The sequence below is a fragment of the Paraburkholderia sp. RL18-101-BIB-B genome (genome assembly GCF_046026985.1).
GTDB lineage: Bacteria > Pseudomonadota > Gammaproteobacteria > Burkholderiales > Burkholderiaceae > Paraburkholderia.
Genome location: NZ_JARESV010000007.1, coordinates 1 through 57671, shown reverse-complemented (window position 1 = coordinate 57671; position 57671 = coordinate 1). Strand labels below are relative to the sequence as shown.

At 64.4% G+C, this 57671-nt stretch carries 46 protein-coding genes, 5 tRNA genes and 1 pseudogene (1 of these 52 running past the window's edge); 33 read left to right on the top strand and 19 right to left on the bottom strand.

All coding sequences use genetic code 11. The features are described 5' to 3' along the window. From gltX to P0D73_RS13435, 7 genes are all read left to right on the top strand, one after another. On the top strand, positions 1–1328 hold the 3' portion of the coding sequence (gene gltX, locus P0D73_RS13465) for a glutamate--tRNA ligase (protein ID WP_408175920.1). 82 nt of this gene lie to the left of the window's left edge; the window shows 1328 of its 1410 coding nt (coding positions 83–1410); its start codon lies beyond the left edge, outside the window; the stop codon is at positions 1326–1328. A gap of 122 nt (positions 1329–1450) precedes the next feature. Further along, positions 1451–1526: transfer RNA gene (locus P0D73_RS13460), tRNA-Ala, on the top strand. 155 nt (positions 1527–1681) lie between these two features. Next, a tRNA-Glu gene (locus tag P0D73_RS13455) sits at positions 1682–1757 on the top strand. 104 nt (positions 1758–1861) lie between these two features. Further along, positions 1862–1938 (top strand) — tRNA-Asp (locus P0D73_RS13450). Positions 1939–1999: 61 nt separating this feature from the next. Continuing rightward, positions 2000–2075: transfer RNA gene (locus tag P0D73_RS13445), tRNA-Glu, on the top strand. An 81-nt stretch (positions 2076–2156) separates the two neighbouring features. After that, a tRNA-Asp gene (locus tag P0D73_RS13440) sits at positions 2157–2233 on the top strand. Between the two features lie 142 nt (positions 2234–2375). Next, complete coding sequence (locus tag P0D73_RS13435; RefSeq protein WP_012433487.1) at positions 2376–2840, top strand: GNAT family N-acetyltransferase; 465 nt, start codon at positions 2376–2378, stop codon at positions 2838–2840. A 174-nt stretch (positions 2841–3014) separates the two neighbouring features. Here the strand turns inward: P0D73_RS13435 and P0D73_RS13430 are convergent, their stop codons facing one another. Beyond that, positions 3015–3914: an AraC family transcriptional regulator gene (locus tag P0D73_RS13430; RefSeq protein WP_408431637.1), complete on the bottom strand. Its 900-nt coding sequence runs from the start codon at positions 3912–3914 to the stop codon at positions 3015–3017. Between the two features lie 173 nt (positions 3915–4087). Between P0D73_RS13430 and rraA the strand changes: the two genes are divergently transcribed. Then, on the top strand, positions 4088–4582 hold the full coding sequence (gene rraA / locus P0D73_RS13425) for a ribonuclease E activity regulator RraA (protein WP_408431635.1): 495 nt from the start codon (positions 4088–4090) through the stop codon (positions 4580–4582). A gap of 78 nt (positions 4583–4660) precedes the next feature. After that, positions 4661–5062 (top strand): gamma-glutamylcyclotransferase family protein, encoded by a 402-nt coding sequence (locus tag P0D73_RS13420; protein ID WP_408431633.1) that lies wholly within the window; start codon positions 4661–4663, stop codon positions 5060–5062. A gap of 208 nt (positions 5063–5270) precedes the next feature. Here the strand turns inward: P0D73_RS13420 and aceB are convergent, their stop codons facing one another. Next, on the bottom strand, positions 5271–6881 hold the full coding sequence (gene aceB, locus P0D73_RS13415) for a malate synthase A (RefSeq protein ID WP_408431631.1): 1611 nt from the start codon (positions 6879–6881) through the stop codon (positions 5271–5273). A 93-nt stretch (positions 6882–6974) separates the two neighbouring features. After that, positions 6975–7790 carry a haloacid dehalogenase type II gene (locus tag P0D73_RS13410; RefSeq protein WP_408313446.1) on the bottom strand — a complete coding sequence of 272 codons (816 nt, stop codon included), beginning with the start codon at positions 7788–7790 and terminating at the stop codon, positions 6975–6977. A 151-nt stretch (positions 7791–7941) separates the two neighbouring features. Between P0D73_RS13410 and P0D73_RS13405 the strand changes: the two genes are divergently transcribed. Further along, positions 7942–8844, top strand: coding sequence for a LysR family transcriptional regulator (locus P0D73_RS13405; protein ID WP_408431629.1), 903 nt, complete (start codon positions 7942–7944; stop codon positions 8842–8844). Positions 8845–9049: 205 nt separating this feature from the next. Next, positions 9050–9484, top strand: coding sequence for a universal stress protein (locus P0D73_RS13400; protein ID WP_132373900.1), 435 nt, complete (start codon positions 9050–9052; stop codon positions 9482–9484). Positions 9485–9738: 254 nt separating this feature from the next. Here P0D73_RS13400 and aceA read toward each other — a convergent pair whose 3' ends face one another. The 3 genes from aceA to P0D73_RS13385 all read right to left on the bottom strand — a co-directional run bounded on the left by aceA (position 9739) and on the right by P0D73_RS13385 (position 13859). Beyond that, the gene (aceA, locus tag P0D73_RS13395; protein ID WP_132373901.1) at positions 9739–11043 is read right to left on the bottom strand and encodes an isocitrate lyase; all 1305 of its coding nucleotides are present in this window, start codon (positions 11041–11043) and stop codon (positions 9739–9741) included. Positions 11044–11501: 458 nt separating this feature from the next. After that, on the bottom strand, positions 11502–13133 hold the full coding sequence (locus P0D73_RS13390) for a DEAD/DEAH box helicase (protein WP_132373902.1): 1632 nt from the start codon (positions 13131–13133) through the stop codon (positions 11502–11504). A gap of 456 nt (positions 13134–13589) precedes the next feature. Next, positions 13590–13859, bottom strand: coding sequence for an acyl-CoA-binding protein (locus tag P0D73_RS13385; RefSeq protein ID WP_132376843.1), 270 nt, complete (start codon positions 13857–13859; stop codon positions 13590–13592). Between the two features lie 181 nt (positions 13860–14040). Between P0D73_RS13385 and tsaB the strand changes: the two genes are divergently transcribed. From tsaB to P0D73_RS13365, 4 genes are read left to right on the top strand one after another with little or no spacing between them, the layout of a single operon-like run. Next, complete coding sequence (gene tsaB / locus P0D73_RS13380; RefSeq protein ID WP_408431627.1) at positions 14041–14862, top strand: tRNA (adenosine(37)-N6)-threonylcarbamoyltransferase complex dimerization subunit type 1 TsaB; 822 nt, start codon at positions 14041–14043, stop codon at positions 14860–14862. Continuing rightward, positions 14859–15353 (top strand): ribosomal protein S18-alanine N-acetyltransferase, encoded by a 495-nt coding sequence (gene rimI / locus P0D73_RS13375; RefSeq protein ID WP_408431625.1) that lies wholly within the window; start codon positions 14859–14861, stop codon positions 15351–15353. The genes tsaB and rimI overlap by 4 nt, the downstream gene beginning before the upstream one ends. Next, the gene (locus P0D73_RS13370; RefSeq protein ID WP_408175929.1) at positions 15340–16572 is read left to right on the top strand and encodes a uracil-DNA glycosylase; all 1233 of its coding nucleotides are present in this window, start codon (positions 15340–15342) and stop codon (positions 16570–16572) included. Before rimI ends, P0D73_RS13370 begins: the two co-directional genes overlap by 14 nt. Next, entirely contained in the window at positions 16569–17582 is a 1014-nt protein-coding gene (locus P0D73_RS13365; protein ID WP_408431739.1) for a DUF1853 family protein, read from the top strand. The genes P0D73_RS13370 and P0D73_RS13365 overlap by 4 nt, the downstream gene beginning before the upstream one ends. Before the next feature lie 375 nt (positions 17583–17957). Here the strand turns inward: P0D73_RS13365 and thiD are convergent, their stop codons facing one another. Then, positions 17958–18764 carry a bifunctional hydroxymethylpyrimidine kinase/phosphomethylpyrimidine kinase gene (gene thiD, locus P0D73_RS13360; RefSeq protein ID WP_132373907.1) on the bottom strand — a complete coding sequence of 269 codons (807 nt, stop codon included), beginning with the start codon at positions 18762–18764 and terminating at the stop codon, positions 17958–17960. A 58-nt stretch (positions 18765–18822) separates the two neighbouring features. Next, entirely contained in the window at positions 18823–20130 is a 1308-nt protein-coding gene (lplT, locus tag P0D73_RS13355; RefSeq protein ID WP_132373908.1) for a lysophospholipid transporter LplT, read from the bottom strand. Positions 20131–20348: 218 nt separating this feature from the next. Between lplT and alr the strand changes: the two genes are divergently transcribed. The 3 genes from alr to P0D73_RS13340 all read left to right on the top strand — a co-directional run bounded on the left by alr (position 20349) and on the right by P0D73_RS13340 (position 23221). Next, positions 20349–21419, top strand: a complete 1071-nt coding sequence (gene alr / locus P0D73_RS13350; RefSeq protein WP_408175930.1) for an alanine racemase — start codon at positions 20349–20351, stop codon at positions 21417–21419. 3 nt (positions 21420–21422) lie between these two features. Continuing rightward, the gene (gene radA / locus P0D73_RS13345; RefSeq protein WP_132373910.1) at positions 21423–22799 is read left to right on the top strand and encodes a DNA repair protein RadA; all 1377 of its coding nucleotides are present in this window, start codon (positions 21423–21425) and stop codon (positions 22797–22799) included. A gap of 143 nt (positions 22800–22942) precedes the next feature. Continuing rightward, positions 22943–23221, top strand: a complete 279-nt coding sequence (locus P0D73_RS13340; RefSeq protein WP_408175933.1) for a DUF2866 domain-containing protein — start codon at positions 22943–22945, stop codon at positions 23219–23221. Between the two features lie 223 nt (positions 23222–23444). Here the strand turns inward: P0D73_RS13340 and P0D73_RS13335 are convergent, their stop codons facing one another. Together P0D73_RS13335 and P0D73_RS13330 are read right to left on the bottom strand one after the other, a co-directional pair. Beyond that, a complete protein-coding gene (locus P0D73_RS13335) occupies positions 23445–24503 on the bottom strand; it encodes a CaiB/BaiF CoA transferase family protein (RefSeq protein ID WP_408176180.1) in 1059 nt (352 codons plus the stop codon). Between the two features lie 133 nt (positions 24504–24636). Then, positions 24637–26592: an ATP-binding cassette domain-containing protein gene (locus P0D73_RS13330; RefSeq protein WP_408431622.1), complete on the bottom strand. Its 1956-nt coding sequence runs from the start codon at positions 26590–26592 to the stop codon at positions 24637–24639. Between the two features lie 135 nt (positions 26593–26727). On the opposite strand from P0D73_RS13330, the gene P0D73_RS13325 reads away from it, so the two are divergent. Further along, complete coding sequence (locus tag P0D73_RS13325; RefSeq protein ID WP_408431620.1) at positions 26728–27207, top strand: glutathione peroxidase; 480 nt, start codon at positions 26728–26730, stop codon at positions 27205–27207. 11 nt (positions 27208–27218) lie between these two features. Here P0D73_RS13325 and cls read toward each other — a convergent pair whose 3' ends face one another. From cls to dapC, 6 genes are all read right to left on the bottom strand, one after another. Further along, complete coding sequence (gene cls, locus P0D73_RS13320; protein WP_132373914.1) at positions 27219–28670, bottom strand: cardiolipin synthase; 1452 nt, start codon at positions 28668–28670, stop codon at positions 27219–27221. 389 nt (positions 28671–29059) lie between these two features. Beyond that, on the bottom strand, positions 29060–29944 hold the full coding sequence (prmB, locus tag P0D73_RS13315) for a 50S ribosomal protein L3 N(5)-glutamine methyltransferase (protein ID WP_132373915.1): 885 nt from the start codon (positions 29942–29944) through the stop codon (positions 29060–29062). A gap of 17 nt (positions 29945–29961) precedes the next feature. Further along, positions 29962–31101, bottom strand: a complete 1140-nt coding sequence (gene dapE / locus P0D73_RS13310; RefSeq protein WP_408431618.1) for a succinyl-diaminopimelate desuccinylase — start codon at positions 31099–31101, stop codon at positions 29962–29964. Between the two features lie 166 nt (positions 31102–31267). Next, a complete protein-coding gene (locus P0D73_RS13305) occupies positions 31268–31633 on the bottom strand; it encodes an ArsC family reductase (protein ID WP_132373917.1) in 366 nt (121 codons plus the stop codon). Then, positions 31633–32460: a 2,3,4,5-tetrahydropyridine-2,6-dicarboxylate N-succinyltransferase gene (gene dapD / locus P0D73_RS13300; protein WP_027213332.1), complete on the bottom strand. Its 828-nt coding sequence runs from the start codon at positions 32458–32460 to the stop codon at positions 31633–31635. The genes P0D73_RS13305 and dapD overlap by 1 nt, the downstream gene beginning before the upstream one ends. A 69-nt stretch (positions 32461–32529) precedes the next feature. Continuing rightward, positions 32530–33747 carry a succinyldiaminopimelate transaminase gene (dapC, locus tag P0D73_RS13295; RefSeq protein WP_408282628.1) on the bottom strand — a complete coding sequence of 406 codons (1218 nt, stop codon included), beginning with the start codon at positions 33745–33747 and terminating at the stop codon, positions 32530–32532. Between the two features lie 610 nt (positions 33748–34357). Here dapC and P0D73_RS13290 point away from each other — a divergent pair. The 5 genes from P0D73_RS13290 (at position 34358) to def (ending at position 43206) form a co-directional block, all read left to right on the top strand. Beyond that, entirely contained in the window at positions 34358–35353 is a 996-nt protein-coding gene (locus P0D73_RS13290; protein ID WP_408431616.1) for a DMT family transporter, read from the top strand. 148 nt (positions 35354–35501) lie between these two features. After that, positions 35502–39020 carry a chromosome segregation protein SMC gene (smc, locus tag P0D73_RS13285; protein ID WP_408282626.1) on the top strand — a complete coding sequence of 1173 codons (3519 nt, stop codon included), beginning with the start codon at positions 35502–35504 and terminating at the stop codon, positions 39018–39020. Positions 39021–39126: 106 nt separating this feature from the next. After that, on the top strand, positions 39127–40419 hold the full coding sequence (locus P0D73_RS13280; protein WP_408175945.1) for a cell division protein ZipA C-terminal FtsZ-binding domain-containing protein: 1293 nt from the start codon (positions 39127–39129) through the stop codon (positions 40417–40419). A 190-nt stretch (positions 40420–40609) separates the two neighbouring features. Next, positions 40610–42676, top strand: a complete 2067-nt coding sequence (gene ligA, locus P0D73_RS13275) for an NAD-dependent DNA ligase LigA (RefSeq protein WP_408431614.1) — start codon at positions 40610–40612, stop codon at positions 42674–42676. Beyond that, the gene (def, locus tag P0D73_RS13270; protein WP_012433453.1) at positions 42673–43206 is read left to right on the top strand and encodes a peptide deformylase; all 534 of its coding nucleotides are present in this window, start codon (positions 42673–42675) and stop codon (positions 43204–43206) included. Before ligA ends, def begins: the two co-directional genes overlap by 4 nt. 100 nt (positions 43207–43306) lie before the next feature. Here the strand turns inward: def and P0D73_RS13265 are convergent. From P0D73_RS13265 to map, 3 genes and pseudogenes are all read right to left on the bottom strand, one after another. Beyond that, positions 43307–44554, bottom strand: a pseudogene (locus P0D73_RS13265) (pseudouridine synthase); the annotation flags it as partial. 1038 nt (positions 44555–45592) lie between these two features. Beyond that, complete coding sequence (locus P0D73_RS13260) at positions 45593–48172, bottom strand: [protein-PII] uridylyltransferase (protein WP_408175950.1); 2580 nt, start codon at positions 48170–48172, stop codon at positions 45593–45595. 30 nt (positions 48173–48202) lie between these two features. Beyond that, positions 48203–49012 (bottom strand): type I methionyl aminopeptidase, encoded by an 810-nt coding sequence (gene map, locus P0D73_RS13255; RefSeq protein ID WP_408431612.1) that lies wholly within the window; start codon positions 49010–49012, stop codon positions 48203–48205. Between the two features lie 446 nt (positions 49013–49458). Between map and rpsB the strand changes: the two genes are divergently transcribed. The 9 genes from rpsB to P0D73_RS13210 form a co-directional block, all read left to right on the top strand. Further along, complete coding sequence (gene rpsB / locus P0D73_RS13250) at positions 49459–50211, top strand: 30S ribosomal protein S2 (protein WP_132373926.1); 753 nt, start codon at positions 49459–49461, stop codon at positions 50209–50211. A gap of 206 nt (positions 50212–50417) precedes the next feature. Beyond that, positions 50418–51299 carry a translation elongation factor Ts gene (tsf, locus tag P0D73_RS13245; RefSeq protein ID WP_132373927.1) on the top strand — a complete coding sequence of 294 codons (882 nt, stop codon included), beginning with the start codon at positions 50418–50420 and terminating at the stop codon, positions 51297–51299. 221 nt (positions 51300–51520) lie between these two features. Further along, on the top strand, positions 51521–52234 hold the full coding sequence (pyrH, locus tag P0D73_RS13240; protein WP_011488865.1) for a UMP kinase: 714 nt from the start codon (positions 51521–51523) through the stop codon (positions 52232–52234). A gap of 100 nt (positions 52235–52334) precedes the next feature. After that, positions 52335–52895 (top strand): ribosome recycling factor, encoded by a 561-nt coding sequence (frr, locus tag P0D73_RS13235; protein ID WP_012433445.1) that lies wholly within the window; start codon positions 52335–52337, stop codon positions 52893–52895. 64 nt (positions 52896–52959) lie between these two features. Next, on the top strand, positions 52960–53742 hold the full coding sequence (gene uppS / locus P0D73_RS13230; RefSeq protein WP_011488864.1) for a polyprenyl diphosphate synthase: 783 nt from the start codon (positions 52960–52962) through the stop codon (positions 53740–53742). Then, a complete protein-coding gene (locus P0D73_RS13225; protein WP_132373929.1) occupies positions 53736–54557 on the top strand; it encodes a phosphatidate cytidylyltransferase in 822 nt (273 codons plus the stop codon). The genes uppS and P0D73_RS13225 overlap by 7 nt, the downstream gene beginning before the upstream one ends. A gap of 10 nt (positions 54558–54567) precedes the next feature. Continuing rightward, positions 54568–55773, top strand: a complete 1206-nt coding sequence (locus P0D73_RS13220) for a 1-deoxy-D-xylulose-5-phosphate reductoisomerase (protein ID WP_408175951.1) — start codon at positions 54568–54570, stop codon at positions 55771–55773. 7 nt (positions 55774–55780) lie between these two features. Then, positions 55781–57166: an RIP metalloprotease RseP gene (gene rseP / locus P0D73_RS13215; protein WP_342960328.1), complete on the top strand. Its 1386-nt coding sequence runs from the start codon at positions 55781–55783 to the stop codon at positions 57164–57166. Positions 57167–57233: 67 nt separating this feature from the next. Further along, positions 57234–57671 (top strand): POTRA domain-containing protein (locus tag P0D73_RS13210; protein ID WP_408431609.1); only part of this gene is annotated, 438 nt, incomplete at its 3' end.

Sequence of the window (57671 nt, the reverse complement as noted above, 5' to 3'; positions counted from 1 at the left end):
CGTGGGCGTTCGCGCGCAAGATGAAAGGGACCTTCGTGCTGCGGATCGAGGACACCGACGTCGAGCGTTCCACCAGCGAATCGGTCGACGCCATTATCGAAGGCATGGCGTGGCTCGGGCTCGATTTCGACGAAGGCCCGTTCTACCAGATGCAGCGCATGGACCGTTACCGCGAAGTGCTCAAGCAGATGCAGGACGCGGGGCTGGTGTACCCGTGCTACATGTCGACGGAAGAACTCGACGCGCTGCGCGAGCGTCAGCGCGAAGCCGGCGAAAAGCCGCGCTACGACGGCACGTGGCGTCCGGAGCCGGGCAAGGTTCTGCCGGAACCGCCGGCCGGCGTGCAGCCGGTGCTGCGCTTCCGTAACCCGCTCACCGGCGTGGTGGCATGGGACGACGCCGTGAAAGGCCGTATCGAGATCTCGAACGAAGAGCTCGACGACCTCGTGATCGCGCGTCCGGACGGCACGCCGACCTACAACTTCTGCGTGGTGGTCGACGATCTGGACATGCGCATCACGCACGTGATTCGCGGCGACGATCACGTCAACAACACGCCGCGGCAGATCAACATTCTGCGCGCGCTCGGCGGCGAGCCGCCGGTCTACGCGCACTTGCCGACCGTGCTGAACGAGCAGGGCGAGAAGATGAGCAAGCGCCACGGCGCGATGAGCGTGATGGGTTATCGCGACGCCGGTTTCCTGCCGGAAGCCGTGGTCAACTATCTGGCGCGCCTCGGCTGGTCGCATGGCGACGCGGAAATCTTCTCGCGCGAACAGTTCGTCGAGTGGTTCGATCTGGAGCATCTGGGCAAGTCGCCGGCGCAATACGACCACGACAAGCTGAACTGGCTGAACGCGCACTACATCAAGGAAGCGGATAACGAGCGCCTCGCCGGGCTGGCCAAGCCGTTCTTCGCCGAACTGGGTATCGACGAGGCCGCGCTTGCCCAGGGCGCCGATCTGGCGGCCGTGGTGGGCTTGCTGAAGGACCGCGCATCGACGGTGAAGGAGATCGCCGAGAACGCTGCGATGTTCTATCGCACGCCGGCGCCGGATGCCGAGTCCCTCGCGCAGCACGTGACCGACGTGGTGCGTCCGGCGCTCGCCGATCTGGCCGCCGCGCTGAAAACCGTGGAGTGGACCAAGGAAGCAATCGCGGCCGCATTGAAGGCGACGCTCGGCGCACACAAGCTGAAGATGCCGCAACTGGCGATGCCGGTGCGTCTGCTGGTGGCGGGCACCACGCATACGCCGTCGATCGACAGCGTGTTGATGCTGTTCGGGCGTGATGTTGTCGTCGGCCGGATCGAAAAAGCGCTGGCTTGAGCGCGTTCGCGCGAGCCTTGAGAGGGTTTGCATGCGACTTGTGAAAAAAGTCGCATGCAATTGCTCAAAGGGTATTTACAAAGCGTAAATTGGCCTCTAAAATCTCGTTTCTGTTCTTCAAGGGGGGTATAGCTCAGCTGGGAGAGCGCTTGCATGGCATGCAAGAGGTCAGCGGTTCGATCCCGCTTACCTCCACCATCAGAGCAGAGTGAAGTTGTTCCGAAGTCTGGAACTTGTAGCAAAAAAGACTTCACAAACAGTTGTAACGTAGCTAGAATATCGGTCTTTGCTGCTGACGAAGCGAAAGTTAGCGTGAGTTAGCAGCAAGATAAAGACAGATCTGAAAAGATTATGTCCCCTTCGTCTAGAGGCCTAGGACATCACCCTTTCACGGTGAGTACAGGGGTTCGAATCCCCTAGGGGACGCCAAACATCAGCGTCGCTTTAGTGTTCGAAGTCATGCTTCGAGTAGCAGTAAAGCAGCGCAGCTTGCAGAGAAATAACCGACGCTCGCAAGCCAGGGTGTAAAGACTGGAGTGGTAGTTCAGTCGGTTAGAATACCGGCCTGTCACGCCGGGGGTCGCGGGTTCGAGTCCCGTCCACTCCGCCAGACAAAGCCCGTTCATCCAAACTTGAACGGGCTTTTTCATTAAAGGTGTAAGCAGTACGTTGTCCCCTTCGTCTAGAGGCCTAGGACATCACCCTTTCACGGTGAGTACAGGGGTTCGAATCCCCTAGGGGACGCCAGCACATCGGCGTCGTTCGGTTGGAAGTTGAACGGTGCAGCGGTAAATGAGCCAGTCTCGTGAGCCGCGGTGCAGAAAATCTGGAGCGGTAGTTCAGTTGGTTAGAATACCGGCCTGTCACGCCGGGGGTCGCGGGTTCGAGTCCCGTCCGCTCCGCCAGATTTGAGAAAGCCCACTTCGTAAGAAGTGGGCTTTTTTTATTCCGCTGTCCAGCGCGCCTGGGTATGCTCGGGAAAAACAGCCATTGCCAGCGCGCGCGGCCTGTTTTACCGTTGACCCGACTCTTCCATGTCGTCCCGCCATGTTCGATCCCACCGAAGCTCCGTTACCGTTTCATCTGCGCAAAGCCAGCATGGACGATTTCGAGTTCGCCGAGGCGCTGACTCGCAACAACATGGGCGGTTACTACCGTCGCCACCATCTTGTCTGGCGCGGTGATCTGTTTCTAGGTAGCTGGCGCGAGTCGGAGAATTTCATTCTCGAAATGGACGGCACACCGATCGGCGTGTTGCGCATCACGCAAGAGGGCGACTCGCTGCATATCCGCGACGTGCAGATTGCGGAAGGCCATCGCCGGCTCGGCGCCGGCACGTATCTGCTCGATGTTTCGCATCAATGGGCACGCGAGCGTGGCCTGCGCGAGTTGCAACTGCGCGTGTTCGTCGACAATCCCGCCGCGCGGCTCTATCAGCGCAAAGGCTACAAGCTCGCCGGGCCGCGCCTCGCGCAACTTGGCGCGATCCGTCATCTGGCGCGACGGGTTTGAGGCGGCGGTGTTCTTGACACGCGGGGCCTGAGCGCGGACGTTTGGCGCGCCGGCTTTGTGGCGTCAGGTTGACGCGCAGGGGATCGACACGCAGGGTTAGCGGCGCGCAACCAGGCACCCAGCTAGGCGCTGCGTCAAAGCGCACGTTTGGCACCCGGGATTTCAAGCACTCAGTCAGCGTCCGGCATCGCTCTCTGCATCCGCGCGATCTCGCGCGGTCTCGTCGTCCACCTCTGTGTCGCCATGCTCCCCATGCCCCACCCGATGTTCAGAGCCACGCTCGATAAACGCGCGCGGACTCTCGCCGAAGGCGCGGCGGAACATCGCGGAAAACGCGCTTTGGCTCTGATAGCCCAGTTCCAACGCGACATGCGACAGCGGCCGTCCCTGGCTCAATAGCGGAATCGCGCGCGCCAGAATCGCCTGCTGGCGCCATTGCGAAAAACTCACCCCCAGCTCCTGACGAAACAGCCGCGCAATAGTGCGCGTGCTCGCGCCGACGCTGGACGCCCATTGTTCGAGCGACTCGCCATGCGTCGGGTCCGCGATCACCGCTTCGCACAGCGCGCGCAGACGCTTTTCATTTGGCATCGGCACGGAGAGCGGCAGCGGTTCCGAGCGAGTCAGTTCGTCGAGTGCGAGCGCGCCGAGCAACTGCTCACGCGTAGCCGAGATACCCGGTGTGTCGAGCGCGGCAATCACTTCGCGCAGCAGATCCGAGACTTCGACCACGCGCGGCGTATCGAGTCCGGCCGGCACCGTGCTTTCGGTGATGTAGAGCGTACGCAGGAACGCGTCTTCGACGGCGACCACTTCGTGCGTCACGTGCGGCGGCACCCAGATTGCCCGCGACGGCGGCACCATCCACGTCGTGCCGGTCGTCGCGACCCGCAGCACGCCGCGCGACGCATACGCCACCTGCGCCCACGCATGCGTGTGACGCGCGATGCGCCAGCCTGAGGGCATCTGCCGCGAGCGTACGCGGATCGGATGCGTTTCGTTCGGCTGGAACTCGGGCGGAATATCGGCGAAGCGCACGAGGCTCGACGGGTTTGAGTCGGCGGATGAAGTCATGGTGAAGATCGATCCCGATAACGGACCGCGGCAAGCGCGGACCTCGAAAGTCATCCGAAAGCACCGCAAGGCAAAACCCGCTACGGCAAACCGCTGCGGGATCCTCATTGTAGGTGTTGCAAGGAACCGGGCGTTGCATAATGTCCTGATTGCCCGGACCCGAGGAGAACGCCATGAGTTTTGCTACCGCGGACTTGTGCGACGCGCACGAGGATCAACTGGCGCTCGGCACGTTGCGCGTGCTCGAGCCGGTCTTTCACCTGTTCAGCCGCGCTGAGTGTTTCAGCGGTGAAGCGGTGACAGTGAAAGTCTTCGAGGACAACGCACTCGTGCGGGCCACGCTCGAGGAGAAGGGCGCGGGCCGCGTGCTGGTGATCGACGGCGGCGGCAGCCTGCGTTGCGCGCTGGTGGGCGGCAACCTTGCGCAGATCGCGGAACAGAACGGCTGGGCGGGCATCGTCCTGAACGGCTGCGTGCGCGATACGCTGGAGCTCAATGAGGTCAACGTCGGCGTCGCGGCTTTGGCAACCTGTCCAAGGCGCGGCCAGAAGCTCGGCGCCGGCGAGCGCGACGTAGCGGTGCAATTGCCCGGCGCGCTGGTGCGTCCCGGCGAATGGATCTACGCGGATATCGACGGCGTGCTCGTGGCGAGCGCGGCGCTCAACTGAACCGCGGCCGGCACTTACGTTCGAACAGAGCCAGAAACAGAAGCCACCCAAACCCCCATTCAAGGAGAGCAAACGACGATGCAGACCGTCTTTGTATACGGCACGTTGCGCGCCGGTGAAGTGAACGACATCAGCGAAGCCGCGGCGCGCAACGAGATCGCCGCGCCCAATCGGCTCGGCACGGCCACGGTCCGTGGCCATCTGTTCGATTTCGGCTCGTATCCGGGCCTCGTGATCGACGAAGGCGGCGTCGACGTAGTCGGCGACGTCTACGAGATCGACGACGAACTCGTTGCCGTGCTCGACGAAATCGAGGCGGTCTATCCGGGCGTCGAGGATCGTTTCCTCGCGCGCGAAGTGATGGTGAAAGTCGACGGCGACGTCGTGAATTGCCGCTTTTATCCGGTTGCGCCGAATGCGGTGAAGGGCTTGCCTGAAATCAAATCGGGCGACTGGACCGAGTACCGCCGCACGCGCTAACAAACGCGCTACCTCACGCGCGCAAAAAAAAAGGCCCGGCAAGCATACGCCTGTCGGGCCGTCCGGTCGGTCAGCCTTGCGACTCAAGCCGCTTTCGCGCTAGAGGTGACACGCTAAAGCAGGCTTGCTACTGCGTCGTCCGTTATCAACGCATCGGAGCGCATCTGAATGAATGCCCCCGACGCATCCATGAGGCCTGACGTTGGCCTCAGATTTCCTCGTACAGCGGCAGCGTGAGGAAGTCGGTGAACTGCTCCGACGTCGACATCTCTTCGAAGATCTGCGCCGCGCGCTCATACGGCTTGGTATCGCCGCCCACGGCTTGCTTCACCTTGTCGAGTTCCTGCACCGACAACTCGCGCACCAGCTCGGCCGTCACCTTGCGGCCGTCTTCGAGCTTGCCCTTCGGCGAGCGAATCCATTGCCACACCTGCGAGCGGGAGATTTCCGCGGTGGCGGCGTCTTCCATCAGGTTGTGAATCGGCACGCAGCCATTGCCCGCGAGCCACGCGCCCAGGTAGTGAATGCCGACGTTGATGTTGTTGCGCAGACCGCCTTCGGTGATCGGCGCTTCCGGACGGAAGTCCGTCAGGTCGGTGGCCGTGACGAGCAGGTCGTCGCGCTGCTTGCCGATCTGGTTCGGCTTGTCGCCGAGCACCTTGACGAACTCTTCCATTGCGATCGGCACGAGGCCCGGATGCGCGACCCAGCCGCCGTCGTAGCCGTCGCCGGCATCGCGCGCCTTGTCCGAGCGCACGCCGCCCATCGCCTTTTCGTTCGCGGCCGGATCGTTCTTGATCGGGATCAGCGCGCTCATGCCGCCGATCGCCGGCGCATTGCGGCGATGACAGGTCTGCAGCAATAGCAGCGCGTAGGCGCGCATGAACGGCGACGTCATCGTGATCTGCGAGCGGTCGGCCAGGCAGAAGTCGCGGTCGGCCTTGAACTTCTTGATCGCCGAGAAGATGTAGTCCCAACGCCCGGCGTTCAGACCCGAGCTGTGTTCACGCAACTCGTACAGGATCTCGTCCATTTCAAAGGCGGCGACGATTGTTTCGATCAACACCGTCGCGCGAATCGTGCCGCGCGGCACGCCGACCGCTTCCTGCGCGGCGACGAAGATGTCGTTCCACAGACGCGCTTCGAGATGGCTCTCCATCTTCGGCAGATAGAAGTATGGGCCCGAGCCGCGCGCGATCAGTTCCTTCGCGTTGTGCACCATGAAGAGCGCGAAGTCGAAGATGCCGCCCGACACGCGCTTGCCGTCCACCTTCACGTGCTTCTCGTCCAGATGCCAGCCGCGCGGACGCACGATCAACGTGGCGACCTTGTCGTTCAGCGTGTACGACTTGCCGTTCTGTTCCAGCGAAATCGTGCGGCGCACCGCGTCCTTCAGATTGATATGGCCGGTGATCTGGTTGTCCCAGCTCGGCGCATTCGAATCTTCGAAGTCGGTCATGTACGAATCCGCGCCCGAATTCAGCGCGTTGATGATCATCTTGCGTTCGACCGGACCGGTGATCTCCACGCGGCGGCATTGCAGGTCCTGCGGCAACGGCGCGATTTTCCAGTCGCCTTCACGCACGCTTTTCGTTTCGGCGAGGAAATCGGGACGTTCGCCGGCGTCGAGGCGCTTCGTGCGTTCCACACGCGCTTGCAACAACTGCTGACGGCGCGGCTCGAACGTGCGATGCAGCGCGGCGACGAGTTCGAGCGCTTCGCGCGTGAGAATCGCGTCATAGCCCGACTTGATTTCAGCCGTGATTTCCATGCCCTGCGGCAGTTGCAATGATGAATGCGATGACTGCGGGTTCGCCATGTTTTCTCCTTGGTCGGTCGGATTGCAAAGATGCAAATGTTGAGATGCGGTTGAATTGCGGTCGATGTGCGTCGCGTTATCCAGTGGTAGCCGTCATGCGCCAGGGCTGTGGCGCGCGCGGCTGCCGCCGGTGCCGCTGCTGCGGCCGGGCGACGCGCGGGTCTTCAGAAAAGCGAGCAGATCGGACATGCCTCCGCCCGCGCCATGCGGCGTGACGCCCAGTTCTTCGGCTGGGGCGTTTTGCCGGTTGAGCCAGAAAGTGGCGAAGCCGAACCACGTCGCGCCCGCCACGTCCCAACCGTTCGACGACACGAAGACGATCTCGCGCGGCAGCGCGTCGAAGGCTTGCGTGCCGAGCGCGTAAGCGGCGGGCGAGGGCTTGTAGGCGCGCACGGCGTCGACAGATAAAACGTGGTCGAACAGGCGCGTCATGCCGGCGCTCTTCACGGCGATGTCGAGCATTTGCGGATTGCCGTTAGAGAGAATCGCGAGAAGCGGACGCGCGGCGGATTCGCCGCCCGCAGACGCTGCTGAATTCGGCGTTACGTCGCGCAAATGGCGCAGCGCGGGCACGGCATCGGGGAACGCGGACAGGCACGCGTATTCGTCCATCAGACGCTTTTCGGCCGTGCGACCCAGCGTGAGCTGAAGTTTTTTCGCGGCGAAACGCAAGGCGTCGAGTGTGATGTCCCAGAACGGCCGGTAGTGCGCACCGGGTGCGTCTGCCGGATCGGCGAGCGTGCGCAACTGCGTGTATTCGATCTGTTTTTGCCGCCACAACTGCGAGAGCGCATCGCCGTGGCCGGGGAACATCTGCTCCGCGGCAGCGATCACCGAATGCACGTCGAAAAGCGTGCCGTAGGCGTCGAAAATCACTGCTTTTGGGAAGAGTGTCGTTGTGGCCGACATTGCCGTGCACTCCTATCAGAGGTCAGGACGAATTGTATTAGTGATGCTATATGCTAAAAAAGAGGCTAAACATCACTTGATCTTTTACTTTCATCCACCTAATCTGGCGCGCACCGACCACTTTCCCGCCCAAGTGCGGTTCCCATCGCTCATGGACCGTTTCAAGCAGATCGAGACTTTCGTGACCGTCGCGGCCAAAGGCAGCCTGTCTGCCGCGGCTTCGGCCGAAGGCGTCGCGCCGGCCATCATCGGCCGCCGCATCGACGCGCTGGAAGAGCGCCTCGGCGTCAAATTGCTGGTGCGCACCACGCGTAGGATCACGCTGACCTTCGAAGGCTCGGCCTTTCTCGAAGACTGCCAGCGCATCATTCACGAGATGCAGAACGCCGAAGCGAGCGTCTCGGCGGGCGGCGTCAAGGCGAGCGGCCATTTGCGGCTGTCCGCGCCGGCGGGCTTCGGACGGCGTCACGTCGCGCCGCTGGTGCCGGCGTTCACGGTCGCGCATCCGGACGTGTCGATCACGCTCGACCTGTCCGACCGACTCGTCGACCTGGTCAACGAGGGTTTCGATTGCGCGGTGCGTCTCGGCGAGTTGCCGGATTCGTCGCTGGTGTCGCTCAAGCTCGGCGAGAACCGCCGTGTGTGCGTGGCCTCGCCGTCGTATCTGAGCCGGCGCGGCGCGCCGCACAGCCTCGCCGATCTGGCACATCACAACTGTCTCGCGCTCGGCGCGAGCGCCAATCAGCAACGCGGCTGGATGTTCCAGCAGGGCGACAAGGTCGTCTCGATCAAGGTGTCCGGCACGATGGAATGCTCGGACGGCGCCGTGCTGCACGAATGGTGTCTCGAGGGCTACGGTCTCGCGTGGCGCTCGTGGTGGGAAGTCGGCACGGACATCGCGGCTGGGCGGCTCGTCAGCGTGCTCGATGAATTCGCCGCGCCGCCCATCGGCATTCATGCGGTGTTTCCGCAGCGCCGCCATTTGCCGTTGCGGGTGCGATTGTTTCTGGACTTTCTCAAGCATACGTATGGGCACCCTGACTACTGGGGCTAAAACGGCGGGAGCTGACGGCGGGCGCCGCGCGGCCTTGCCCGGCGGTTGCGCCGCCGCCGCGAACAAGGGGTTTCCCATATGCGGACAGACCCTCAACAGATTCATACGCTCAATTCCGCGACCTACAATCGATTGAAGCGGCTTGTCAGCCGAGCCTCGTTGGACGCTGAGGCCGCGCTGCGCGCAGCCGGCGACGGAGGACATCATGTTCAGACACATCCTGGTTCCGACCGACGGTTCAGATCTGTCTCGCAAGGCAATCGACGGCGCCATCGATCTCGCGCAAGCCGTCAATGCACACGTGACCGCCTACGCGTGCCTGCCGCAATATCCATACTCGCCGTTCTCCGACGTGGTGGTCGAACCGCCCTCCGAATTCCTGCAACGCAGCGAACGTGAAGCGCGCGTGCATCTGCGCGAGGTGGAGATGGCGGGGCGTCGTGTTGGCGTCACGGTCGACAGCCGGACCAGCGTGCACCCGGCGCCGTATCTCGGCATCATCGAAGCGGCGGAGCAGGGCGGCTGCGACGTGATCTTCATGGCCTCGCATGGCCGCCGCGGTCTGGGAAGCCTGCTGATCGGCAGCGAAACGCAGCGGGTGCTCACGCATACGAAGATTCCGGTGATCGTGTATCGCTGAATCGTCGAATCCCGGGCCACAAAAAAACGCGCCGGCGGTGAGGCCGGCGCGCGCTGTGTTCGCCGCACAATGCGTTGTGCTGGCTTTTTCTCCACTGCTGCTGCGATCTCTCCCAAGTTCCACTGCGAGATTCCGGCCGCCGGCGCTGTTCGACTCGCGCGCCGACGACCGAGCTCCTCCCTGTGACGGCGGCTCTCTGACGGAGCCGCTTTTCGTCTGTCTGCCTTGTCCCTGCGATCAGACCACGGGGTGGATTACGCGACCTTTTTGTCGAAGAACTGTTCGTCTTCCGTCGAGCCATGCAGCGCGGTCGTCGATGCATCGCGTTCGACCGTTTGCGTCACAGCGTCGAAGTAGCCGGTGCCGACTTCGCGCTGGTGCTTGACCGCGGTGAAGCCCTTTTCGGCCGCGGCAAATTCAGCCTGCTGCATTTCGACGAAGGCGGTCATCTGGTTGCGGGCATAGCCGTGCGCGAGGTTGAACATCGAGTAGTTCAGTGCGTGGAAGCCGGCCAGCGTGATGAACTGGAACTTGTAGCCCATCGCGCCGAGTTCGCGCTGGAACTTGGCGATCGTCGCGTCGTCGAGGTTCTTCTTCCAGTTGAACGACGGCGAGCAGTTGTACGACAGCAGTTGATCCGGGTACTCCTTGTGGATCGCGTCGGCGAATTTCTTCGCGAACTCGAGGTCCGGCTTGCCGGTTTCGCACCAGATCATGTCGGCATACGGCGCGTAGGCGAGGCCACGCGAGATCGCTTGCTCGAGACCCGGCTTCGTGCGGTAGAAACCTTCCACGGTGCGCTCGCCAGTCAGGAACGGCTTGTCGTTTTCGTCGATATCCGACGTGATCAGGTCGGCGGCTTCCGCATCGGTTCGCGCCAGCAGCACGGTCGGCGTGCCGGAGACGTCGGCGGCCAGACGCGCGGCCGTCAGTTTGGCGATGTTTTCACGGGTCGGCACCAGCACCTTGCCGCCCATGTGGCCGCACTTTTTCACCGACGCGAGCTGATCTTCGAAGTGCACGCCGGCAGCGCCCGCTTCGATCATCGCCTTCATCAGTTCGAATGCGTTCAGCACGCCGCCGAAGCCGGCTTCCGCGTCCGCCACGATTGGCTGGAAGTAGTCCACGTAGCCTTCGTCGCCCGGATTCTTGCCTTCCGACCACTGGATCTGGTCAGCGCGCGTCAGCGTGTTGTTGATGCGCTTCACGACGAGCGGCACCGAGTTCGCCGGATACAGCGACTGGTCCGGGTACATTTCGCCGGCGACGTTCGCGTCGCCCGCCACTTGCCAGCCCGACAGATAGATCGCCTTCAGGCCGGCCTTGACCTGTTGCATGGCCTGATTGCCGGTCAGCGCGCCGAGCGAGTTGACGAACGGCTCGTTGTTCACGCTTTCCCACAGTTTTTCCGCACCGCGCTTGGCGAGCGTGTGCTCGACTTGCACCGAGCCGCGCAGGCGGATCACGTCTTCCGCCGTGTAGCTGCGCTTCACGCCTTTCCAGCGCGGATCGGTTTCCCATTGCTGTTGGAGTTGCTTGGCTTGTTCTTGACGGGACATGGTGTGCTCCTTGGTTGCCTGTATGGATGGGTGACTCTTTTCTTCGTCGAAACGGTTGGCCGGTTGGGGCGTTTCGTTTCGTGAAGTCTTATATAAGAGTCTAGGCAAATCAATGGTCGCGCAATAGTCGCCGGGGAGCCTTTTTGGAATATTTGTTTGTGTTTAAAATCAATGAATTACGTCGCACGTTTCGCATTAAGAAACGACTTTTTCCATCTTGCAATAGGCCGTCTTGTGCCTTGCAGCACGATTTTTTACGACGCAAAAAAATTTTCCACATCGTGAAATTTGGGGCGCGCCGCAGTACGGACGAAAAAAAACCGGTGCCTGAGCACCGGTTTCTTTCGACTGACGAACGGCGCGAGGCCATCCGGGTCTGTTTTCAAGCTGACTGCGCAGTACCGCCTGGGCGCTGCAACGGGCCGAAGCCCTGAAGCAGAATGCACCCGGTTCAGTACTTAGCTGCCGCGACGCGCCGTACGCGGGCCGTCGCTGCGGCGTGCGCCGTAGCCGCCATCGCGCGAGCCACCGTAGCCTTCACGCGAACCGCCACCGAAGCCGCCTTCACGCGAGCCGCCGCCAGCCGATTTGCCGGCCCAGCCGCCGCCATTGCCGCTGCCGCTGCGTGAACCGCCGCCGTTACCGGCCGGCTTGCCCGAACCGCTACCAAAGCGACGGCCACCGCCGTTGCCACCGCCCGGACGGCCGCGGCCGCCAAAGCCAGGACGGCCGTTACCCGACGGAGCCGACTTGCGCGGCTCGAAGCCTTCGACGACATTGACCGGCAGCGGGGTGCGCACGAAGCGCTCGATGCGCTTCAGCGCGCCTTGTTCCGCGTGATGCACGAGGCTCACCGCGATACCCGAGCGGCCAGCGCGGCCGGTACGGCCGATACGGTGCACGTAGTCTTCAGCGAACTTCGGCAGGTCGTAGTTGAACACGTGCGTGATGCCCGGGATGTCGATACCGCGAGCGGCGACGTCCGTTGCCACCAGCACGCGCACGCGGCGCTCGCGCAGTGCGCGGATCGTGCGGTTACGCGCGCCTTGCGGCAGGTCGCCGTGCAGGGCGGCCGATTCGAAACCGGCGTCGGCCAGACGGCCGGCCAGCTGGTCGGCGTCCATCTTGGTTGCCGTGAAGACGATAGCCTGGTCGAGGCCTTCGTCGCGCAGCAAATGGTCGAGCAGACGATCCTTGTGATCGCGGTCGTCGACGTAATGGACGGTTTGCGCGATGTTGGTGCGCTGTTCCAGACGCTGAACGATCTCGATGCGTTCCGGATCCTTCAACAGGCGGCCGGTCAGCGAGCTGATCTTGCCGTCGAGCGTGGCCGAGAACAGCATGGTTTGACGCGAAGCCGGCGTAGCGGCAACGATCGTTTCGATGTCTTCGATGAAGCCCATGTCGAGCATGCGGTCAGCTTCGTCGAGCACGAGGATCTGCAGTTGCGACAGATCGATACGGCCGCGTTCCAGGTGGTCGATCAGACGGCCCGGCGTGGCAACCAGGATTTCCGGGTTCTTCGCGAGCAGCATCAATTGCTGGCCGTAAGCGACGCCGCCCAGAATGCTGACGGTGCGCAGGCGCTTCAGGTGCTTGCCGTACGTGGCAGCGGCGGTGGTGACCTGCATCGCGAGTTCGCGGGTCGGCGTCAGAACCAGCATGGTCGGACGGGCAACCGGTTGCGGACGGCGCGTGCGGGCGCCGTCGGCCGGACGCGGTTCACGCGGCTGGCTGGCTTGCGCCTTCTGCAGTTGCGAGAAACGCTCGATGGCGGGCAGCATGAACGCGGCGGTCTTGCCCGAACCAGTCGGGCTCGAGACCATCAGGTCGCGGCCGGCGATACCGGCGGGGATGGCGCGTTGCTGAACCGGCGTGGGGTTCTGATAGCCAGCGGCGGTCAGCGCGGAGACGACATCCGCGGACAGACCGAGCGACGCGAACGACGGGCCGGCCGGTGCTGCGGCTTCAGCGGCGACGGCTTCCGGAGCGGCAGCAACGGCTGCGGCTTGTGCGGGTGCGTCGGCGAGACCGAGGGCTTGGTCGGCGATGGCGTTCAACGGGCTGCTGGGGGTATTGCTCGAAGTCATGAGAATCCTTGGTAAATCCTTGGTACACACGGAATTAAAACGTCGGCGCCAATCGGCATACCCAAGTCGTCGGATTCAGCGAGCAAAGAAGCAGCGAGCAAATCGAAAAACGGGGGCAGCTCGCGACAATGAAGGCGAGCTTTTCGTTAGAAGCTGTATCGGATGCGACATGCCAACACGGCGTGCCGCCAGCCTGGGACATGATCGCCCGTAGGGGGCTAGGCAGGAGGGGACAGGTTCTAAACTGGATTGGAGCTAAACGCTACGAGGCGCTGCGCCGCAAAGGCCGCTAGAGGAAAGCCGGGCAAAGCAGTGAAGCGCAGGCAGCATTGTATAGGGTTTTGCTGCACTGCGCCACTGTTAGGAGTTTTCCTGGTGGAAAAGTTTGTGCCGGGTGCTGGTCTGGCGGGCGGTCCGGTTGTCGGGCGGGCCGCCAATGGTCGCTTCGCGGCTGCTTCAGGCCGCCTCGCCGCTCTTGAGCGCTTCGACCAGTTCGACGTATTGCTGCTTCGCGGCGTCCTGCGCCGTGCCCTTGAGCGCCGCCCACGCGTCGTACTTGTATTTGCCGACGATGTCGGTGAAGCCCGGCTTGTCGCCGTGAACGTCGCCGCGGGTGGCCTGCTTGTAGAGGGCATACAGGCGCAGCAGGGTGAGATTGCCCGGACGCTCCGGCAACTGCTGGACGTCTTCGTGGGCTTGGGTGAACTGGGTGTCGATGTCGGTCATTGTCATGTTGCCCGCCGGGCGGGATCGGGATTGAGATCGGCTGACGATCATAACAATTGCGTACCGCCGCGGGGCCGAGGGCTTATTCCAAACATCGGCCGGCAGACGGTCGCAACGCCGAAGCATGCCGCGCGCATGCCAAACCACATTTGCGTGCGCCGTGCCGATTACAATACGGTCCATGACTCAAACTGTGCTCCTCGCCCTCGATACCTCGACCGAATTCTGCTCGGTGGCGCTTCTGTCCGCTCCCGGCAGTGCGGTCGGCGCCACGCCTGAAGAGGCTTGCGCCGAACCGCGTCTCTGGGTGCGCCACGAGCAAACCGGCGCGGTGTCCAGCACGCGCCTTCTGCCCGCCATCCGCGAACTTTTCGACGAAGCCGGCCTGAAACTGGCGGACTGCGACGCCATCGCCTTCGGTTCCGGTCCGGGCTCGTTCACCGGCCTGCGTACCGCGACCGGCGTCGCTCAAGGCCTCGCGTTCGGCCTGAATCTGCCAGTCGTGCCGGTCAGCACGTTGCTCGCCTGTGCCGAGAGCGCCCGGCTGCGCGATCCGTCGGTGACACGCGTGCTCGCCGCGCTCGACGCCCGCATGGACGAAATCTACTGGGCCGACTACGCCTGGGACGACGCGCAAGGTGAATGGCGCACGCTGCAGGCGGCGTCGCTCGATGCACCGGACCGGCTCGTTTTGCCCGATGTCCCTTTCACGCTGGCAGGCAATGCCGCCGCGGTGTTTGGCGCGCGGCTGCCGGCGCTAGCCGCGGCGAAGACCGTCGACCGCGAAGCGCTGCCTCACGCCGTGCCGCTCGCCCACGCCGCGCTGCGCGCATTGCGCGCTGGCCGCACGGTGCCCGCCGACCAGGCCGCGCCGGAATATGTGCGCGACAAGGTCGCCCAGACCACCGCTGAGCGGGTTGCAGACAAAGCTGAAAAAGCCGCCAAGGCCGAGCAGGCCGCCAGACTCGCGCACGACGCAGCGCAAGGCGAGGGCCGGCAATGAGTGGCGTGTTGCTCGCGGACCGCTACATGTCGCCGATGACCGAAGGCGACCTGGACGAAGTCGCCGCCATCGAAAAAATCGCTTATGAGTTTCCATGGAGCCGGGGCAATTTCGGCGACTCGCTGCGCAACGGCTACTTCGGCGTTTGTCTGCGCCATGTCACGGGCAAGCTGATCGGCTATTGCGTGCTGATGCCGGTCGTCGACGAAATGCATTTGCTCAATCTGTGCGTGACGCCCGCGGCGCAAGGCGCCGGCGCCGGGCTCGCGCTGCTGCGCGAAGCGGTGCGCATTACCCGCGCTGAAAAACTCGACGGCCTGCTGCTGGAAGTGCGGCCGTCGAATTATCGGGCGATCCACTTGTATGAGCGCTTCGGCTTTGCTTCGATCGGCCGGCGCAAAAACTATTATCCGGCGCGGCATCGCAGCCGGGAGGACGCCATCGTGATGCGTTTCTCGTTTGCCACGGAGGGCGCAGATGGCGCTGCATGAATCGGTACTGGAAGAGTTCGGACTCGCGCCGCTGTGGGTGCGTCGCGGGATGGCGGTGGCGCAGGAGGTGGTTGAGCCGCAAGCGCAAGCCGCAGCCGAGGCCGCAGGCGTGGTTGGGCAGAGCGCCGGTGCGCTGGCTGGGCCGGATGCGCGTCGAGCAGAGACGCGCGGCGCGGCGCCGGGATTGCCACCCGTTGCTCGCGCACAGCAAACCTCGCAGCCCGCGGCGCGGGCGGCAGACGTTCAACAAGCCAATGCCGCGCCAGCGCAAGGCGAACGCCGCACGCCTGGCCGTCCGGAGCAGGCATCGCCTGCGGAAGGGGCGCGCGATCGGTTCGATGATCGCCAGCCGACGGCTGAGACGCGCGCAGGCGAGTCGCCGCGTTCCATGCAGAACGGCGAGCAAGCTGAACGTCATGGACGGCCTGCACAAGATCCAACGCAAGGACGGACGCAAGCGCCGGTCGAGACACGCCAGTCGCAACCATCGCAGTCAACGCAAGCCCAGCAACCCCGCAGCTCCGAGCCGCCGACATTCGACGCGTCACCCGATGACGATTTCGCTTGGTTCGACGACCTGCCGACCCAAGCTCCCGCCGACGCACGCGACGAAGCCCCTGCAGCGCCGGCAATCCACACGCTAGACTGGGACGCGTTGAGCGAGCGCGTCGCCGCCTGCCGGCTTTGCCGTCTGTGCGAGAAACGCACGAACACGGTGTTCGGCGTCGGCGATCGCGGCGCCGACTGGATGCTGATCGGCGAAGCGCCAGGTGAGAACGAGGACCGTCTTGGCGAGCCGTTCGTCGGCCAGGCCGGCAAGCTGCTCGACAACATGCTGCGTTCGCTGACGCTCGCGCGCGACACGAACGTCTATATCGCGAACGTGATCAAGTGCCGGCCGCCCGGCAACCGTAATCCCGAGGCGGACGAAGTCGCACGTTGCGAGCCGTATCTGCAACGTCAGGTGGCGCTGGTCAAGCCGAAGCTGATCGTCGCGCTTGGCCGCTTCGCGGCGCAAAGTCTCCTGAAAACCGAGGCGAGCATTTCGTCGCTGCGCGGCCGCGTGCACGAATACGAGGGCGTGCCCGTGATCGTCACGTATCACCCGGCGTATCTGCTGCGCAGCCTGCCCGACAAGGCCAAAGCCTGGGCCGACCTGTGCCTTGCGCGCGACACGTGGCAGGCGGCGGGCGGCGCGCCATCGAACGCGTCGAAGTGACGGCCGCCGAGGGGCCGGCGGCCGGTTCCGCTGCCGTGCCCGGAATCGATGCCGTAAGCCGCGATACGCTGCTCGACACCTTGCGCGACTCCGCCGTGCGCGATCTCACGTGGTTGTTGCTGAGCGCCGATCTGTTGCGCCCGCAACCACCGGTGGGCGCGCTGGCGAATCCCTTCGACGCGCCGCAGGAAGCGCAGGCGACCATCGACTGGCTGCGCGCGCTCGACGCCGCGCCCGAACCTTTGCATCGCGAGCTTGCGGCGACGCGCATCACGCGTCTCGGCCGGTACGCCGAACGGCTGCTCGGCTGGTTCCTGCAACATGGACCGGCGGCGCGGCTGGTGGCTGCCGGCGTGCCCTTGCGGCGCGCTGGTGTCACGCTTGGCGAATGCGATTTTCTGGTGCAGACGCGGCAGGGTGCGCGGCTGCATTGGGAGCTGGCCGTGAAGTGCTATCTGCATGCTGGCGGAGGGCATGCTCAGTCGTCCGCTCGGTTATCCGATTACGTCGGCCCGAATCTGAAAGACCGCTTCGACCTCAAGCTCGCGCATGTGCTGAATCACCAGTTGCCGTTGAGCGCGCGTGAGGAGTTCGCCTCGGTCGGCTACGCGGGTCCGTGGACGCCGCAGATGTTCATCAAAGGCTGGCTGTTTTACCGGCATGGCGAGACGCTGCTCGATCCTGTTGAAGTCGATCCGGCGCATGGCCGCGGGTGGTGGGTGACGCGCGGTGATTGGCAGGCGTTCGCGGCGGCGCAGGCGCAAAAGTGGCGAACATTGCCGCGGCTGGAATGGCTTGCGCCGCGGCGTCATACGCGTCTTGAGGTGCAGACCGCAGGCGTTGCTTTCGTCGATGCGCAAACGCTCGGCGGACAAACGTTGCATCAGCACGGACCGGCGATGGTCGCCGCGTTCGCTGAGGACAGCGCAGGCAATCTAATAGAACGTTCGCGTGGCTTTATCGTGCCGGACGAGTGGCCCGAGCTGGCGCAAAGCTATGCGCGGCAGTAGCAGCGGGTGAACGGGAAAGAAGCGGAAAAAAAAGAGGCGCCAGAAAGACTGAGGCGCAGACCCGAGCAGCGCAGCCAGTCGGCTACGACGCACAAGACCCGTCTCCAACGTCGATCAAAGCACGCAGTAGGACCGTGCAACGCGGTGGGTCCGCTACAACGCGCGAGCACCTCACCGCTGTCGTTAAAAGTGCCCTAGAACCGGGCAACGCCGCAGGTCCACAACCACGCGCGAGCGCCTCACTGCCATCGTTAAGAGTGCCGTAGAACTGGGCAACGCCGCAGGTCCGCTACAACGCACAAGCGCCGCGCAACCATCAGCCAAGCCCCTAGACCGGGCGAACGCAGCCAGAGCACCACAACACCCAGCCGCTTCTCACCACCACCGATAAAAATGATGCACCGGCCCGACGCCGCTGCCGACGTCGAGTCGATCGCTCGCTTGCAGCGCGCCGGTCAGATACTCCTTCGCGTCGGCGACGGCGCTCGCCAGATCGCCACGCTGCGGAATCAGCGCCGCAATCGCCGACGACAGCGTACAGCCCGTCCCATGCGTATTCTTCACCGGTACACGCGGGCCGCCGAGACGCAGCGTGCCGCTCTCCTGCACCAGCCAGTCCGGACTATCGGTAGCGCTCAAATGGCCACCCTTCATCAGCACCGCGCGTGCACCGAGCGCACGCAGCGCTTCGCCTTGCTCGACCATGCCGGCTTCATCGGTCGCGGCTTGCACGCCGAGCAATGCGGCCGCTTCCGGCAGATTGGGCGTTAGCAGATCGGCAAGCGGCAGCAATTCGTCGCGCACCGCCGCGACCGCGTCCGGCAGCAGCAACGCGTGGTTGCTTTTCGAAATCATCACCGTGTCGAGCACGATGTGCTTCGGCTTATGCCGGCGCAGCGCGTCGGCGACCGCGCGCGCGATCGGCGCGTTCGCCAGCATGCCGATCTTCACGGCGTCGATGCGGATGTCGTCGAACACCGCGTCGAGTTGCGCGGTAACGAAGCCGGGGTCCGGCGCGTGAATCGCGGTGACGCCGCGCGTGTTCTGCGCGGTCAGCGCGGTGATCACGCTCGCGCCGTACGCGCCGAGCGCCGAGAAAGCCTTCAGATCGGCCTGAATGCCGGCGCCGCCGCCGGAATCGGAACCGGCGATCGTCAGCACATTGGGAATCGGTTGAGTCATGGCAAAGCGAGGAAGGAGGAAGGCGCGGGCCGCGACGCGTGCGGACAGCCAGCGCGGATCAGTGCTTGACTTCGCCGATCAGCGCGACCGAATCGAACGCGCGCTGGTTGGCCTGGTGGCGCCGCATCACGAACCACATCATCACGCAGACGAAGGTGCCGAACAGCACGATCACCGCCGTGACCGGCACGTCGAGCCACACTAGCACCGCGTAGAGGCACAGCATCACGAGCACCGAGAGGTTTTCGTTGAAGTTCTGCACGGCGATCGAGTGACCCGCCGACAGCAGCACGTGCCCGCGATGCTGGAGCAGCGCGTTCATCGGCACGACGAAAAAGCCCGACAGGCCGCCGACGATCATCAGAAACACATACGCGACGATCAGATAGCCCGGCACATGCACGCGGCCGAAATAGAGACCCCAATGGGCAGGGAACAGGTCGCGCGTGTAGAACGCCATCAGCATCACGGCGATGCCCATCATGATGCCGACCGGCAACACCGACAGCGACTTTTTCAACGGTACGCGGGACGCCGCGAAGATCGCGCCGGCCGCCACGCCCACGGCCACCACCGCCTGCAGGATGGCTGCTTCGGAGAGCGACATGTTGAGCGACACCTCGGCCCATTTCAGCACGATGAATTGCAGCGTCGCGCCGGCGCCCCAGAACAGCGTGGTGACGGCGAGCGAAATCTGGCCGAGCTTGTCGCGCCATAGCACGAGGAAACAGTCGGCGAAATCGGTAACGAGTTTGATCGGGCCGCGTTCCTGTTTCGGATAGCGCGCGCCGGTGTCGGGAATGCGCAGATTGAACAGCGCGGCGATGATATAGATCGCCATGATGACCAGCATCGCCGCCTCGGCGGGCGTGTTGACCGAGGGAATGTGGTGCCGCAGGATCGGCGCCGCAATGTGCGGGCTGATGAGCGCACCGCCGAGCACGGTGCCGAGAATGATCGAGCCGACGGTCGTGCCTTCGATCCAGCCGTTCGCGGCGACCAGCCGGTCAGGTGGCAGCAGTTCGGTGAGAATGCCGTACTTCGCCGGCGAGTAGGCCGCCGCGCCAAAGCCGACGATCCCATACGCGAGCAGCGGATGCGCGCCGACCAGCATCGTGATGCAACCGACGACCTTGATGGTATTGGTGATAAACATCACGCGTCCTTTCGGACGGGAGTCGGCGAAGGCGCCCACGAAGGCGGCGAGAACGACGTATGACAGCACAAAGAACAGCTTGAGCAGCGGCGTCATCCAGTTCGGGGCGTGAAGATCTTTCAGCAGTGCGATAGCAGCGATCAGAAGCGCATTGTCGGCCAGCGACGAAAAAAACTGCGCGGCCATGATGGTGTAAAAACCTTTTTTCATCTGATGCGATGCTGTCCTCGCTGCGGTCTGTCCGCCCCGGCCGCTGGTTGAGCGTCCGGGCTTATGCCGTTCGAAATGGGTTGTGCGCACGGCTTTATATCATGAAAATAGATGGATTCGGACTAGCAGAATCCTTGATCGCACCGCCCAGCGGGCTGCCGAGCGTTGAAAACGCCCTGTAAGCCGCTGATTCGCAAGCGTCTTTACGAAAATATCCCATGCCGCGCCCCCTCTCAGCCACGATTCATACCTCCGCTCTCGCCAATAATCTCGCCGTTGCCCGGCGCTACGCGCCGAAATCCAAAATCTGGGCCGTCGTCAAGGCAAACGCCTACGGGCACGGCCTTGCGCGCGTTTTTCCCGGCCTGCGCGCAACCGACGGCTTTGGGTTGCTGGACCTCGAAGAAGCCGTGAAGTTGCGTGAATTGGGCTGGGCCGGCCCGATTCTTCTGCTCGAAGGCTTCTTTCGTCCGACCGATATCGACGTGATCGACCGCTACAGCCTGACCACCGCGCTGCATTCGGACGAACAGTTGCGCATGCTCGAAATGGCGCGCCTGTCCAAGCCGGTCAACATCCAGTTGAAGATGAACACCGGCATGAATCGCCTCGGTTACACGCCGGAGAAATTCCGCGCCGCGTGGGAGCGGGCGCGCGCCTGCCAGGGCGTCGGCCAGATCACATTGATGACCCATTTCTCGGACGCCGACGGCGATCGCGGCGTCGACTATCAGATGCAAGCGTTCGAGCGCGGCGCGCAGGGCATTGCCGGCGCGCGCAGCCTCGCCAATTCGGCCGCCACGCTGTGGCATCCCGCCACGCACTTCGATTGGGTGCGCCCGGGCATCATCATGTACGGCGCGTCGCCGTCCGGCGTGACAGCCGCGATCGAAGGCACGGGCCTGCAACCGGCCATGACGCTCGCTTCGGAACTGATCGCCGTGCAAATGCTCAACGAAGGCCATACGGTCGGCTACGGCTCGTCGTTCAAGGCGCGCGGTTCGATGCGCATCGGCGTGGTGGCGTGCGGCTACGCGGACGGCTATCCGCGCGTCGCGCCGGAAGGCACGCCGGTGATCGTCGACGGCGTGCGCACGCGGGTCGTCGGGCGCGTCTCGATGGACATGCTCACCGTCGACCTGACGCCGGTGCCGACCGCCAACGTCGGCTCGCGCGTCGAGTTGTGGGGTACCTCGCTGCCGATCGACGACGTCGCGCAGGCATGCGGCACCATCGGCTATGAGCTGATGTGCGCCGTGGCGCCGCGCGTGCCGGTACGGGCGGAATAACGCGTGGCTAAACCGAAGACGTTGTACATCTGCAGTGAATGCGGCGGGCAATCGCCGAAATGGGCCGGCCAGTGCCCATCATGCAATGCGTGGAACACGCTGGTCGAGTCGGTGGCGGAAGCGCCGTCCACGCACCGCTTCCAGTCGCTCGCGAAGAGCGCGCCGGTGCGCCGGCTCGCCGATATCGACGCGTCCGATGTGCCGCGCTTTTCCACCGGCGTGAGTGAGTTCGACCGCGTACTCGGTGGCGGTCTGGTGCCGGGCGGCGTGGTGCTGATCGGCGGCGATCCGGGCATCGGCAAATCGACGCTGCTGCTGCAATCGCTCGCGGAGATCGCCGCCGACAAACGCGCGCTCTATATCAGCGGCGAGGAATCGGCCGCGCAGATTGCGTTGCGCGCGCAACGGCTTTCGTTGCTGGAGCCGGGCTCGAAGGCGAGCGAGCTGCAACTGCTCGCTGAAATCCAGCTCGAAAAAATTCAGGCGACGATCGCCGATCAGCGGCCCGATGTCGCGGTGATCGACTCGATCCAGACGGTCTATTCCGATGCGCTGACTTCCGCGCCGGGCTCGGTTGCCCAGGTGCGCGAGTGCGCGGCGCAACTCACGCGGATCGCCAAGCAGTCGGGCACCACCATCATCATGGTCGGCCACGTCACCAAGGAAGGCGCGCTCGCCGGGCCGCGCGTGCTCGAGCACATCGTCGACACGGTGTTGTACTTCGAGGGCGACACGCATTCCTCGTATCGGCTGGTGCGCGCGATCAAGAACCGCTTCGGCGCGGTCAACGAGCTCGGCGTGTTCGCCATGACCGAGCGCGGATTGCGCGGCGTGGCCAATCCGTCGGCGCTGTTTCTGTCGCAGCACGAGCAGTCGGTGCCGGGTTCCTGCGTGCTGGTGACGCAGGAGGGCACACGCCCGCTGCTGGTCGAAGTGCAGGCCCTCGTGGATGCCGCCAACGCGCCGAATCCGCGGCGCCTTGCGGTCGGCCTGGAACAGAACCGGCTCGCGATGCTGCTGGCGGTGCTGCACCGGCATGCCGGTATCGCGTGTTTCGATCAGGACGTGTTTCTGAACGCCGTGGGCGGCGTGAAGATTACCGAGCCCGCGGCCGACCTGGCCGTGCTGCTCGCGATTCATTCGTCCATGCGTAACAAGCCGTTGCCCAAGGGGCTGGTGGTGTTCGGGGAAGTGGGTCTCGCCGGCGAGATCCGGCCGTCGCCGCGCGGTCAGGAGCGTCTGAAGGAAGCCGCCAAACTGGGCTTTTCGGTCGCGGTGATTCCCAAGGCCAATGCGCCGAAGCAGCCGATAGAAGGCTTACAGGTCGTTGCGGTCGAGCGGATCGAACAGGCGATCGACCGGGTCCGCACGCTCGAATAGACGGGGGTTCGGGCGTCCTGGGGCGCCCGACGTTCCGTAATGCCCGGTAAATATCTCCATATTGGCTGTAACCTACCCGACATTCCTTTTTCCTAAGCTGCAAGGGTATGCATCCCTTCTGATGCCCGAAAAAGGATCGCGCCTTGAAACAGTCATATGAAACCGTAGCCGAGCAGCCGATCCAGGTGCGCGGCTGCCGCGTCTCCGCGCCTATTCGCCAGCCTTGGGGCGGCGCTTGCCGGATCGTCGAATGGATCGACACGGCAGGGCAGATTTCGCGGCGGGTGGTGGCCGAAGACGCCACGGCCGCCGAAGTTCGCGCGACGATCAATCGTCATGTGGAAGGCCGCAAGCACGTGCTGTACGACGACGAAAAGACGCCGCGTCAGACGTTGCCGCGGCAAACTGCTGCGCGGCGCTGAGGTTCGTGCCGGCGGAGCGGGCTGGCCCGGAGTGTGTCGCGTGGTTATTTTCCTGCGCTCGCGGCTCGCGGCTCGCGGGTCGCCGCTAGCCTTTGCTCCTTACGCCTTTAGCCCTCGTGGCTTCTGAGCCTTTTCTCGCCGCACAGAGCTAAAAGGCGGCGCACCAGGTGGCATTTCACCGCCGGCCGGCTGGGCCCCGCCAAGGCGCTGCTTCTCCTGCGCCTTACCTGATCAGGCTCTCTTCATCGTTTTCACCGCTCGCGCTCGCCGCATCGTAAGCCTGCGGATTGAACAGCGGATGCCGCGCGGCTTCGGCAGCCGTGAGCACCGGCGAGACACAGCAGTCGAGCGACTCCAGCAGCAAAACCCATTCTTCCAACGGACGCTTGCCGATCACGTCGGCTAGTTCCTGAGTGAGCGCGGTGGCGTCCGGACCTCCGATCGCCTGGCCGAGACTCCAGTGGCGCGTGGCCCATTCGGGCCGGTCGAGCGCCATGCAGAGTGTTTCCCAGAATTTCAGTTCGAGCGCGCCGACCGCGAGCCAGCGGTTATCGAGCGTGCGGTACAGGTTGTAGCAAGGCACACCGCCGTTCAGCAGACCGGCGCCGACGGCAGGCGCCGCGCCTTCGTTAGCGAGCGCGACCTGCGCCACGACGTTGTGCGCATAGGTGGCATGCGTCATGGAGACATCGACGAAGCGGCCTTCGCCGCCGCGCGACACATGCCATAGCGCCGCGAGAATCTGCGTGACCGCACTCAAGGCGCCGCCGAGCAGGTCGGCAATCTGGAAATTCGGCAGGATCGGCGCGCCGTCACGGCCCGCCAGTTGATCGAGCACGCCCGCGTAGCCGATGTAGTTCAGATCGTGTCCGGCATGGTCGACGAACGGGCCGCTCGCGCCGTATCCGCTGATCGCGCAGAACACCAGCCGCGGATTGAGCGTGCGCAGCGTTTCGTAGCCGAGGCCCAGCCGCTCCATCACGCCTGGCCGGAAACTCTCGATCAGCACGTCCGCTTCCGCCGCGAGCGCGCACAGCACGTTGCGTCCCGCTTCGGATTTGAGGTCGAGGCGCGTTTCGCGCTTGCCGCGATTCACCAGCCGGTAAAACGCGCCGGGCCGCCCGGCCACGCGATCGCTCGACGACTGCATCATCGTGCGGGTGGGATCGCCGGCGCCGGGCGCTTCGATCTTCAGCACGTCGGCGCCCAGTTCGGCAAGGCGCAGGGCGGCGACCGGTCCCGGCAGCAGGCGCGTCAGGTCGAGCACACGCAGCCCTTGCAGCGCGGGCGGCGCGGAGACAGCCGACGCGGCGGCCGAAACCGTGGCCGATGAATCAGGCGTTGAGACGGATGATGTCGCGGATGACAAAGCCAACCTCCCGTCGATGCCGGCGCGGACCTGAAACTGCGTGCCGCTAGCCGATTTGTTCGAGTTCCTCATGAGTCTCGAGCCATTCGGCTTCGAGCGTTTCGAGGCGCGCGTTCACATCTGCCTGACGGCGGATCGCCTCCGTCAGTTTGCTTTTCTGCTCGGGCTCGTAACTCGCCGGATCGACGACAAAAGCATCGAGCGTCGCCTTCTCCGCGTTGAGCGCGTCCATTTCCTTTTCGATCTTCGTGATCCGGCTTTGCAGCGGTTTTTTCAGGTGCGCGAGCTTTTGACGCGTTTCCGCCTCGAGGCGCCGCTGTTCCTTGCGGTTCACGCCGTTGTCCACGCCGCTGTCGCCGCCATTGCCGCCGCTCGATGCCGCGTTCGCTTTGAGCGCTGCGCGTTGCTCGGCCGCATGTTGAAGCAGCCAGTCCCGATAGTCGTCGAGGTCACCGTCGAATTCCTGCAGGCGATGTTTCGCGACCAGCATGAATTGATCCGTGGTGGCGCGCAGCAAGTGCCGGTCGTGCGACACCAGAATCAGCGTGCCTTCGAACTGCGCGAGCGCCATGGTCAGCGCGTGACGCGTTTCGAGATCCAGGTGATTGGTCGGTTCGTCGAGCAGCAGCAGATTCGGCTTTTGCCAGATGATCAGCGCGAGCGCGAGGCGGGCTTTTTCACCGCCGGAGAAGGGCGCGATCTTCGAGGTCGCCATCTCGCCGGAAAAATTGAAGCTGCCGAGGAAGTCGCGCAATTCCTGCTCGCGCGTGTCCGGTGCGAGACGCGCGAGGTGCTGCAACGGGGTGTCGTCGGGGCGCAGCGTTTCGAGCTGATGCTGCGCGAAGTAGCCGATGCGCAGCCCTTTGCCTTCGCGCACGTGGCCGCCGAGCGCCTCGAGCGTGCCGGCGAGCGTCTTGATCAGCGTGGATTTGCCTTGGCCGTTGGCGCCGAGCAGCCCGATGCGCTGACCGTTCTGGATCGACAGCATGACGTGAACGACGATCGGAATCTCGACGGCGGGGTCGCTCTCGCTCCGATAGCCGCAACGCACGCCTTCCATCACCATCATCGGATTCGGCGCCGAATCGGGCGTGCGGAATTCGAACGTGAACGGCGAGGACGCGTGCGCCGGCGCGATCAGCTCCATCTTTTCCAACGCCTTGACGCGGCTCTGCGCCTGGCGCGCCTTCGTGGCCTGCGCCTTGAAGCGGTTGATGTAGCTCTGCAAATGCTCGACCGTGCGCTGCTGCTTTTCGTACGCGCTTTGCTGCAACGCGATCTGTTGTGCGCGCAGCACTTCGAATTGCGAGTAGTTGCCGCCGTAGCGCTTGATCTGCTGCTGTTCCAGGTGCAGCGTGACGTTGCAGACCGAATCGAGGAATTCGCGGTCGTGCGAGATCACGATCAGTGTGCCCGGATAACGGGCCAGCCAGTCTTCCAGCCAGACGATCGCGTCGAGATCCAGGTGGTTCGTCGGTTCGTCGAGCAGCAGCAGGTCGGAGCGGCACATCAGCGCCTGCGCGAGGTTCAGGCGCATGCGCCAGCCGCCAGAAAAGCTGCTGACCGGCTCGCGCGTCTGTTCCAGCGTGAAGCCGAGGCCGAGCAGCAGGGCTTCGGCGCGCGCGGGCGCGGTGTAGCCGTCGGCGTCGGCGAACGCGGCGTGCGCTTCGCCTTCGGCCGCGCCGTCGTGCGCGGCGGAGGCGGCGGAAATCGCCGCTTCGATCGCGCGCAAAGCGGCGTCGCCGTCCAGCGTGTAGGCGAGGGCGGTCTTGTCCGCGGCAGGCGTTTCCTGCGCGACGTGGGCGATCTGCCAGTTCGGCGGGATCGAAAAATCGCCGCCGTCAGCATGCAGCTCGCCAAGCAGCACGGCGAACAGCGTCGACTTGCCCGCGCCGTTCGCCCCCACCAGGCCGGCCTTTTCGCCGGGGTTGAGGGTGAACGTGGTGTTGTCGAAGAGCGGCTTGGTGCCGCGCGCGAGGCTGAACTGGTTAAAGCGGATCACGAAAAGACCGACTGAAGAAAACCGCTATTTTAGACTGCCGGGCCCGACACCGTGCGCTCAACCGGGATCGGCCATTCGGCCGACTGTACCGGCGAAGCTTTTGGCATAGACTGACGGCTTTCACGGGGGGAACACATGACATCGATTTATTCGTTTGCAGCACGTACGTTGGGCGGCGAGGAAGTGAGTCTCGGGCAGTACGACGGCAAGGTTCTGCTGATCGTCAACACGGCGAGCGAATGCGGGTTCACGCCGCAGTACGCGGGCTTGCAAAAGCTGTACGACACCTATGCGGCACGCGGGCTCGCGGTGCTCGGATTTCCCTGCAACCAGTTCGGCAAGCAGGAGCCGGGCGACGCCGCGCAGATCGGCAGTTTCTGTGAAAAGAACTACGGCGTGACCTTTCCGATGTTCGACAAGGTCGACGTGAACGGTGCGAACGCGCATCCGCTGTTCCGCTATCTGACGGGCGAGGCGCCCGGCCTGCTGAAGCTGGAAGCGATCAAGTGGAATTTCACCAAGTTCCTGATCGGCCGCGACGGCAACGTGGTGAAGCGCTATGCGCCGCTGACGAAGCCCGAGGCGATTACCGAAGATATCGAAAAGCTGCTGTAAGCCGGCGGCCGCTACAGGATCGGCGAAAAGAGACGCGCCACGTGCATCAACACGCGTTTCAAAGCGGTGGCCTTGCGGTACTCATTGCGGTCGATTTCACGCGATTCGGCGAAGTCGGCCAGCAGCATCGTTTCGACCTCTTTGGCGAAGCCGCGATCCACGGTCAGCACCATGATCTCGAAGTTCAGCCGGAACGAGCGGTTGTCGAGATTGGCGCTGCCGATCGCCGCGGCCGCGCTGTCGATCAGCACGACCTTCTGATGCAGAAAGCCCGGCTGGTAGCGGAAGATCCGGATTCCCGCGCGTAGTGAGTCGTACGCGTACAGTTTCGAGGCGGCGAACACCACGAGGTGATCGCGCCGGCTCGGAATCAGAATGCGCACGTCCACACCGCGCAGCGCCGCGAGCCGCAAGGCCGAGAATACCGCCTCGTCGGGGATCAGGTAGGGCGAGGTGATCCAGACTCGCTCGCGCGCCGCGTTGATCGCTTCGACGAAAAAGAGCGAGCAGGTCTCCTGCTTGTCCGCCGGACCGCTCGGCACGACGAGGCAGTGCATGCCTTGGCCCGCCGCGGGGTCGGCGACCGGAGCGGGCGGCATGTCGAACTCGGGCAACTGCTGCGTGGCCCAGTGCCAGTCTTCCGTGAACACGAACTGGATGCTGGCGACCGCCGGGCCGCGCACCTCGATATGCGTATCGCGCCACGGCGAGAGCGGCGGCTTGCCGCCGAGATATTCCACGCCCACGTTGTGCCCGCCGACAAACGCGCGTTCGCCATCCACCGAAACGATCTTGCGGTGATTGCGGAAGTTCAGTTGCAGACGGTTGACGAAGCGGCGATTGGTGGCGAACGGATGCGTCTCCACGCCGCCCGCGCGCAGCGCCGCCACATAGCGATGCGGCAGATCGAAACTGCCGATGCTGTCGTACAGGAAATAGACGCGCACGCCTTGTTGCGCTTTCGCGATCAGCGCGTCTTTGAGCATCTCGCCGAGCGCGTCGTCGCGCACGATGAAGAACTGCACGATCACGTAGCGGCGCGCGTTCTCGATCGCTTCGAAGATGGCCTCGAAGGTCGCCGCGCCGTTCACCAGCGTGCGTACCGAGTTGCCGGGCAGAAACGGCATGCCGCCGAGGCGCGTGAGCGAATGCACGAGCCTGCCGCCGAGCTCCAGCGTGGGCAGGCCCGCCGACGACGCGCGCGTGTCCCATTCCGGCGGATGCGCGCGCGTGCGCAGCAGTTCGTTCTCGACGCGGCGTGCGTCCGCGTAGCCGGCAAACTTGCTACGGCCGAGGAACAGATACGGCACCAGCGTCAGATAAGGCATCGCGACCAGCGACACGGCCCACGCGATCGCACCTTGCGAAGTGCGCGTGTTGAGAATCGCGTGGCATGCCGCGGCCACGCCGAGAATGTGGCAGAGGGCGACCAGCGTGCCGATGTGAAGCAGGTCGAATTGCATAGGCAGGGTTGGGTTGGCGAAGCGCTGCCTCGGCCGGCTCGATAGGCGCCGGGCAGCTGACCGCGCCCATCTTACCGAACGTGCGTGCGTTGAGGGTGGGGAATGGTCAAGCCGCAGTCAAGCTTCGGGGGCGCGTGCGCGAATGCGGTGTGGTCGACGTGGGCAGAACATTTTTGCTTTTGCCTGGTCGTAAGCGCGCGAGTCGGGCGTGGGATGTTGGACGAGACTTGGGATCGAAGCGAGCGCTCGTGAAAGCGGCTTCGTTTGGACGCGCGACGCGCAGAGATTGGGCGCAAAGCGAGCGCCCGGTAAAGCGGCTTTGCTCAGGCGCACTGCGCACAGCAGGTCAAGCCCGCCATGCGCACCGCATCCCGAAGAAGCGATAAAACTCAAACCGGCAAATCGGCCGCCTGGATCAGGAACACGTTATCGTCGCCGGCACTGGTGGACAGCCAGACCAGATCGAGCCCGCCGAACGCCGCTTCCACGTTCGCCCGCTCGTTGCCGATCTCGACGACCAGCACGCCTTCGTCGGTCAGCCAGTTGCGCGCTTCGGCGATGATCCGCCGCACGATGTCCATGCCGTCGACGCCACCCGCCAGCGCCATGTCCGGCTCGTGCTTGTATTCGGCCGGCAGATCCTGCATCGACGCCGCGTTCACATACGGCGGGTTGCTGATGATCACGTCGTAGCGGCGCTCGGCGAGCGGCGCGTACAGATCGCCTTCGAACAGCGCGACGCGGTCGTCGAGCTTGTAGTCCGTGACGTTGCGCGCGGCGACTTCCAGCGCGGGCGCCGACAGATCCACCGCGTCGATATCCGCGTTCTGGAACGCATGCGCGGCGAGAATCGCGAGGCAGCCGGAGCCGGTGCACAACTCCAGCACGGCGCTCACCTGCTCGGGATCTTCCACGTAGGGCTGCAAACCGTCCTGCAGCAATTCGCCGATGAACGAACGCGGCACGATCACGCGCTCGTCCACGTGGAAGCGGAAGCCGTGCATCCAGGCTTCCTGCGTGATGTAGGCGGCCGGCACGCGCTCGGTGGCGCGGCGCTCGATCACGTTCAGCACGGCGTCGATTTCAGCCGCGGTCAAACGCGCGTCGAGAAACGGGTCCAGCAGATCGAGCGGCAGATGCAGCGTGTGCAGGACCAGATAGACGGCTTCGTCGTAGGCATTGGCCGAGCCGTGGCCGAACGACAGATCGGCCTGGTTGAAGCGCGAGACCGCGAAACGCAGCAGGTCGCGAACGGTGGAAAACGGGAGCGTCATCGCAAATAGTCCTTGGGTCACGCAATCAGTTGTTCGAGCACGCGGCGATACACGTTCTTCAGCGGCTCGATGTGTGCGACGTCGATATGCTCGTCGATCTTGTGGATGCTGGCGTTCAGCGGGCCGAATTCGATCACCTGCTTGCAGATGCGCGCGATGAAGCGGCCGTCCGAGGTGCCGCCGGTGGTCGACAGTTCGGTGGTGACACCGGTTTCGTCCTTGATCGCCTTGGCGAGCGCGTTTGACAGATCGCCGCGCGGCGTGAGGAACGGCAAGCCGCTCACGGTCCATTGCAGATCGTAGTCCAGATCGTGCTTGTCGAGGATCGCGTGCACGCGGGCCTGCAGACCTTCCACGGTGCTGGCCGTCGAGAAGCGGAAGTTGAACATCACGTCCGCATGGCCCGGAATCACGTTGGTCGCGCCGGTGCCGCTATGAATGTTCGACACCTGCCACGTGGTGGGCGGGAAGTATTCGTTGCCGTCGTCCCAGCGTTCGGCGACCAGTTCGGCCAGCGCGGGCGCGAGCAGATGCACCGGATTCTTCGCCAGATGCGGATAGGCGATATGGCCTTGCACGCCTTTGACGATCAGCTTGCCCGACATCGAACCGCGCCGGCCGTTCTTCACCATATCGCCGAATTGCGCGCTCGAAGTCGGTTCGCCGACGACGCAGTAGTCCATGCGCTCGCCGCGCGCCTGCAGGGCCTCGACGACCTTGACGGTGCCGTCGGTGGCGGGGCCTTCTTCGTCGCTCGTGATCAGGAAGGCGATCGAGCCGCGGTGCGCCGGGTGCGCGGCGACGAACTCCTCGCTCGCCACCACGAAGCCCGCGATCGACGCTTTCATGTCCGCCGCGCCGCGGCCATACAGCTTGCCGTCGCGACGGGTCGGCTCGAACGGCGCCGAGTGCCATTGTTCGAGCGGGCCGGTCGGCACCACGTCGGTATGGCCGGCGAACGCGAGCAGCTTGCCCGCGGTGCCGTCGACGCCGCGTTTAACGGCCCACAGGTTGGTCACGCCGTTCGATTCGATGGTCTCGTGCTCGAAGCCGAGCGCGGACAGGCGCTCGATCAGGAGGCGCTGGCAATGCTGGTCGTCGGGCGTGACGGACGCACGCGCGATCAGTTGTTCGGTAAGGGCGAGGGTGCCGGACATGGATTCGATACAGCCACTTTGAAATGAAAAAATGCCGGCTGGCGGTTGAACACCGCAGCCGGCAACAGCTTTTGAGCCACGCGGCCGAGGCCGCGTTTTACTACGTACCGCGACTACGTGTTGCGCTCAGTTGCGCGAAATCACGCTTCAGGCCAGGCGCGCAGGCTCACGCGAACAGCGCTGTGTAGTCGTCCGCCGAAAAGCCGAGCGACTTGACGCGCCCGTTGACCACCAGCACAGGCCGCTTGATTACCGACGGCTTGTGGATCATCAACGCGATCGCGCCCGACTGCGTGTCCGCGGCCGCCTTCATGTCGTCGGACAGGGCGCGCCACGTGGTGCCGCGCCGGTTCAGCAAGGCGTCGAGCTTCACGTCTTTCAGCCAGTCCTGCACGAGCGGTTCGGTCACGCCGTGTTTCTTGAAGTCGTGGAACTCGAACTCGACGCCGTGCTCTTCAAGCCACACGCGGGCTTTCTTCACGGTATCGCAGTTCGGGATGCCGTAGACGACGGTTTTCGTGCCGCGCGCCATCAGTCGCCTCGCAGCAGCTCGTTCAAGCCGACCTTCGCGCGCGTCTTGGCGTCGACCTTCTTGACGATCACGGCGCAGTAGAGGCTGTGCGAGCCGTCTTTCGACGGCAGGTTGCCCGCCACCACCACCGAGCCCGCCGGAATGCGGCCATACGTGACTTCGCCGGTTTCGCGGTCGTAAATCTTGGTGCTCTGGCCGAGGTACACGCCCATCGAGATCACCGAGTTTTCTTCGACGATCACGCCTTCCACCACTTCCGAACGCGCTCCGATAAAGCAGTTGTCTTCGATGATCACCGGGTTCGCCTGCAGCGGCTCGAGCACGCCGCCGATGCCCACGCCACCCGACAGGTGCACGTTCTTGCCGATCTGCGCGCACGAACCGACGGTGGCCCACGTGTCGACCATCGTGCCTTCGTCCACGTACGCGCCGATGTTCGTGTACGACGGCATCAGCACGACGTTCTTCGCGATGAACGAGCCGCGGCGCGCGATCGCGGGCGGCACCACGCGGAAGCCGCCGGCGGCGAAGTCTTCAGCGGTGTAGTTGGCGAACTTCGACGGCACCTTGTCGTAGAACTGCGAGTAGCCACCGGCCGGCATCGGCGCGTTGTCTTCCAGGCGGAACGACAGCAGCACGGCTTTCTTCAGCCACTGATTGACGACCCAGTCGCCGTCCTTCTTTTCCGCGACGCGCAGCGCGCCCTTGTCCAGTTGCTCGATGGCGTGGGCGACGGCTTCGCGCACGTCGGCCGGAGCGGCCTTCGGCGACAGTTCGGCGCGGTTTTCCCAGGCGGTGTCAATGATCTGCTGAAGTTGTTGCGACATATGCGTGCTTTATCGAAGAGTTGAAGTCTGAAGAAGGGGATGCGGTGCGCGGGGTCGCAAAGTGAAAACTCAACCCGCCAGCGCGCGGCAAAAATCGACGATCCGCTGCGCGCCCTGCGTGCATTCGTCGACGTCGGCGACGAGCGCCATGCGCACGAAATTGCGGCCGGGGTTCACGCCATGCGCAGTGCGCGCGAGGAACGAGCCCGGCAGAACCGTCACATTATAGTCGGCGTAGAGGCGCTGGGCGAACTCGGTGTCCGTGAGGCCCGTGCGCGAGACATCCACCCACAGGTAGAACGCGGCGTCCGGCAGGCGCACGTCGAGCACCTCGGCGAGCATCGGCGTCACGGTGGAAAACTTCCGCACGTACTTCGCGCGGTTCTCGCGCACGTGCGTCTCGTCATTCCAGGCCACGATGCTGGCACTCTGGAACACTGTCGACAAGGCCGCGCCGTGGTATGTCCGGTATAGCAGGAAGTCCTTGAGAATCGCCGCATCGCCCGCGACGAAGCCCGAGCGCATGCCCGGCACGTTCGAGCGTTTGGACAGGCTCGACAGCATGACGAGCCGCTCGAAACCGCGGCCGAGCCGGTGGGCCGCTTCCAGGCCGCCGAGCGGCGGGTTGGCTTCGTCGAAATAGATTTCGGAGTAGCACTCGTCCGAGGCGATCACGAAGCCGTAGCGGTCCGACAGCGCGAACAGTTCGCGCCAGTCGTCGAGCGTGAGCACCGCACCGGTCGGATTGCCGGGCGAGCAGACGTAGAGCAGTTGCGTGCGCGCCCAGATGTCGGCCGGCACCGCCGAGTAGTCGCAGGCGAAGTTGCGCGCCGGGGCGCTATTCACGAAGTACGGCTGCGCGCCGGCCAGAATCGCCGCGCCTTCGTAGATTTGGTAGAACGGGTTCGGACAGAGTACGATCGCAGGCTCGCTGTCAGCATTCTTTTTCGGGTCGAGCACGGTCTGGGCGAGCGCGAACAGCGCCTCGCGCGAACCCGACACCGGCAGCACCTGGGTGGCCGGATCGACCGGCGGCAGGTTGTAGCGCCGCGTGACCCACTTTGCGATCGACTCGCGCAGCGCCGGCGACCCGATCGTGGCCGGATACGAGGACAAACCGCCGAGCGAGGCCACCACCGCGTCGCGGATCAGCGCGGGCGTAGGGTGTTTCGGCTCGCCGATGCCGAAGCTGATATGCGCGAGGCCGGCGGTCGGCGTGAGCTCCGCGAAAAGCGCGCGCAGCTTTTCGAACGGGTAGGGCTGAAGGGAGTCGAGTAGCGGATTCACTGGGCGGATCGAGCCTGATCGAAGAGGGGCACAGACGGATGCGGAAAGAAGCGGGGCACGCGCGCCGGCGGTCAAGCGCACAAGGTGCGCGAAACACACGGCAGAGCGGCAAGCGGATGATTATAGCGTGGTGCGCATGGCGTGGCGGGCGTAGCCTCGCGCAGCCGTTCACGGGCAGATTTGGCGCCGGCGGCACGCACAGGCGATTCACGGCCGCGCCGTAAAGGTAAGTTGAACGGTTAAGCAGTTGAACAGGTAAGAGGACATCGCGCCGTTGAGCAACGGCGCAACCCGCCAGGCGGCGCAGGCAATGCGCTGCAGCGGGAACGACGCGAACCGCCGACGGTTCGCGCAAAAAAGAAGCAGGAGCAGCAATGTACGCAGCAGTCTTGGAGACAACCGGACACAACAGGCGCAGGAGCGCCGCGGTCCTCGGTCGGAACGCCCGCAGCGCCTTTGCGAGTAGAGCGGCAGTGCGCGGCCGGAACACCACTAGCGCCTATGCAAGGAAAGTCGCGGTCGTCGGCCTGAAGGCCACCAGCGCCTGCGCAAAGAGCACCGCGGTCCGCGACAGAAACGCCCCAAAAACCTCCGCAAGGAGCCCCGCACCATGACCAACTGGCTTCGCAACGGTTGGCCGACGCTCGCGATCATGCTGGGCGCGTCGGTGTGGGGCGTGATTTGGTATCCATTGCGCATGCTGGCGGCGCTCGGTGTGACGGGCACCGCAGCCAGCGCGCTGACGAGCGGCGCCGGCTGCCTGTTCGTGCTGCTGGTGCGCTATCGCGCGCTCAAGACCGTGCGCTGGCACTGGCTGCTGCCGGCTCTCGCGCTGGCGGCGGGCATCACCAACCTCGGCTTCGTGTGGGGCTCGATTCACGGCCAGGTGATGCGCGTGCTGCTGCTGTTCTATCTCACCCCCGCGTGGACCGCGCTCTTCGCGCACTTCATCCTGCAAGAACGGCTGACTTGGGCTGGCGCGGGTCTGGCAGCATTGTCGCTGGCCGGCGCGATGACCATGCTGTGGTCGCCGCAACTAGGCATTCCCGTGCCCGGCAATCTCGCCGAATGGGCAGGCCTTGCGGGCGGCATGGGCTTCGCCATGAGCAACGTGCTGATTCTCAAGACGAGCCGCGTGTTGCCGGACATGAAGCCGGAAATGCGCACCGCGACGATCTTTGGCGGCGCGGCGCTGTTCAGTGCCTATGCCTCGCTGTTCGAGGCGATGCCCACGCCGCCCACCGGCGCGCATCTCGGCACGGCCGCCTGGCTGGTGCTCGGCCTCGGGTTTCTGCTGGCGTCGAACAATATGCTGGTGCAGTACGGCCTCGCGCGCGTGCCGGCCAACCGGGCGTCGATCATCATGCTGTTCGAGATCGTGGTCACGGCGCTGTCCGCGTGGCTCTTCGCCGGCGAGACGCCCGGTCCGCGCGAATGGGCGGGCGGCGTGTGCATCGTGCTGGCTTCGGCGCTGTCGAGTTGGGTGCATCGGACCAAGACCATGCCGCCCGATCCGGCCATTCAGGAGGAGAGTCTCGCTGACGGACGCGATGCCGGACTCGACGACCGTAAGGACGGCAAAAACCGCTCACGCGCGATGGTATGATTGCCCCTCATTAGCCGGCACATGCCTCACCGCGTGAAGCCGGCATCCGAGGCCCGAGGGTTCGCGGGCCGTATCGCTCTGTTGGCGAACGGCTGGCGCGGCCTTCACGAGCCACTTATTTTTTCCCTTTTCAAACAGCGAAATCGCCGTGCGTCTGACCTCGATCAAACTCGCTGGCTTCAAGTCATTCGTCGATCCTACGCATTTCCAGGTCCCGGGCCAGCTAGTCGGCGTGGTCGGACCGAATGGGTGCGGCAAGTCCAACATCATCGACGCCGTGCGCTGGGTGCTCGGCGAATCGCGCGCCTCCGAGCTGCGCGGCGAGTCGATGCAGGACGTGATCTTCAATGGCTCGACCGCGCGGAAGCCCGGTAGCCGCGCCAGCGTCGAACTGGTGTTCGACAACGCCGACGGCCGTGCCGCCGGGCAGTGGGGGCAGTATGCCGAAATCGCCGTGAAGCGCGTGCTCACGCGTGACGGCACCTCGAGCTACTACATCAACAATCTGCCGGCGCGCCGCCGCGACATTCAGGACATCTTCCTCGGCACCGGCCTCGGGCCGCGTGCTTACGCGATCATCGGGCAGGGCATGATCGCGCGCCTGATCGAGGCGAAGCCGGAAGAGTTACGCGTGTTCCTCGAAGAAGCCGCGGGCGTGTCGAAGTACAAGGAACGCCGCCGCGAAACCGAGAACCGTCTGCACGACACGCGCGAAAATCTGACGCGGGTCGAGGACATCGTCCGAGAACTGGGCGCGAACCTCGAGAAGCTGGAAGCGCAGGCCGTGGTCGCCACGCGCTACAAAGAACTGCAGGCCGACGGCGAAGAGAAGCAGCGTCTTCTGTGGCTGTTGCGCAAGAACGAAGCCGGCGGCGAGCAGGAACGCCAGCAACGCGCGATCGAGCAGGCCCAGATCGACCTCGAAGCGCACACCGCGAAGCTGCGCGAAGTCGAAGCGCAACTCGAAACGCTGCGCGTCGCGCATTACTCCGCCAGCGACGCGATGCAGGGAGCGCAAGGCGCGCTCTACGAGGCGAATTCGGAAGTCAGCCGGCTCGAAGCCGAGATCAAGTTCATCGTCGAATCGCGCAATCGCGTGCAGGCGCAGATCGCCGCGCTGAACGCGCAGCGTGAGCAATGGCAGTCGCAGGCGCAAAAAGCGCAAGACGATCTCGCGGACGCCGAGGAACAACTGGCCGTCGCCGAGGAAAAAGCCGCGCTCGCCGAAGACGAAGCCGCCGCCAAGCACGACGCGATGCCCGCGCTCGAAGCGCGCTGGCGCGATGCGCAAACGGAGTTGAACGCCGAGCGCGGCGGGATCGCGCAGACCGAACAGGCGCTCAAGCTCGAAGCCGCGCATCAGCGCAATGCCGATCAGCAATTGCAGCAACTGCAGGCGCGTCACGAGCGCTTGAAGTCGGAAGCGGGCGGTCTCGACGCCCCCGACGAAGCGCAGCTCGAAGACCTGCGCATGCAGCTCGCCGAGCACGAGGAAATCCTGCACGACGCGCAAACGCGTTTGGCCGACGCGCAGGAAACGCTGCCGCGGCTCGACGGCGAACGCCGCGCCGCGCAGGAGCGCGTGCAAACGGAAAGCGCCCAGATTCACCAGCTCGACGCGCGCCTTGCCGCGCTCAAGCAGTTGCAGGAAAACGTCCAGACCGAAGGCAAGATCCAGCCGTGGCTCGAGAAGCACGAATTGGGCGGCCTGCCGCGTCTGTGGAAGAAGCTGCATGTCGAAGCCGGTTGGGAAGCCGCAATCGAGGCCGTGTTGCGCGAACGGCTCGCCGCGCTGGAAGTGTCGAACCTCGACTGGGTCAAGGCGTTCGCGACCGATGCGCCGCCCGCCAAGCTCGCCTTTTATGCGCCGCCGGTAGCCGGCCAGCCGGCTGCGACGCCGCCTGCATTGCGGCCGCTGCTGTCGCTCGTGCGAATCGACGACGCGGGCATCCGTGCGGTTCTGAACGACTGGCTCGGCCTCTCGTTCGTCGCCGACGATTTGCAGCAGGCGCTCGCCATGCGCTCGCAATTGCCGGAAGGCGGCTCGTTCGTCGTCAAGGCAGGGCATGTGGTGACACGCGTCGGCGTGCAACTGTACGCCGCCGACTCCGAGCAGGCCGGCATGCTGGCCCGTCAGCAGGAAATCGAAAATCTGGCGCGTCAGGTTCGTGCGCAAGCCTTGCTCGCCGACGAAGCGAAGGCCGCCGCGATCCGCGCCGAAGCCGCTCACACGCAGGCCGCCCATGCGCTGACCGATGTGCGTCAGCAGGCGGAGCGCGCCACGCAGCGCGTGCACGCCTTGCAAATGGACGTGCTCAAGCTCACCCAGGCGCATGAGCGTTACACCCAGCGCAGCACGCAGATTCGCGAGGAACTCGAAGAGATCACCGCGCAGATCGAAGAGCAGCGTGCCATGCGGGCAGAGTCGGAAGCGAACTTCGAGCGTCATGATGGTGAGCTCGCCGAATTGCAGGCGCGTTTCGAAGATCATCAACTGGCCTTCGAAGCACTCGACGAACAACTCACCGCCGCTCGCGGCCAGGCGCGCGATCTCGACCGCGCCGCCACCGACGCGCGCTTTGCCGCGCGCAACATGGCGAACCGCATCGACGAACTGAAGCGCAGCATTCAGGTCGCGCACGAACAGAGCGAGCGTGTCGCGGCGTCGCTGGAAGATGCGCGCGCCGAGCTGGAAACCATCAACGAGCAGACCGCGCACACCGGCCTGCAAGACGCGCTGGATATTCGCGCCGTCAAGGAAGAAGCGCTGCACGCCGCGCGCCTCGAACTGGACGATTTGACCGCCAAGCTGCGTGCCGCCGACGAGACGCGTCTCATGGCCGAACGCGCGCTGCAACCTTTGCGCGACCGCATCAACGAATTGCAGTTGAAGGAACAGGCGGCGCGTTTGAACGGCGAGCAGTTCATCGAGCAACTGGCCGCGGCGGGTGTCGACGAGGCCGAGTTGCAGGCCAAGCTCACGCCGGACATGAAGCCGTCGTACCTGCAGGGCGAAGTCACGCGCATCAACAACGCCATCACGGCGCTCGGCCCGGTCAACATGGCCGCGCTCGACGAGTTGAAGGCGGCGACCGAGCGCAAGTCGTTCCTCGATGCGCAATCGACCGATCTGAACAGCGCAATCGAAACGCTCGAAGACGCGATCCGCAAGATCGACGCGGAAACGCGCACGCTCCTGCAAGGCACCTTCGACCAGGTGAACCAGCATTTCGGCGAACTGTTCCCGCGCCTATTCGGCGGCGGGCAAGCGAAGCTGATCATGACCGGCGACGAAATTCTCGACGCCGGCGTGCAGGTGATGGCGCAGCCGCCGGGCAAGAAGAATTCGACGATCCACCTGCTGTCGGGCGGCGAAAAAGCGCTGACCGCGACCGCGCTGGTGTTCGCGATGTTCCAGTTGAATCCCGCGCCGTTCTGTCTGCTGGACGAAGTGGACGCGCCGCTCGACGACGCCAACACGGAACGTTTCGCGAACCTCGTGCGGGCGATGTCGGACAAAACCCAGTTCCTGTTCATCTCGCACAACAAGATCGCGATGGAAATGGCGCAGCAGTTGATCGGCGTGACCATGCAGGAGCAGGGCGTGTCGCGGATCGTTGCTGTCGACATGGAAACGGCTGCCGGTTTCGCCCAGAATATCGTTTAAACCAAGCCTTCGCGGGTGTCCGCGTTCAGCGCAGCGGCCGGTGGCCGCGCGATACGTGGAGCGGGCGCAGAGCCGCGCAGATAAAAGAATTGCTGATGGAGCATGCATGGACGAGTTGACACTCGGTTTGATCGGCGCGGGTGCCGTGGTGGTCGGAGGCGTGGTCGTGTACAACGCGTGGCAGAGCGCGAAGGTGCGACGCAAGATGCCGCGGCCGATGCCGGCCGATACTGCCGAAAACCTCGCGCGGGACGATCAGGAGGAGCAGAGCCCGTTCATCGAACCGGCCCGGCCGACCACGCGCCGCGAGCCGGTGGTGGGCGCCGAAGCGGCGGAGCAAACCGCGGCGGCGCGCGTCGAACCGACGTTCGGCGGCCAGGCGGCCGGAACGGCGCCGCTCGACACGCCGGCCGATATCCAGGCCGAGACGACCACGCCGAACGGCTATCCGGAAGCCGAGGGCGTGGCTGAAGCCGAAAGTGGCGAGACCGCCGGGGCCGGTAAGGCGGCGCAAGCCGCCCGCCAGGCCGGCGAGCCGGTCGAACCGATTCTGCCCGCTGCCACGACGATTTCGTCGGCGCCGCCGGCTATCGTCGATCGCCGCATCGACTGTATCGTGCCGATCCGTTTGAACGGGCCGGTCGCGGGCGACAAGGTGATTCCGCTTGCGCAGCGCCTGCGCCGCGCGGGTAGCAAGCCGGTGCATATCGAGGGCAAGCTCGAAGGCGGCGCGTGGGAGTTGCTGCAAAACGGCGCGCGCTATGAAGAGCTGCGCGCGGCCGCGCAACTGGCCAATCGCAGTGGCGCCCTTAACGAGCTGGAGTTTTCCGAGTTCGTGACCGGCGTGCAGCAGTTTGCCGACGCGCTGGATGCATCGCCGGAATTCCCCGACATGCTCGAAACGGTTGCGATGGCGCGCGAGCTCGACGGTTTCGCCGCACAGTGCGACGCGCAGTTGTCGATCAACGTGCTCTCCGACGGCGCGCCGTGGTCCGCCAATTACGTGCAGGCGGTCGCATCGCAAGACGGCCTGCTGCTGTCGCGCGACGGCACGCGTTTCGTCAAGCTCGACGCGAAGCAGAGCCCGGTGTTCATGCTGCAGTTCGGCGACACCAACTTCCTGCGCGACGACCTGACCTACAAGGGCGGCCAGATGATCACGCTGGTGCTCGACGTGCCGGTGGCCGACGAAGACATTCTGCCGTTCCGCCTGATGTGCGACTACGCGAAATCGTTGGCCGAGCGCATCGGCGGGCGGGTGGTCGACGACGGCCGCCGTCCGTTGCCGGAAACCGCCTTGCTCGCTATCGAAAAGCAGTTGATGACGCTCTACGCGAAGCTCGAACAGGCGGGCATCCCGGCCGGCTCGCCGGCCACGCGGCGTTTGTTCAGCCAGTAAATTTTTTACGTTTTACCGGTGTCTCCAACGGCCGCACGATGTGCGGCCGTTGTCGTTTCAGGCAGCGCCCTGATGCGAGCCGCTCGACCGGACGCGCAACGCGTCGAAACTGGCCATTCGGCCGATGTAAAGGGGCACGCTTCCTGCGATAATCCAATGTCTGAACTTCACTGACGAACCTTCCGACAGCATGGCCCGAACCTCCGCCTCACATCCCGCAACCAACGCCCCGGCAGAGCGTGCCGCGTGGCTGCGCGCGGAACTCGAACGCGCCAACTACGCGTACTACGTGCTCGACCAGCCGGACCTGCCTGACGCGGAATACGACAAGCTGTTCAAAGAGTTGGAGAGTATCGAGACGGAGCATCCGGACCTGATCGTGCCGGATTCGCCCACCCAGCGCGTGGGCGGCGAGGCGGCGAGCGGCTTCGAGCCGGTCGTGCACGACCAGCCCATGCTGTCGCTGAACAACGGTTTCGCCGATGAAGACATCGTCGCATTCGACAAGCGCGTCGGCGACGCGCTCGGCAAGAACGCAAGCGAGCCGCCGGTGCCGGTCGACTACGCGGCCGAGCTGAAATTCGATGGCCTCGCCATCTCGCTGCGTTACGTCGACGGCGCGTTCGTGCAAGCCTCCACGCGCGGCGATGGCACGACCGGCGAGAACGTCACCGAAAACGTCCGCACGATCCGCTCCATTCCACTCAAGCTCAAGGGCAAACGCGTCCCGCACGTGCTCGACGTGCGCGGCGAAGTGCTGATGTTCAAGCGCGATTTCGAGCGTCTGAACGAACGCCAGCGGGCCGCGGAACAGCGCGAATTCGCCAATCCGCGCAACGCCGCGGCGGGCAGTTTGCGGCAGCTCGATTCGAAGATCACCGCGCACCGGCCGCTGTCGTTTTTCGCTTACGGAATCGGCGTGCTCGAAGGCATGGAGATGCCGGCCACGCACAGCGAACTGCTCGACTGGTACAAGGAACTCGGCTTGCCGGTGAACGGCGAACGGGCGGTGGTGCAGGGCGCGCAGGGTTTGCTGGGCTTCTTTCACAGCGTTGGCGAAAAGCGCGAGAACCTGCCGTACGACATCGACGGCGTGGTCTACAAGGTCAACCGGCGCGATGAGCAGGACGCGCTCGGCTTCGTGTCGCGCGCTCCGCGCTTTGCGCTGGCGCATAAATTCCCGGCGCAGGAAGCGTTGACCAAGCTCGTCGCGATCGACGTGCAGGTCGGCCGGACCGGCGCGATTACGCCGGTGGCGCGGCTGGAGCCGGTGTTCGTCGGCGGCGCGACGGTCACGAACGCCACGCTGCACAACGAAGACGAAGTGCGCCGCAAGGATATCCGCATCGGCGACACGGTGATCGTGCGGCGCGCCGGCGACGTGATTCCCGAAGTGGTGAGCGCGCTGCTCGACCGGCGTCCTTCCGACGCCCGCGAATTCGTGATGCCGACGCAATGTCCCGTGTGCGGCTCGAATATCGAGCGGCTGCCCGACGAGGCGATCGCGCGTTGTACCGGTGGGCTGTTCTGTCCCGCGCAGCGCAAACAGGCGCTATGGCATTTCGCGCAGCGGCGCGCGCTGGACATCGATGGTCTCGGCGAAAAGATCATCGACCAACTGGTCGAGCAGAATCTCGTGCGCACGCCGGCCGATCTGTTCAACCTCGGTTTTGCGACGCTCGCCGAACTCGACCGCTTTGCCGAAAAGTCCGCGCAGAATCTGCTCGACTCGCTCGAGAAGGGCAAGCACACCACGTTGGCGCGCTTCATCTACGCGCTCGGCATCCGGCATGTGGGCGAATCGACGGCGAAGGATCTGGCCAAGCACTTCGGCTCGCTGGATCCGATCATGGACGCTTCGGTCGAAGCCTTGCTGGAGGTCAACGACGTGGGGCCGGTGGTCGCCGAGTCGATTCATCAGTTCTTCGCCGAGGAACACAACCGCACGGTGATCGAGCAGTTGCGCGCGCCGGGCAAGGTCACATGGCCGGAAGGGCCGCCCGCGCCCAAGGCGCCGCAAGGCGTGCTGGCCGGCAAGACGGTCGTGCTGACCGGCACCTTGCCGAGCCTCGCCCGCGAAGAGGCGAAGGAAATGCTGGAAGCGGCCGGCGCGAAAGTGGCCGGCTCCGTATCGAAAAAAACCGACTATGTGGTGGCGGGAGCCGACGCGGGCAGCAAGTTGGCGAAGGCTGAGGAACTCGGCGTCCCCGTACTCGACGAAGATGGTATGCGTAAGCTCCTGGAGGGGCAGTTATGATCCGCGAAATTCTCAAGATGGGCGACCCGCGCCTTTTGCGCATTGCCGATCCGGTCGATCACTTCGACACGCCCGAGTTGCATGAACTCGTCAAAGACATGTTCGAGACCATGCACGACGCCAATGGCGCGGGCCTCGCCGCGCCGCAGATCGGCGTCAATCTGCAGGTGGTGATCTTCGGCTTTGGGCACAACGAGCGCTATCCGGACGCGCCGCCGGTGCCGGAAACGGTGCTGATCAACCCGACCATCACGCCGGTCTCGCTGGACATGGAAGAGGGCTGGGAGGGCTGCCTCTCGGTGCCGGGTCTGCGCGGCGCGGTGAGCCGGTTTTCGATGATCAAGTATCACGGCTTCGATCAATACGGCAAGCCGATCGACCGCGTCGCAGAGGGCTTTCACGCGCGCGTCGTGCAGCATGAGTGCGATCACCTGATCGGCAAGCTGTATCCGATGCGGATCAACGATTTCGCGAAGTTCGGCTTCACCGAAGTGTTGTTTCCGGATATGGATCCGAATAGCGACGATTGAGGCGGCTTGCGCTGCTTTGGCTTGATGTAGGGATAAAAAAACCCACGCGAAAGCGTGGGTTTTTTGTTGCAAGCGCCGAAGCGTCTTCAGACGCCCGGCTTCAGAACGACTCGTCCGGCGCCAGATAACGCCATTGGCCCGGCGGCAGCGCGCCCAGCATCACACTGCCCATGCGTACGCGCTTCAGGCCGATCACTTCGAGGCCGACCAGTTCGCACATGCGGCGAATCTGCCGCTTCTTGCCTTCGCGCAGCACGAAACGCAACTGCTCGCCGTTCTGCCAGCTTACTTGGGCGGGCTTCAGCGGCACGTCGTCGAGCGACAGGCCGTGGCGCAGCAGCGCCAGGCTTTCCGGCGGGAAGTGGCTTTCGACGTCCGTGGTGTGCTCGCCGAACGCCACGCGCACCAGATACTCCTTGTCGATCTCGGAATGACCGCCGATCAGTTGCTTGGCGATGCGGCCGTCCTGCGTCAGCACCAGCAAGCCCGTCGAATCGATATCCAGACGGCCGGCCGGCGCAAGCTGGCGCAAATGCGAGACGGAGAAGCGGATGTCCGAGCGATCGCCTTCCCAGCGATTCTCCGGCGTGACCAGCGTGATGGCCGGCTGATAGCCGTCTTCCGCCTGACCCGAGACGAAACCCACCGTCTTGTGGATCAGCACTGTCACCTGGCTCGCTTGCGCGGCTTCGGCGGCGGGGTCGATTTCGATGCGCTGGTCCGGACGAACCTTCGTGCCGAGCGTGTCGATGCGCTCGCCGTCCACCAGCACCCAGCCTTTTTCGATCCACTCGTCGGCTTCGCGGCGCGAGCACAGGCCGAGTTCGGACATCAGCTTGGACAGGCGCAGCGTGCCTGGCGCGTCTTCGTAGTCGCGACGCGGCGTGCGCGGAACGGCATCGGTTTCGCTGCCGCGTTCGGCTCGGGCCGGGCCGCGCGGTTTGTCGGCGCGCGCGGGGCGCTCGTCGCCGAAGCGACGGCCGGCGGCCGGCAGCGTCTTGTCGAAGCTGCGGGCCGGGCGTTCGCCACGGTCGGTGCGCTCGGTGCGTTCAGCGCCGCTCGCCGGACGGTCGCCGAATTCGCGTTTGGCCGGGGCGCGTTCGCCGCGGTCGTCGCGCGGAGCGCGTGCCGGACGGTCTGCCCGGTCGCGGTCGCCGTAGCCGGTTTTGATGGGCTTCGCGAAGCTGCGTTCGCCACGTTCGGATGCACCGCGTTCGCCTTCGTAACGGCGCGGCGCGCTGTCGCTGCGCGGCCCACGCTCGCCGGCGCGGCGCTCTTGCGGAGCGCCACGGTCGCTGCCGAAGCGCGGTCGGTCGGATGCGTCGCGTTCACGGCGCTCCGGTCGCTCGCCACGCGGACCGCCTTCCGACGGACGGCCTGCGCCTGGACGAGCACCGCTGAACGGACGGCGTTCGCCGTCGTCGCGGCGCGGGGCGCGATCACCAAAGCTGCGCGGAGCGCGTTCGCTGCGATCCGTGCTGCCTTCGAAACGGCGGGGCGCACCTTCCGTTCGGGCACCGGCTTCACGATGCGGCGCGCGGTCACCGCGGTCGGCACCGCCTTCAAAGCGACGCGGCGCACGTTCACCTCGATCGGCCGCACCTTCAAACCGGCGTGGCGCGCGATCGGCGCGGTCACCACCGCCCTCGAACCGACGAGGAGCCCGTTCGCCGCGCTCACCGCCACCTTCGAAGCGGCGCGGAGCCCGTTCAACGCGATCGCCTGCGCCTTCAAAACGGCGCGGCGCGCTACCCGTACGGTCCGCACTTCCCTCAAAACGACGCGGCGCGCCTTGGCTACGCTCGCCGTCAGCCTTACGCGGCGCGCGTTCGCTACGATCCGCGCCACCTTCAAATCGACGCGGTGCGCGTTCTCCAGCGTCCCGACGCGGGGCGCGGTCGCCACTGCCTTCAAACCGGCGCGGACCCCGTTCACCCTCGGCCTTACGCGGCGCGCGTTCGCTACGATCACCACCACCTTCAAATCGACGCGGCGTGCGCTCACCGTCATCCCGACGCGGCGCACGATCACCGCCACCTTCAAAGCGGCGCGGCGCACCACCCGCGCCCTCGCGACGCGGCGGCCGATCGGACGCCGCGCGATGCGCGCCGCCAGCGTCCCGCTCGCGCGAAAACGATCCTTCAGCCCTTGCAGGACGCGCAGTACGTGCGCCAGAACCAGCCGGTTTGCCGGCGCCAGCCGGTCGCTTGCCGCCGCCCGCCGCGCCAGCGCCTTCACCCCGCGCCCCGCTCGATCCCGGCGTCGCCGGCCTGGGGCCCGCCGGGCGCGTCGGCTTACGCGCCGACGTGCTGCCGGTACGGACAGGGGCGCGTTCGGACGAAGCCGGCCGCGGGTGCTTGGCTGTTAATTTGACTCGCATGAAATCTCACACTGCGATCGCGCGCAGCAGTTCGGTCTCGACCTGAATTTGCAGGCGGTTGTCCGACAGACCGTGTCCATCCAGCAGGAACACGTCTTCGACGCGTTCGCCGAGCGTATTGATCCGCGCCGAAGCGACGCCGACCCGATGCTCGGCCAGCACACGCGCGATCGAATAAAGAAGGCCTGGCCGGTCGTTCGCCGACACGGACAGGATGTAGTATTGGCCGCGCTCGTCGGCCCGAAGATCGACGCGCGGGGTAACAGGGAAGGTCCGCGACAGCCGCGACAAACGGCCTTTCGACGGTCCCGGAAGCAGGGTGCCGTCACCAGTGAGGCGGGCGGTCAGTTCCTGTTCGACCAGATTGGCAATATCGCGATAATGCACGTCTTCTTCGGTATGCGCGACGAGGAAATTATCGAGCGCGTACCCGTGACGGGTCGTGCTGACCCGCGCATCGAGCACCGACAGGCCATTGCGATCGAAATACGCGCAAATGCCGGCGAACAGATCCGGCTGATCCTTCACGTACACCAGCACCTGAAGCGCCTCGCCGATCGGCGACGGACGGGCCCGCACGATCGGCGTCGGCGTTTCCACGTGGCGGTACAAGACACGCGTTTGCCACGCGATATCCGCCGCGTCGTGACGCAGGAAATAGCCGATGTCGAGCTTGTCCCACAGCGCCTTTTGCGCGCCTTCCGGCACGGTTTCGAGGCGCAGCAGCGCAAGCGCTTCTTCCTGACGCGACTTCAGTTCCGAATGCGCATCCGGCCGCGCGCCGCCGAGCACGGCGAGCGTGGCGCGGTACAGGTCTTCCAGCAGCTTGCCTTTCCACGTGTTCCAGACTTTCGGGCTGGTGCCGCGAATGTCGGCCACGGTCAGCAGATAGAGCGCCGTGAGGCGGCGCTCGGTACCGACCAGTTCGGCAAAGCGCTTGATGACTTCCGGGTCGCTCGTGTCCTGCTTTTGCGCGACCTGGCTCATGGTCAGATGTTGCTGGACCAGCCACACCACCAGTTCGCCGTCCTCGCCCGTGATTCCGTGATTGCGGCAGAAGCGCCGCGCGTCGGCCATGCCGAGCGTGGAATGGTCGCCGCCACGGCCTTTGGCGATATCGTGAAACAGCGCCGCCACGTACAGCACCCACGGCCGGTCGAAGTTGGCGATCAACTGGCTGCAGAACGGATATTCGTGCGCGTGTTCGGCCACTGCGAAGCGGCGCAGATTGCGCAGCACCATCAGGATGTGCTGGTCGACGGTGTAGACGTGATACAGATCGTGCTGCATCTGTCCGACGATGCGCCGGAAGTTCAGCAGATAGCGCCCCAGCACGCTGGTCTGGTTCATCAGACGCAGCGCGTGGGTGATGCCGGCCGGCTCCTTCAGGATGTCCATGAAGAGGCGACCGTTTTCCGGGTCGCGCCGCCAGTGCTGGTCCATCACGTCGCGGGCGTTGTAGATCGCGCGCAGCGTGCGCGCCGACAGGCCTTTCACGCCGGGCGTCTGCTCGTACAGCAGGAAGGCCTCTAGGATCGCGTTCGGCTCGCGCTGGAACACGTCGTCGCTGGCGATTTCCAGCATGCCCTGCTTTTCGACGAAGCGATCCGACAGCACGCGCGTGATGCCGCTCGTGCTGGGGAAGAGCTGCGCTTCGATGTTCTGGATCAGGATCGTGGCGAGCTGCGTGACAGCCTTGGCCGACCAGTAATAGCGGCGCATGAGCTGTTCGCTCGCACGCTTGGTGGCGGTCGGCTTATAGCCGAAGCTCTCGGCCACCGCCGTTTGCAGGTCGAACACCATGATGTCCTGACGACGGCCGGCGATCACGTGCAGCCGGGCGCGCAGCGCTTTCAGGAAACTCTCGTTACGGCGCAGTTCGCGCGCCTCGCGCTCGGTGATCAGGCCGCGCGCCTCGAGTTCGCGCCAGCTGCTGCCGAAACCGGCCGCTTGGGTGATCCACAGGATCAGTTGCAGATCGCGCAGGCCGCCCGGGCTTTCCTTGATATTGGGTTCGAGCGAGTAGGGCGTGTCCTGGAATTTGGCGTGACGCTGACGCATTTCCAGCACTTTGGCCTGGAAGAAGGCCTTCGGGTCGAGCGCTTCGCGGTAACGCTTCGCGAAGTCGTCGAACAGCTCGGCGCTGCCGGTAATGCGCCGTGCCTCGAGCAGCGAGGTGCGCACGGTGACGTCGTTGGCGGCTTCTTCGAGACATTGCGACACGCTGCGCACGCTGCTGCCGAGCTCCAGCCCCAAATCCCAGGCGAGGCTGATAAAGCGTTCGATGCGCGCTTCGAGATGCTCGATCGGCGCGTCGGGCAGCAGGACCAGAATGTCGATGTCGGAATGCGGCGCCAGTTCGCCGCGCCCGTAGCCGCCTACCGCTACCAGCGCCAGTTCGGGCGGCAGCTCGCAGGTGTTCCAGGCGGCGCGCAGGGAGTCGTCCGTGGCACGCGCCAACGAGGCCATCAACGCGTCGACGTTGGTGGCCGTCTTGAAGCGTTCCAGCAGTTGGGCTTTGGCCACTTTGTACTCCGCCTTGAGCGACGTGGCAGGGGATTGGGCGACGGCTGGAACACTACTCATTGGCAGGGAGGCGGTGAGGTCGGAAGTCGGTCAGGCCGTGGCCGCGACGACCGGCGGACGCGCGGGCGTGCCGGCGGACACGGTCAGCACGTCGTAGCCGGTTTCGGTGACGAGGATGGTATGTTCCCACTGCGCCGACAGGCTGCGGTCCTTGGTCTTGACGGTCCACTGGTCCGGCATGGTGCGAATGTCGCGGCGGCCGGCGTTGATCATCGGCTCGATCGTGAAGATCATGCCGGTCTGCAATTCGAGCCCGGTGCCGGGGCGGCCGTAGTGCAGGATCTGCGGGTCTTCGTGGAATACCGTGCCGATGCCGTGGCCGCAGTATTCGCGTACCACGCTGTAGCCCTGGTCTTCCGCATGTTTCTGGATCGCGTAGCCGATGTCGCCGAGATGCGCGCCCGGGCGCACCTGGTCGATGCCGAGCCACATGCATTCGAAAGTGGTCTGTACGAGGCGCCTGGCCAGGATCGAGCCTTCACCGACGATGAACATACGGCTGGTGTCGCCGAAATAGCCTTCCTTGATCACGGTCACGTCGATGTTCAGCGCGTCGCCGTTCTTCAGCGTTTTGTCGCCGGGAATGCCGTGGCAGATCACGTCGTTGACTGAAATGCAGGTGGCTTTCGGATAGGGCGGGTAGCCGGGCGGCTGATAATTCAGCGGCGCCGGAACCGTGCCCTGTTCCTTCAGCATGTATTCGTGGCACAGACGGTCGAGTTCACCGGTCGTGACGCCGGCCGTAACGAACGGGGTGATGTAGTCGAGCACTTCGCTTGCCAGTTTGCAGGCGACGCGCATCTGCGCGATATCGTGTTCGTTTTTGAGCGTAATAGCCATGAGTCGGGCCTGAAATGCGATTTATTGCGGGATTATCGCACCATATTCCGGCTGCCGCAGCCTTTTGCGACGGGGCCGGCGCGTTTCACTGGCTCCCCGGCGGGCTCGTTCGAGGCGGGCGGCGCTCGCGCGGGTGCAACCCGGCGGCCGTGAGCAGGACTACCGGGCAGGTTGAGTCGTGCAATAGTCGCGTGCTATAATCTTTGGCTAAGTCGATCTCTGTCTTACTTTATTCGTCCATGTGGACAAAAAAGCGGCAAGAATGGCTTCTCATAACGCCGGTTGCCTGCGCTATGAGGTGAATGCAGAAGCGAAAGCGGAAGCAACAAGGCAGCAGACTCGCAAGCCGGCGCACCCAGGGTGTCCGCCGCGTTCAGCCAGAGAGATTTATGGCAACGCGGCCGATACGGCAGCCGGCTTAAGACCCAACCCTCGCGGAGATTTTCATGGCAGTTACCATGCGTCAAATGCTGGAAGCCGGTGTCCACTTCGGTCACCAAACGCGCTTCTGGAACCCGAAGATGGCCCCCTTCATTTTCGGTCATCGCAACAAGATTCACATTATCAACCTCGAAAAGACGCTGCCGATGTACAACGACGCGCTGAAGTACGCGCGTCAACTGGCAGCCAATCGCGGCACGATTCTGTTCGTCGGCACGAAGCGTCAATCGCGCGACACGATCGCTGAAGAAGCACAACGCGCTGGCATGCCGTTCGTCAACGCGCGCTGGCTCGGCGGCATGCTGACCAACTTCAAGACGCTGAAGGTCTCGATCAAGCGCCTGAAGGACATGGAAGCAGCGCTGGAAGCAGGCGAAACCGAACGCATGAGCAAGAAGGAAGCGCTGCTGTTCGAACGCGAAATGGCCAAGCTGCAAAAGTCGATCGGCGGCGTGAAGGACATGGGCGGCATTCCGGACGCGATCTTCGTGGTCGACGTCGGCTACCACAAGATTGCCGTGACCGAAGCGAACAAGCTCGGCATTCCGGTCATCGCCGTGGTCGACACGAACCACTCGCCGGAAGGCATCGACTACGTGATCCCGGGTAACGACGACGCTTCGAAGGCTGTCGCTCTGTACACGGCTGGCGTGGCTGACGCGATCGTCGAAGGCCGTGCGAACGCGGTCAACGAAGTGGTGCAAGCTGCACGTGGTGGCGACGGCGACGAGTTCGTCGAGGTCAACTCGGAAGCGTAAAGCTGCCCCGTGTCCGGCAAAAAAGGGGGCTTTCTACAGGCCCCCTTTTTTTAAGCCGCGACATTGTGATGGGGCGCTGCCGGCAGTGTCCGAAGCAGTGCCCGAGGCGTTCTCCGTAAAAAAGTACGGTCAACGCTGAAACGAATTCTTGCCGCCGGCATCGAAGTCCGGGCGGCGTGTGACAGACGGAACTCAAGGAGCAAATGATGGCGGCAATTACCGCAAGCATGGTTGCAGAACTGCGCGCAAAGACCGACGCGCCGATGATGGAATGCAAGAAGGCGCTGACGGAAGCCGACGGCGACATGGCGCGCGCTGAAGAGCTGCTGCGCGTGAAGCTGGGCAACAAGGCCAGCAAGGCAGCGTCGCGCGTGACGGCTGAAGGCGTGGTCGCATCGTTCATCGGTGGCAACGCGGGTTCGCTGGTCGAACTGAACTGCGAAACCGACTTCGTCTCGAAGAACGACGACTTCCTGGCTTTCTCGAAGCAAGTCGCCGAGCTGGTCGCCACGCAAAACCCGGCTGACGTCGCAGCGCTGGCGGCACTGCCGCTGGACGGTTCGACCGTCGACGCAGTGCGCCTGGCACTGGTCGGCAAGATCGGTGAAAACCTGTCGATCCGCCGTTTCGTGCGTTTCGAAACCTCGAACAAGCTGGCGGCGTACCTGCACGGCACGCGTATCGGCGTGCTGGTCGAGTACACCGGCGCGGACGAGCAGGTCGGCAAGGACGTTGCGATGCACATCGCCGCGATGAAGCCGGTGTCGCTGTCGTCGGAAGACGTGCCGGCGGATCTGATCGCCAAGGAACGCAGCATTGCTGAACAGAAGGCCGCCGAATCGGGCAAGCCGGCTGAAATCGTCGCCAAGATGGTCGACGGCAGCGTGCAGAAGTACCTGAAGGAAGTGTCGCTGCTGAACCAGACGTTCGTTAAGAACGACAAGCAGACGATCGAACAGATGCTGAAGGCTGGCAACTCGAGCGTGCAGAAGTTCGCGCTGTTCGTGGTCGGCGAAGGCATCGAGAAGAAGCAGGACGACTTCGCCGCTGAAGTCGCCGCTCAAGTCGCTGCTGCAAAGCAACAATAAGTCTCACCCAAGCTTCACTGCAATATCGTTGGACCCGCGGCGGAGCAAGACTTTGCCGCGGTCGGCAGCGCCGCAAGGCTGCGCGCGGGTTGACCCTCGCCGCGCAGCCGCCGCTGGCGAACCCCAGGGTTCGTCAATTTGGCGACGCTTGCCCGAATCAGCATTTCACCCCTACATTAGTCCCTTGTTGTTGCCCTGTTCTGCGCGATCTGGATACCCCTATGCCCACTGCCTATAAACGCGTCCTGCTCAAACTCTCCGGTGAAGCTCTGATGGGCGACGATGCCTTTGGCATCAATCGCGCGACCATCGAACGAATGGTGGCGGACGTGGCCGAAGTGGTCCGTCTCGGAACGCAGTTGGCCGTGGTGATCGGCGGCGGCAATATTTTCCGCGGCGTCGCGGGCGGCGCGGCGGGTATGGACCGCGCCACAGCCGACTACATGGGCATGCTGGCCACCATGATGAACGCGCTGGCCCTGCAGGACGCCATGCGCCACGCCGGCATCGAGGCGCGCGTGCAATCGGCGCTGCGCATGGACCAGGTGGTCGAGCCGTACATCCGGCCCCGCGCGATTCGCCAGCTCGAAGAAGGCAAAGTCGTGATTTTCGCGGCCGGCACCGGCAACCCGTTCTTCACGACCGACACGGCCGCCGCGTTGCGCGGCTCGGAAATCGGCGCGGAAGTCGTGCTGAAAGCCACCAAGGTGGACGGCGTGTATTCCGCCGACCCGAAGAAGGACCCGAGCGCGACGCGTTACACCACGATCAGCTTCGACGAGGCGATCGGCCGCAATCTGCAGGTGATGGACGCCACGGCGTTCGCGCTGTGCCGCGACCAGAAACTGCCGATCCGGGTGTTTTCGATCGTCAAACCGGGCGCGCTCAAGCGCATCGTACAAGGCGAGGACGAGGGTACCCTCGTCCACGTGTAAACTCTCGTTCACATAACGTGGGCTTTCGCGCGAGCCCGGGCCGCCGCATCTTGCGCGCGCTGGCCGGCTCGCACCGTTTTGAAGGTTCGGAGGTTTAAAAATGTCTGTGGCTGATATCAGGAAGGGCGCTGAACAAAAGATGCAGCGCTCCATCGACGCGTTCAAGAACGACCTGTCGAAGATCCGCACGGGCCGTGCGCACACGGGCCTGCTCGATCACATCCAGTGCGACTACTACGGTTCGCCGGTGCCGATTTCGCAAGTCGCGAACCTGACTCTGATCGACGCACGCACGATCGGCGTGCAGCCGTGGGAAAAGAAGATGGTGCAGGTCGTCGAAAAGGCGATCCGCGAGTCGGACCTGGGTCTGAACCCGGCCACGCAAGGCGACGTGATCCGCGTGCCGATGCCCGCGCTGACGGAAGAACGCCGCCGCGAACTGACCAAAGTGGTCAAGAGCGAAGCGGAAACGGCCAAGGTCGCAGTGCGCAACCTGCGCCGTGACGCTAACGAGCAACTGAAAAAGCTCGTGAAAGACAAGGAAATTTCGGAAGACGACGAGCGTCGTGCAGGTGACGACGTTCAGAAGCTGACGGACAAGTTCGTCGCCGAAATCGACAAGCTCGTCGTGACGAAGGAAGCCGAGATCATGACGGTCTGAGGCCGGTCGGCTCAGCACTTTCAGGTTTCCACTTCTTTTATTTGCAGTCACTGTCCCGACGGCCATGACCTATACCAGCTCAACCGTGCGCGTGCCTGATGTCGCCGCGGTGCCGCGACATATCGCGATCATCATGGACGGCAACGGCCGTTGGGCCACCCAGCGGCGCTTGCCGCGCGTGGCGGGCCATACGCGCGGCGTCGACGCAGTGCGCGCGGCCGTCGAGGCGTGCGCCCGTCAGGGTGTCGAATATCTGACGCTGTTCGCTTTCAGCTCGGAAAACTGGCGTCGTCCGAACGACGAAGTGTCGTTCCTGATGCGCCTGTTCGTGACCGCGCTGGAGCGCGAGATCGGCAAGCTGCACGCGAACGGCATCCGGTTGCGCGTGGTGGGCGATCTGTCCCGCTTCGATACGCGCATCCGCGACCTGATCAGGCGCGCGGAGACCAAGACCGCGCGCAATACCCGTCTCACGCTCACAATCGCCGCGAATTACGGCGGCCGCTGGGACATCATGCAGGCCACCCGCAAGCTCGCCGAACAGTCGGCGCTGGCGGGCAAGGCGGTCGAGGTGACCGAGGAATCGTTCGCCGAGCACCTGTCCATGGCTTATGCGCCGGAGCCGGATCTCTTCATCCGCACGGGCGGCGAGCGCCGTGTCAGCAACTTCCTGCTGTGGCAGCTCGCCTACACCGAGTTCTACTTCACCGACACGTTCTGGCCGGATTTCGACGCCGACGCGCTCGGCCATGCCATCGCTTCGTACGCGGAGCGCGAACGCCGCTTCGGCCGCACCAGTGCTCAACTCGAGCCGCAATCGCAAAACGTCGATTCGCTTCCATGCTAAAAACCCGTGTCATCACGGCGATCATCCTGCTGGCGGTGTTCCTGCCGGTCACGTTGTTCGCGCCGGTGGGCGCATTCGGCGCGTTGATCGCCTTCGTCGTCGTGTTCGCCGCATGGGAGTGGGCGCGCCTGCTCAAGCTGGGCGGCGCGGGCCCGGTCATTTACGCGCTGGTGGCCGCGGTGGCGCTGGTCGCCAGCACGCGCCTCGGCGCCGGGATCGAAGAGGCGCGGCCGCTATTTCAGGCCGCTGCTATTTTCTGGGTGATCGCCGGTCCGTTCGTGCTGCTGCGCAAGCCCACGCTCGCGCAGGGCGCCTGGCGTCCCTTTCTGTTTCTTGCCGGCATTGTGGTATTTGTCGCGTGCTGGCATGCTCTCGTCGCCGCGCGCATGCAGGGCGTGCCGTTCGTGCTGTCGCTGCTGCTATTGGTATGGCTGGCCGATATCGGCGCATACTTCTCTGGAAAAGCGTTCGGAAAACACAAGCTGGCGCCTGCCATCAGTCCGGGCAAGACTTGGGAGGGCGCGATCGGCGGCTGGCTGGTGGTGATGATCGTCGCGGCGGCGGCGGTCTTTTTGCATGCGTTCGAGCCGACCCTGTATTCTGCGCTGCTGGCGCATTGGGGCGCCGTGCGCACGCTGCTCGCGCTGACCCTGCTGGTGGCATTCAGCGTGGTGGGCGACCTGTTCGAATCGATGATGAAACGCCAGGCCGGTGTGAAGGATTCAAGCGGCCTGTTGCCGGGGCACGGCGGCGTGCTCGACCGCATCGATGCCTTGTTGCCGGTGCTGCCGCTTGCCATGCTGCTGCTCGGCTAGAGAAAGAGATATGCAAAAACGTCTGACATTGCTCGGTTCCACGGGCTCGATTGGAGACAGCACGCTCGACGTCGTCGCGCGTCATCCCGAGCGTTTTTCGGTTTATGCGCTCTCCGCGCATCGCAACGGCGACAAGCTCGTCGAGCAATGCCTGCGCTTTCAGCCCGAAGTCGCGGTGGTCGGCGACGCCGACACGGCCGCGAGCGTCGCGGCTAAACTGCGCGCAGCGGGTTGCAAGACCGAGGTCACGTACGGACCGCAGGCGCTCGTCGACGTGTCGAAGAGCGACGGCTGCGACACGGTGGTGGCGGCAATCGTCGGCGCGGCCGGTCTTGCGCCGAGTCTTGCCGCCGCGCGCGCCGGCAAACGCATCCTGCTCGCCAACAAGGAAGCGCTGGTCATGTCCGGCGCGATCTTCATGGACGCGGTGCGCGACAACGGCGCCGTGCTTCTACCGGTCGACAGCGAACACAACGCGATTTTCCAATGCCTGCCGCGCGAAGCCGCGCTGCACGGCGGCGTCTCCAAGATCATTCTGACCGCGTCGGGCGGCCCGTTTCGCACGCGCGAACCGGCCACGCTCGTCGACGTCACGCCGGAAGAAGCCTGTAAGCATCCGAACTGGGTCATGGGCCGAAAGATTTCGGTCGACTCGGCCACCATGATGAACAAGGGCCTCGAAGTGATCGAGGCGCACTGGCTGTTCGGTTTGCCGGGCGAGCGCATCGAGGTGCTGATTCACCCGCAGAGCGTGATCCACTCAATGGTGTCGTACGCGGACGGCTCGGTGCTCGCGCAGCTCGGCAATCCCGACATGCGCACGCCGATCGCGCACGCGCTGGCGTTTCCGGATCGCGTCGATTCGGGCGTGGCGCAACTCGATCTGCTGCAGGTCGCGTCGCTCACGTTCGAGAAGCCGGATTACACGCGCTTTCCGTGTCTTGCCCTTGCAGTCAAGGCACTGGCTGAGGGAGGCCTCGCGAGCGCGGCCCTGAACGCCGCGAACGAAATCGCGGTTGAAGCGTTCCTCGCGCGCCAGATCGGTTTCATGACGATTGCCCAGGTGGTCGACGCGGTGCTCAACGCGTTGCCGAACCGCAGCGCGCACGCGCTCGAAGACGTGATCGAAGCGGATGCCGCCGCGCGTCGCGCCGCTGCCGAATTCATCGCGCGTCTGCCCGACGGCGCTCGTCGAACGGAACGCGCCGTCCAGTGAGGCGCACATGAACCTGCTGATCGAACTGCTCGCCTTCGCGGTCGCGATTGGCGTACTCGTGGTCGTCCACGAATACGGGCATTACAGCGTGGCGCGTCTGTGCGGCGTCAAGGTGCTGCGTTTTTCGATCGGCTTCGGCAAGCCGCTGTTCCAATGGGTGAGCCCGAAGACGGGCACCGAATGGACCATTGCCGCGCTGCCGCTCGGCGGCTATGTGAAGATGCTCGACGAGCGCGAGACCGGCACCGAGCCGATCCCCGCTGAAGCATTGCCGCATGCGTTCAACCGGCAGTCCGTGTGGCGCCGTTTTGCGATTGTCGCGGCCGGTCCGGTCGCGAACTTCCTGCTGGCCATCGTGCTGTTCGCGCTCGTCTTCGCCACCGGCGTGACGGAGCCGGCGGCGGTGGTCGCCGCGCCCTCGCCGAATACGCCCGCGGCCATTGCCGGTTTCGAGGGCGGCGAAACGATCGTGGCCGTGCGTGCCGAGAACGCCGGCGAGTCCGAGCCCGTGCGCTCCTGGTCGGACCTGCGCTGGAAGCTGCTGGGTGCGGCATTCGATCACAAGCGCGTTGTGCTGAGCGCGAAAGATGCGCACGGCACGTCGGATTTCCAGCTCGATCTGCGCGGCCTCGGCGAGAAAGACGTCGACGACGACTTCATGTCGCATCTCGGTTTCGAGCCGGGCGGTGGCAAGCTGACGGTCGCGGGTGTGCAACCGGGTAGCGCGGCGCAAAAGGCCGGGCTGGCTGCGGGTGATCGTCTGCGTGCCGTCGACGGCATTCCGACCGACAACGCCACGGCCTTCATCGCTTATGTAAAATCGCACGCCGGCAAAGCGGTGACGCTGCAGGTCGAGCGTGGCGGCAAGGCGGCGGGCAAGCTCGAAGACGTGAGCATCGTGCCGCAGGCACAGCGTGATGAAACGACAGGTCAGCAGATCGGCCGCATCGGCGCGGAACTGGCCACGCAAGTGCCGTCGATCGATGTGCATTACGGTCCGATTGAAAGCTTGCAGTTGGGTGCGCACCGCACGTGGGATCTCGCGGTGTACTCGGTGCGCATGTTCGGCAGGATGGTGGTCGGCGAGGCGTCGCTGAAAAATCTTTCCGGTCCGGTGACGATCGCCGACTACGCAGGAAAGAGCGCACGTCTAGGTCCTTCTGCATTCCTGTCGTTCCTGGCCCTTGTCAGTATTAGCCTTGGTGTACTGAACCTGTTACCAATTCCGGTATTGGACGGGGGTCATCTGTTATATTATTTGGTTGAAGCTGTGACCGGTAAAGTTGTCTCCGATCGCTGGCAACTCGTTTTTCAGAGGGCGGGTCTCGCCTGCATCGTCGCATTGTCGGCGATCGCGCTGTTCAACGATCTGGCTCGTTTAATCCATTTTTAAAGTGTTCGGCGGCGTTCACGATGGCGACCGCCCGACCTGATGCAGCTATACACACTGGGGAAGCACGTTGTTTAAACCTCATCGCTTTGTTCCAAAGACGGTTATAGCCGCGGCATTCGCCGCGCATGGGCTGGTTGCTCACGCAACGACGCCCTTCGTGGTGCAAGACATCCGGATCGAGGGATTGCAACGCGTCGAACCTGGTACCGTGTTCGCCTATCTGCCCATCAAGCAAGGCGACACCTTCAGCGACGACAAGGCATCGGAAGCCATTCGCGCTCTGTATGCCACGGGCTTCTTCAACGACGTCAAGATCGCGACCGAAGGCAACGTCGTCATCGTGCAGGTGCTGGAACGTCCGGCCATCGGCACGATCGACTTCGCCGGCATTCATGAGTTCGACAAGGAAAACCTGACCAAGGCGCTGCGCGCCGTGGGTTTGTCGCAAGGCCGTTACTACGACAAGGCGCTGGTCGATAAGGCCGAGCAGGAACTGAAGCGTCAG

What these genes read in the sequence shown, in the direction of transcription:
- P0D73_RS13435 (WP_012433487.1), top strand. Translation starts at nt 2,376, where the DNA reads ATGTTCGATCCCACCGAAGCTCCGTTACCGTTTCATCTGCGCAAAGCC.
- P0D73_RS13430 (WP_408431637.1), bottom strand. Translation starts at nt 3,914, where the DNA reads ATGACTTCATCCGCCGACTCAAACCCGTCGAGCCTCGTGCGCTTCGCC.
- rraA (WP_408431635.1), top strand. Translation starts at nt 4,088, where the DNA reads ATGAGTTTTGCTACCGCGGACTTGTGCGACGCGCACGAGGATCAACTG.
- P0D73_RS13420 (WP_408431633.1), top strand. Translation starts at nt 4,661, where the DNA reads ATGCAGACCGTCTTTGTATACGGCACGTTGCGCGCCGGTGAAGTGAAC.
- aceB (WP_408431631.1), bottom strand. Translation starts at nt 6,881, where the DNA reads ATGGCGAACCCGCAGTCATCGCATTCATCATTGCAACTGCCGCAGGGC.
- P0D73_RS13410 (WP_408313446.1), bottom strand. Translation starts at nt 7,790, where the DNA reads ATGTCGGCCACAACGACACTCTTCCCAAAAGCAGTGATTTTCGACGCC.
- P0D73_RS13405 (WP_408431629.1), top strand. Translation starts at nt 7,942, where the DNA reads ATGGACCGTTTCAAGCAGATCGAGACTTTCGTGACCGTCGCGGCCAAA.
- P0D73_RS13400 (WP_132373900.1), top strand. Translation starts at nt 9,050, where the DNA reads ATGTTCAGACACATCCTGGTTCCGACCGACGGTTCAGATCTGTCTCGC.
- aceA (WP_132373901.1), bottom strand. Translation starts at nt 11,043, where the DNA reads ATGTCCCGTCAAGAACAAGCCAAGCAACTCCAACAGCAATGGGAAACC.
- P0D73_RS13390 (WP_132373902.1), bottom strand. Translation starts at nt 13,133, where the DNA reads ATGACTTCGAGCAATACCCCCAGCAGCCCGTTGAACGCCATCGCCGAC.
- P0D73_RS13385 (WP_132376843.1), bottom strand. Translation starts at nt 13,859, where the DNA reads ATGACCGACATCGACACCCAGTTCACCCAAGCCCACGAAGACGTCCAG.
- tsaB (WP_408431627.1), top strand. Translation starts at nt 14,041, where the DNA reads ATGACTCAAACTGTGCTCCTCGCCCTCGATACCTCGACCGAATTCTGC.
- rimI (WP_408431625.1), top strand. Translation starts at nt 14,859, where the DNA reads ATGAGTGGCGTGTTGCTCGCGGACCGCTACATGTCGCCGATGACCGAA.
- P0D73_RS13370 (WP_408175929.1), top strand. Translation starts at nt 15,340, where the DNA reads ATGGCGCTGCATGAATCGGTACTGGAAGAGTTCGGACTCGCGCCGCTG.
- thiD (WP_132373907.1), bottom strand. Translation starts at nt 18,764, where the DNA reads ATGACTCAACCGATTCCCAATGTGCTGACGATCGCCGGTTCCGATTCC.
- lplT (WP_132373908.1), bottom strand. Translation starts at nt 20,130, where the DNA reads ATGAAAAAAGGTTTTTACACCATCATGGCCGCGCAGTTTTTTTCGTCG.
- alr (WP_408175930.1), top strand. Translation starts at nt 20,349, where the DNA reads ATGCCGCGCCCCCTCTCAGCCACGATTCATACCTCCGCTCTCGCCAAT.
- P0D73_RS13325 (WP_408431620.1), top strand. Translation starts at nt 26,728, where the DNA reads ATGACATCGATTTATTCGTTTGCAGCACGTACGTTGGGCGGCGAGGAA.
- cls (WP_132373914.1), bottom strand. Translation starts at nt 28,670, where the DNA reads ATGCAATTCGACCTGCTTCACATCGGCACGCTGGTCGCCCTCTGCCAC.
- prmB (WP_132373915.1), bottom strand. Translation starts at nt 29,944, where the DNA reads ATGACGCTCCCGTTTTCCACCGTTCGCGACCTGCTGCGTTTCGCGGTC.
- dapE (WP_408431618.1), bottom strand. Translation starts at nt 31,101, where the DNA reads ATGTCCGGCACCCTCGCCCTTACCGAACAACTGATCGCGCGTGCGTCC.
- P0D73_RS13305 (WP_132373917.1), bottom strand. Translation starts at nt 31,633, where the DNA reads ATGGCGCGCGGCACGAAAACCGTCGTCTACGGCATCCCGAACTGCGAT.
- dapD (WP_027213332.1), bottom strand. Translation starts at nt 32,460, where the DNA reads ATGTCGCAACAACTTCAGCAGATCATTGACACCGCCTGGGAAAACCGC.
- P0D73_RS13290 (WP_408431616.1), top strand. Translation starts at nt 34,358, where the DNA reads ATGACCAACTGGCTTCGCAACGGTTGGCCGACGCTCGCGATCATGCTG.
- P0D73_RS13280 (WP_408175945.1), top strand. Translation starts at nt 39,127, where the DNA reads ATGGACGAGTTGACACTCGGTTTGATCGGCGCGGGTGCCGTGGTGGTC.
- ligA (WP_408431614.1), top strand. Translation starts at nt 40,610, where the DNA reads ATGGCCCGAACCTCCGCCTCACATCCCGCAACCAACGCCCCGGCAGAG.
- def (WP_012433453.1), top strand. Translation starts at nt 42,673, where the DNA reads ATGATCCGCGAAATTCTCAAGATGGGCGACCCGCGCCTTTTGCGCATT.
- P0D73_RS13260 (WP_408175950.1), bottom strand. Translation starts at nt 48,172, where the DNA reads ATGAGTAGTGTTCCAGCCGTCGCCCAATCCCCTGCCACGTCGCTCAAG.
- map (WP_408431612.1), bottom strand. Translation starts at nt 49,012, where the DNA reads ATGGCTATTACGCTCAAAAACGAACACGATATCGCGCAGATGCGCGTC.
- rpsB (WP_132373926.1), top strand. Translation starts at nt 49,459, where the DNA reads ATGGCAGTTACCATGCGTCAAATGCTGGAAGCCGGTGTCCACTTCGGT.
- tsf (WP_132373927.1), top strand. Translation starts at nt 50,418, where the DNA reads ATGGCGGCAATTACCGCAAGCATGGTTGCAGAACTGCGCGCAAAGACC.
- pyrH (WP_011488865.1), top strand. Translation starts at nt 51,521, where the DNA reads ATGCCCACTGCCTATAAACGCGTCCTGCTCAAACTCTCCGGTGAAGCT.
- frr (WP_012433445.1), top strand. Translation starts at nt 52,335, where the DNA reads ATGTCTGTGGCTGATATCAGGAAGGGCGCTGAACAAAAGATGCAGCGC.
- uppS (WP_011488864.1), top strand. Translation starts at nt 52,960, where the DNA reads ATGACCTATACCAGCTCAACCGTGCGCGTGCCTGATGTCGCCGCGGTG.
- P0D73_RS13225 (WP_132373929.1), top strand. Translation starts at nt 53,736, where the DNA reads ATGCTAAAAACCCGTGTCATCACGGCGATCATCCTGCTGGCGGTGTTC.
- P0D73_RS13220 (WP_408175951.1), top strand. Translation starts at nt 54,568, where the DNA reads ATGCAAAAACGTCTGACATTGCTCGGTTCCACGGGCTCGATTGGAGAC.
- rseP (WP_342960328.1), top strand. Translation starts at nt 55,781, where the DNA reads ATGAACCTGCTGATCGAACTGCTCGCCTTCGCGGTCGCGATTGGCGTA.